The 57,671-nt window shown below is 35.3% G+C and carries 63 protein-coding genes (1 of these 63 running past the window's edge); 20 read left to right on the plus strand and 43 right to left on the minus strand.

Annotation, left to right across the window (positions count from 1 at the left end):
• The first annotated feature begins 98 nt into the window (after positions 1-98).
• Entirely contained in the window at positions 99-479 is a 381-nt protein-coding gene (gene acpS / locus MV589_RS04880) for a holo-ACP synthase (RefSeq protein WP_297432607.1), read from the plus strand.
• Here acpS and thiS read toward each other — a convergent pair.
• Positions 447-647 carry a sulfur carrier protein ThiS gene (gene thiS, locus MV589_RS04885; RefSeq protein ID WP_297432608.1) on the minus strand — a complete coding sequence of 67 codons (201 nt, stop codon included), beginning with the start codon at positions 645-647 and terminating at the stop codon, positions 447-449. The genes acpS and thiS overlap by 33 nt on opposite strands.
• A 14-nt stretch (positions 648-661) precedes the next feature.
• Entirely contained in the window at positions 662-1,126 is a 465-nt protein-coding gene (locus MV589_RS10945; protein WP_367271555.1) for a c-type cytochrome, read from the minus strand.
• A 93-nt stretch (positions 1,127-1,219) separates the two neighbouring features.
• On the opposite strand from MV589_RS10945, the gene MV589_RS04895 reads away from it, so the two are divergent.
• Genes MV589_RS04895 through MV589_RS04920 form a run of 6 tightly spaced genes read left to right on the plus strand, consistent with a single transcriptional unit; the run spans position 1,220 to position 7,895 of the window.
• Positions 1,220-2,365 (plus strand): succinyldiaminopimelate transaminase, encoded by a 1,146-nt coding sequence (locus tag MV589_RS04895; RefSeq protein ID WP_297432610.1) that lies wholly within the window; start codon positions 1,220-1,222, stop codon positions 2,363-2,365.
• The gene (locus MV589_RS04900) at positions 2,352-2,855 is read left to right on the plus strand and encodes a hypothetical protein (protein WP_297432612.1); all 504 of its coding nucleotides are present in this window, start codon (positions 2,352-2,354) and stop codon (positions 2,853-2,855) included. The genes MV589_RS04895 and MV589_RS04900 overlap by 14 nt, the downstream gene beginning before the upstream one ends.
• Position 2,856: 1 nt before the next feature.
• Positions 2,857-4,170: a UDP-N-acetylmuramate--L-alanine ligase gene (gene murC, locus MV589_RS04905; RefSeq protein WP_297432614.1), complete on the plus strand. Its 1,314-nt coding sequence runs from the start codon at positions 2,857-2,859 to the stop codon at positions 4,168-4,170.
• Positions 4,170-4,499 (plus strand): hypothetical protein, encoded by a 330-nt coding sequence (locus MV589_RS04910; protein WP_297432616.1) that lies wholly within the window; start codon positions 4,170-4,172, stop codon positions 4,497-4,499. Before murC ends, MV589_RS04910 begins: the two co-directional genes overlap by 1 nt.
• A 13-nt stretch (positions 4,500-4,512) precedes the next feature.
• Complete coding sequence (locus MV589_RS04915; protein ID WP_521966169.1) at positions 4,513-6,708, plus strand: endonuclease MutS2; 2,196 nt, start codon at positions 4,513-4,515, stop codon at positions 6,706-6,708.
• Complete coding sequence (locus MV589_RS04920) at positions 6,708-7,895, plus strand: BaiN/RdsA family NAD(P)/FAD-dependent oxidoreductase (protein WP_297432620.1); 1,188 nt, start codon at positions 6,708-6,710, stop codon at positions 7,893-7,895. The genes MV589_RS04915 and MV589_RS04920 overlap by 1 nt, the downstream gene beginning before the upstream one ends.
• A gap of 250 nt (positions 7,896-8,145) precedes the next feature.
• Here MV589_RS04920 and MV589_RS04925 read toward each other — a convergent pair whose 3' ends face one another.
• Positions 8,146-8,436: a YciI family protein gene (locus tag MV589_RS04925; protein ID WP_297432621.1), complete on the minus strand. Its 291-nt coding sequence runs from the start codon at positions 8,434-8,436 to the stop codon at positions 8,146-8,148.
• A gap of 458 nt (positions 8,437-8,894) precedes the next feature.
• Here MV589_RS04925 and MV589_RS04930 point away from each other — a divergent pair, with 458 nt between their 5' ends.
• From MV589_RS04930 to MV589_RS04945, 4 genes are read left to right on the plus strand one after another with little or no spacing between them, the layout of a single operon-like run.
• Positions 8,895-9,452, plus strand: a complete 558-nt coding sequence (locus tag MV589_RS04930) for a LemA family protein (RefSeq protein WP_297432623.1) — start codon at positions 8,895-8,897, stop codon at positions 9,450-9,452.
• Positions 9,453-9,454: 2 nt separating this feature from the next.
• Positions 9,455-10,420, plus strand: coding sequence for a DUF3137 domain-containing protein (locus MV589_RS04935; protein ID WP_297432625.1), 966 nt, complete (start codon positions 9,455-9,457; stop codon positions 10,418-10,420).
• The gene (locus MV589_RS04940; RefSeq protein WP_297432627.1) at positions 10,417-10,938 is read left to right on the plus strand and encodes a YtfJ family protein; all 522 of its coding nucleotides are present in this window, start codon (positions 10,417-10,419) and stop codon (positions 10,936-10,938) included. Before MV589_RS04935 ends, MV589_RS04940 begins: the two co-directional genes overlap by 4 nt.
• Position 10,939: 1 nt before the next feature.
• Positions 10,940-11,728 carry an EI24 domain-containing protein gene (locus MV589_RS04945; protein WP_297432629.1) on the plus strand — a complete coding sequence of 263 codons (789 nt, stop codon included), beginning with the start codon at positions 10,940-10,942 and terminating at the stop codon, positions 11,726-11,728.
• Here MV589_RS04945 and MV589_RS04950 read toward each other — a convergent pair.
• Positions 11,725-13,806, minus strand: coding sequence for an ATP-dependent helicase (locus MV589_RS04950; RefSeq protein ID WP_297432631.1), 2,082 nt, complete (start codon positions 13,804-13,806; stop codon positions 11,725-11,727). The two genes, MV589_RS04945 and MV589_RS04950, sit on opposite strands and share 4 nt — an antisense overlap.
• Before the next feature lie 123 nt (positions 13,807-13,929).
• On the opposite strand from MV589_RS04950, the gene MV589_RS04955 reads away from it, so the two are divergent.
• The 3 genes from MV589_RS04955 (at position 13,930) to MV589_RS04965 (ending at position 19,001) form a co-directional block, all read left to right on the plus strand.
• Positions 13,930-14,754 carry a GGDEF domain-containing protein gene (locus MV589_RS04955; protein ID WP_297432633.1) on the plus strand — a complete coding sequence of 275 codons (825 nt, stop codon included), beginning with the start codon at positions 13,930-13,932 and terminating at the stop codon, positions 14,752-14,754.
• A 79-nt stretch (positions 14,755-14,833) separates the two neighbouring features.
• The gene (locus MV589_RS04960; protein ID WP_297432634.1) at positions 14,834-17,461 is read left to right on the plus strand and encodes a valine--tRNA ligase; all 2,628 of its coding nucleotides are present in this window, start codon (positions 14,834-14,836) and stop codon (positions 17,459-17,461) included.
• A gap of 1 nt (position 17,462) precedes the next feature.
• Positions 17,463-19,001 carry a SulP family inorganic anion transporter gene (locus MV589_RS04965; protein WP_297432636.1) on the plus strand — a complete coding sequence of 513 codons (1,539 nt, stop codon included), beginning with the start codon at positions 17,463-17,465 and terminating at the stop codon, positions 18,999-19,001.
• A 5-nt stretch (positions 19,002-19,006) separates the two neighbouring features.
• Here the strand turns inward: MV589_RS04965 and MV589_RS04970 are convergent, their stop codons facing one another.
• Both MV589_RS04970 and flgH read right to left on the minus strand, forming a co-directional pair.
• Positions 19,007-20,437 carry a hypothetical protein gene (locus MV589_RS04970; RefSeq protein ID WP_297432638.1) on the minus strand — a complete coding sequence of 477 codons (1,431 nt, stop codon included), beginning with the start codon at positions 20,435-20,437 and terminating at the stop codon, positions 19,007-19,009.
• A complete protein-coding gene (flgH, locus tag MV589_RS04975; RefSeq protein WP_297432640.1) occupies positions 20,382-21,107 on the minus strand; it encodes a flagellar basal body L-ring protein FlgH in 726 nt (241 codons plus the stop codon). Before flgH ends, MV589_RS04970 begins: the two co-directional genes overlap by 56 nt.
• An 85-nt stretch (positions 21,108-21,192) precedes the next feature.
• On the opposite strand from flgH, the gene MV589_RS04980 reads away from it, so the two are divergent.
• Positions 21,193-21,636 (plus strand): GatB/YqeY domain-containing protein, encoded by a 444-nt coding sequence (locus tag MV589_RS04980; RefSeq protein ID WP_297432642.1) that lies wholly within the window; start codon positions 21,193-21,195, stop codon positions 21,634-21,636.
• 1 nt (position 21,637) lies between these two features.
• On the opposite strand, the gene MV589_RS04985 is transcribed toward MV589_RS04980, so the two are convergent.
• Positions 21,638-24,682 (minus strand): MutS-related protein, encoded by a 3,045-nt coding sequence (locus tag MV589_RS04985; RefSeq protein ID WP_297432645.1) that lies wholly within the window; start codon positions 24,680-24,682, stop codon positions 21,638-21,640.
• Positions 24,683-24,835: 153 nt separating this feature from the next.
• On the opposite strand from MV589_RS04985, the gene MV589_RS04990 reads away from it, so the two are divergent.
• The 4 genes from MV589_RS04990 to MV589_RS05005 are packed head-to-tail and all read left to right on the plus strand — an operon-like array spanning position 24,836 to position 30,264.
• On the plus strand, positions 24,836-26,161 hold the full coding sequence (locus MV589_RS04990; protein WP_297432647.1) for a TolC family outer membrane protein: 1,326 nt from the start codon (positions 24,836-24,838) through the stop codon (positions 26,159-26,161).
• Entirely contained in the window at positions 26,162-28,333 is a 2,172-nt protein-coding gene (locus MV589_RS04995; protein WP_297432648.1) for a type I secretion system permease/ATPase, read from the plus strand.
• The gene (locus MV589_RS05000; RefSeq protein WP_297432649.1) at positions 28,320-29,657 is read left to right on the plus strand and encodes an HlyD family type I secretion periplasmic adaptor subunit; all 1,338 of its coding nucleotides are present in this window, start codon (positions 28,320-28,322) and stop codon (positions 29,655-29,657) included. Before MV589_RS04995 ends, MV589_RS05000 begins: the two co-directional genes overlap by 14 nt.
• A 1-nt stretch (position 29,658) precedes the next feature.
• Positions 29,659-30,264, plus strand: coding sequence for a response regulator transcription factor (locus MV589_RS05005; RefSeq protein WP_297432651.1), 606 nt, complete (start codon positions 29,659-29,661; stop codon positions 30,262-30,264).
• Between the two features lie 16 nt (positions 30,265-30,280).
• On the opposite strand, the gene MV589_RS05010 is transcribed toward MV589_RS05005, so the two are convergent.
• The 36 genes from MV589_RS05010 to MV589_RS05185 form a co-directional block, all read right to left on the minus strand.
• Positions 30,281-30,694 carry an Lcl C-terminal domain-containing protein gene (locus MV589_RS05010; RefSeq protein WP_297432653.1) on the minus strand — a complete coding sequence of 138 codons (414 nt, stop codon included), beginning with the start codon at positions 30,692-30,694 and terminating at the stop codon, positions 30,281-30,283.
• A 73-nt stretch (positions 30,695-30,767) separates the two neighbouring features.
• Complete coding sequence (locus MV589_RS05015; protein WP_297432655.1) at positions 30,768-31,535, minus strand: PP-loop family protein; 768 nt, start codon at positions 31,533-31,535, stop codon at positions 30,768-30,770.
• Positions 31,535-32,230 carry a 5'-methylthioadenosine/adenosylhomocysteine nucleosidase gene (locus MV589_RS05020; RefSeq protein WP_297432657.1) on the minus strand — a complete coding sequence of 232 codons (696 nt, stop codon included), beginning with the start codon at positions 32,228-32,230 and terminating at the stop codon, positions 31,535-31,537. Before MV589_RS05020 ends, MV589_RS05015 begins: the two co-directional genes overlap by 1 nt.
• A gap of 10 nt (positions 32,231-32,240) precedes the next feature.
• On the minus strand, positions 32,241-32,957 hold the full coding sequence (locus MV589_RS05025; protein ID WP_297432659.1) for a nitrilase-related carbon-nitrogen hydrolase: 717 nt from the start codon (positions 32,955-32,957) through the stop codon (positions 32,241-32,243).
• A 1-nt stretch (position 32,958) separates the two neighbouring features.
• Positions 32,959-33,897 (minus strand): ACP S-malonyltransferase, encoded by a 939-nt coding sequence (gene fabD / locus MV589_RS05030; RefSeq protein ID WP_297432661.1) that lies wholly within the window; start codon positions 33,895-33,897, stop codon positions 32,959-32,961.
• Positions 33,898-33,908: 11 nt separating this feature from the next.
• Entirely contained in the window at positions 33,909-34,718 is an 810-nt protein-coding gene (locus MV589_RS05035) for a DNA-binding transcriptional response regulator (protein ID WP_297432663.1), read from the minus strand.
• Complete coding sequence (locus MV589_RS05040; protein ID WP_297432665.1) at positions 34,651-35,172, minus strand: FKBP-type peptidyl-prolyl cis-trans isomerase; 522 nt, start codon at positions 35,170-35,172, stop codon at positions 34,651-34,653. The genes MV589_RS05035 and MV589_RS05040 overlap by 68 nt, the downstream gene beginning before the upstream one ends.
• A 75-nt stretch (positions 35,173-35,247) precedes the next feature.
• Positions 35,248-36,159, minus strand: coding sequence for a tetratricopeptide repeat protein (locus tag MV589_RS05045; protein ID WP_297432667.1), 912 nt, complete (start codon positions 36,157-36,159; stop codon positions 35,248-35,250).
• A gap of 11 nt (positions 36,160-36,170) precedes the next feature.
• Positions 36,171-36,731: a peptidoglycan-associated lipoprotein Pal gene (gene pal, locus MV589_RS05050; protein ID WP_297432668.1), complete on the minus strand. Its 561-nt coding sequence runs from the start codon at positions 36,729-36,731 to the stop codon at positions 36,171-36,173.
• 75 nt (positions 36,732-36,806) lie between these two features.
• Entirely contained in the window at positions 36,807-38,057 is a 1,251-nt protein-coding gene (gene tolB, locus MV589_RS05055) for a Tol-Pal system protein TolB (RefSeq protein ID WP_297432670.1), read from the minus strand.
• A gap of 3 nt (positions 38,058-38,060) precedes the next feature.
• Positions 38,061-38,735: a TonB C-terminal domain-containing protein gene (locus MV589_RS05060; protein WP_297432672.1), complete on the minus strand. Its 675-nt coding sequence runs from the start codon at positions 38,733-38,735 to the stop codon at positions 38,061-38,063.
• Positions 38,736-38,769: 34 nt separating this feature from the next.
• Positions 38,770-39,162 carry an ExbD/TolR family protein gene (locus tag MV589_RS05065; RefSeq protein ID WP_297432674.1) on the minus strand — a complete coding sequence of 131 codons (393 nt, stop codon included), beginning with the start codon at positions 39,160-39,162 and terminating at the stop codon, positions 38,770-38,772.
• A gap of 4 nt (positions 39,163-39,166) precedes the next feature.
• Entirely contained in the window at positions 39,167-39,733 is a 567-nt protein-coding gene (locus tag MV589_RS05070; protein WP_297432677.1) for a MotA/TolQ/ExbB proton channel family protein, read from the minus strand.
• 3 nt (positions 39,734-39,736) lie between these two features.
• A complete protein-coding gene (gene atpC / locus MV589_RS05075) occupies positions 39,737-40,129 on the minus strand; it encodes an ATP synthase F1 subunit epsilon (protein WP_297432679.1) in 393 nt (130 codons plus the stop codon).
• A gap of 24 nt (positions 40,130-40,153) precedes the next feature.
• On the minus strand, positions 40,154-41,548 hold the full coding sequence (gene atpD / locus MV589_RS05080) for a F0F1 ATP synthase subunit beta (RefSeq protein WP_297432681.1): 1,395 nt from the start codon (positions 41,546-41,548) through the stop codon (positions 40,154-40,156).
• Positions 41,549-41,559: 11 nt separating this feature from the next.
• Complete coding sequence (atpG, locus tag MV589_RS05085; RefSeq protein ID WP_297432683.1) at positions 41,560-42,450, minus strand: ATP synthase F1 subunit gamma; 891 nt, start codon at positions 42,448-42,450, stop codon at positions 41,560-41,562.
• A gap of 11 nt (positions 42,451-42,461) precedes the next feature.
• Positions 42,462-43,979 (minus strand): F0F1 ATP synthase subunit alpha, encoded by a 1,518-nt coding sequence (gene atpA / locus MV589_RS05090; RefSeq protein ID WP_297432685.1) that lies wholly within the window; start codon positions 43,977-43,979, stop codon positions 42,462-42,464.
• A 23-nt stretch (positions 43,980-44,002) separates the two neighbouring features.
• A complete protein-coding gene (locus tag MV589_RS05095; protein ID WP_297432687.1) occupies positions 44,003-44,536 on the minus strand; it encodes a F0F1 ATP synthase subunit delta in 534 nt (177 codons plus the stop codon).
• Positions 44,537-45,049, minus strand: a complete 513-nt coding sequence (locus tag MV589_RS05100) for a F0F1 ATP synthase subunit B (RefSeq protein WP_297432689.1) — start codon at positions 45,047-45,049, stop codon at positions 44,537-44,539.
• Between the two features lie 9 nt (positions 45,050-45,058).
• Positions 45,059-45,481: a FoF1 ATP synthase subunit B' gene (locus MV589_RS05105; RefSeq protein WP_297432691.1), complete on the minus strand. Its 423-nt coding sequence runs from the start codon at positions 45,479-45,481 to the stop codon at positions 45,059-45,061.
• An 87-nt stretch (positions 45,482-45,568) separates the two neighbouring features.
• A complete protein-coding gene (locus MV589_RS05110; protein ID WP_297432693.1) occupies positions 45,569-46,420 on the minus strand; it encodes a ParB/RepB/Spo0J family partition protein in 852 nt (283 codons plus the stop codon).
• 27 nt (positions 46,421-46,447) lie between these two features.
• Positions 46,448-47,230 (minus strand): ParA family protein, encoded by a 783-nt coding sequence (locus tag MV589_RS05115; protein WP_297432695.1) that lies wholly within the window; start codon positions 47,228-47,230, stop codon positions 46,448-46,450.
• The gene (locus MV589_RS05120) at positions 47,227-47,862 is read right to left on the minus strand and encodes a biotin--[acetyl-CoA-carboxylase] ligase (protein ID WP_297432697.1); all 636 of its coding nucleotides are present in this window, start codon (positions 47,860-47,862) and stop codon (positions 47,227-47,229) included. The genes MV589_RS05115 and MV589_RS05120 overlap by 4 nt, the downstream gene beginning before the upstream one ends.
• On the minus strand, positions 47,843-48,754 hold the full coding sequence (gene fmt, locus MV589_RS05125) for a methionyl-tRNA formyltransferase (protein WP_297432699.1): 912 nt from the start codon (positions 48,752-48,754) through the stop codon (positions 47,843-47,845). Before fmt ends, MV589_RS05120 begins: the two co-directional genes overlap by 20 nt.
• A complete protein-coding gene (proB, locus tag MV589_RS05130) occupies positions 48,751-49,521 on the minus strand; it encodes a glutamate 5-kinase (RefSeq protein ID WP_297432700.1) in 771 nt (256 codons plus the stop codon). Before proB ends, fmt begins: the two co-directional genes overlap by 4 nt.
• Before the next feature lie 5 nt (positions 49,522-49,526).
• Positions 49,527-50,627, minus strand: a complete 1,101-nt coding sequence (gene obgE, locus MV589_RS05135) for a GTPase ObgE (RefSeq protein ID WP_297432702.1) — start codon at positions 50,625-50,627, stop codon at positions 49,527-49,529.
• 153 nt (positions 50,628-50,780) lie between these two features.
• Entirely contained in the window at positions 50,781-51,038 is a 258-nt protein-coding gene (rpmA, locus tag MV589_RS05140; RefSeq protein ID WP_297432704.1) for a 50S ribosomal protein L27, read from the minus strand.
• Between the two features lie 153 nt (positions 51,039-51,191).
• Positions 51,192-51,500: a 50S ribosomal protein L21 gene (gene rplU, locus MV589_RS05145; protein ID WP_297432707.1), complete on the minus strand. Its 309-nt coding sequence runs from the start codon at positions 51,498-51,500 to the stop codon at positions 51,192-51,194.
• Positions 51,501-51,594: 94 nt separating this feature from the next.
• A complete protein-coding gene (locus MV589_RS05150; RefSeq protein ID WP_297432709.1) occupies positions 51,595-51,987 on the minus strand; it encodes a RidA family protein in 393 nt (130 codons plus the stop codon).
• Positions 51,984-52,394, minus strand: a complete 411-nt coding sequence (locus MV589_RS05155; RefSeq protein ID WP_297432711.1) for a thioredoxin family protein — start codon at positions 52,392-52,394, stop codon at positions 51,984-51,986. The genes MV589_RS05150 and MV589_RS05155 overlap by 4 nt, the downstream gene beginning before the upstream one ends.
• Positions 52,395-52,396: 2 nt before the next feature.
• Positions 52,397-53,494, minus strand: a complete 1,098-nt coding sequence (dapE, locus tag MV589_RS05160) for a succinyl-diaminopimelate desuccinylase (RefSeq protein ID WP_297432713.1) — start codon at positions 53,492-53,494, stop codon at positions 52,397-52,399.
• Between the two features lie 3 nt (positions 53,495-53,497).
• A complete protein-coding gene (locus MV589_RS05165) occupies positions 53,498-53,842 on the minus strand; it encodes a hypothetical protein (protein ID WP_297432715.1) in 345 nt (114 codons plus the stop codon).
• Positions 53,842-54,633 carry an indole-3-glycerol phosphate synthase TrpC gene (gene trpC, locus MV589_RS05170; protein WP_297432717.1) on the minus strand — a complete coding sequence of 264 codons (792 nt, stop codon included), beginning with the start codon at positions 54,631-54,633 and terminating at the stop codon, positions 53,842-53,844. Before trpC ends, MV589_RS05165 begins: the two co-directional genes overlap by 1 nt.
• Positions 54,630-55,925, minus strand: a complete 1,296-nt coding sequence (locus tag MV589_RS05175) for a tetratricopeptide repeat protein (protein WP_297432719.1) — start codon at positions 55,923-55,925, stop codon at positions 54,630-54,632. Before MV589_RS05175 ends, trpC begins: the two co-directional genes overlap by 4 nt.
• The gene (locus MV589_RS05180) at positions 55,918-56,298 is read right to left on the minus strand and encodes a YkgJ family cysteine cluster protein (protein WP_297432721.1); all 381 of its coding nucleotides are present in this window, start codon (positions 56,296-56,298) and stop codon (positions 55,918-55,920) included. Before MV589_RS05180 ends, MV589_RS05175 begins: the two co-directional genes overlap by 8 nt.
• Entirely contained in the window at positions 56,286-56,981 is a 696-nt protein-coding gene (locus tag MV589_RS05185; RefSeq protein ID WP_297432723.1) for a tRNA1(Val) (adenine(37)-N6)-methyltransferase, read from the minus strand. The genes MV589_RS05180 and MV589_RS05185 overlap by 13 nt, the downstream gene beginning before the upstream one ends.
• 75 nt (positions 56,982-57,056) lie before the next feature.
• Between MV589_RS05185 and kdsB the strand changes: the two genes are divergently transcribed.
• Positions 57,057-57,671: the 5' portion of a 3-deoxy-manno-octulosonate cytidylyltransferase gene (kdsB, locus tag MV589_RS05190; protein ID WP_297432725.1), read on the plus strand. Its footprint extends 102 nt past the window's final position; only the first 615 of its 717 coding nucleotides appear in the window; it begins with the start codon at positions 57,057-57,059; its stop codon lies beyond the right edge, outside the window.

The raw sequence follows: 57,671 nt of genomic DNA on the forward strand, positions 1-57,671 counted from the left end.
TCAATCGCTATGGTGATGGAGGGACAGTCTCTGCTATTTTTAAAGAATTACATTTTTATGATTATGAACCACCAAATGTCGTATCGGTGCACCACTAAATGATAGGTATAGACATCATAAAAACAGCGCGTATGGAGCGTTTGATGGAGCGTTTTGGAGAAAAGGGTTTGAAAAAATTTCTGTGTGATGAAGAAGTAGCACTTGTGAAGTCTTCTAAAACAGCAGCAGGTTTTTGGGCAACAAAAGAGGCATTTTCAAAAGCAATAGGAACAGGAATAGGAGCAGAGTGCTCTTTTAAAGATATAAAAATCTACAAAACAGACAAAGGAGCGCCAAAATTGGCTCTCTCAAACTCCCTTGTAGAGAGGTTTGACATTCTAAACGCAGCGCTCTCCATAACTCACGATGGAGAGTATGCCATTAGCGTTGTAACTGTTGAGTGTAACTCACCCACCACCGACAAAGTCAAGCAGTTCTAACTTATCGCCATCTTTTAAAACGTAGTTCTCCCATGTATCTTGTTTGACTATTTCCATATTTACAGCCGCAGCCATTACTTTACCAACCAGCTCAAGCTTTTCTAACACTTGAAATAGCCTTATATTTTCATCAAACTCTTTTTCATGTCCATTTACAATTAGTTTCATTCCTACCTCTTTTATTAAAGTTCTGAAATATATTTAGCGACTGCGTTTATCTGTACATCATTTAAGTTTGACACCTGTGCTTTCATCACAGCTTTCATAGAACCACCATATGTTCCAGCTTTATAACCATGAAGTGCATCGACAATTTTCGCCTCTTTCCAACCCTTAATGACATGTGATTTTCCAAGTGCCTTTTTCTCTGCATTTTTTCCATGGCAGCTTGAACATTTTACAAATATTTTTGCACCATTTATCGCTGTTTTATCTATCACTACAACTTCTTTTGCTGGTTTTGTTACTACGGCAGCTTTTTTAGTCTCTTTCACTTCAACTTTTGGCGTCTCTTGCGTCACATTTTTTTCAGCTGTAACAGTTTGTGTTTGGGGTACTTTTACCTGACTCGTATGCTCTTGTTCCTTTTTATCTTGTGAACATCCCGCTACAAATAGTGCAGCAATTACTAAAAATAGTATTTTCATCACTTCTCCTTTAGTTTCATGTTACTTATTGTACAACAATTTTTGCTATAATTACAATTAAATATATTAAATTTTTTAAGGCGAAACTCATCTATGCATTTTGAACCATATCCATTTGAAAAACTTACAACACTTTTAGAAAATATCACTCCAAATGAAAAATATACACCATCTGTTTTAACCATCGGCGAACCACAGTTTGAAACACCTGCGTTTATACAAAAGGCACTTGCAGACAATACCGCACTTTTAAAAAAATACCCAAAAACAACGGGTGAAGCAATACTACGCAAAGCACAACGCGGCTTTGTAGAAAAAAGATTTGAAGTCACACTTACAGACGAGCAGATTATTCCTACTTTTGGAACACGAGAGGTACTTTTCAACCTTCCTCAGTTTTTACTCTTTGATACAAAAAATCCCGTAATGGCATATACAAATCCATTTTACCAAATCTACGAAGGTGCAGCCATTGCAACGCGTTCAAAGGTTATACACCTCAACCTAAACGCAGCAAATAACTTTAAACCAGAAATAGATGAAGAGCTGCTAAAAGAGTGTAATCTTGTAATTCTAAACTCTCCAAATAACCCAACAACAGGCATTTTAACGCTTGAAGAGCTTTCAAGCTGGGTTAAAATGGCACTCAAACATGATTTTGCTCTTTTAAATGATGAGTGCTATAGTGAAATATACACCGATAAACCTATTCCATCTCTACTTGAAGCATCAAAATCCATTGGTAATGATGATTTTAAAAACATTTTAGTCATTAATTCCATCTCAAAACGCTCTTCAGCACCAGGACTGCGTTCAGGATTTATTGCAGGAGATGCAACAATTTTAAAAGAGTACATGAAGTACAGAACCTATGTCGGTTGTGCCTCACCACTTCCACTCCAATACGCTGCGGCAGAAGCTTGGAGTGATGAAGTACATGTTGCAAATGCGCGAGAAGTTTACAAAGAGAACTTCCAAATAGCAAAAGAGATACTTGGCACTGACATACCAGAGGCGACATTTTACCTCTGGATAGATGTCGGTGATGCACTGGAATTTACAAAACGACTATACAAAGACTACAATGTAAAGGTACTCCCAGGAGAGTTCTTGGCAAGAGAAGATACAAAGGGTGAAAATCCGGGTAAAGGATTTATCCGCATTGCACTCGTGGAAAGCCCACAAAAAACAGAAGATGCACTATTAAGAATCAAGGAATGTATAAATGAGCAAAACTAAAACACTCAAAGAGAAAGTATTAAAAGCACAAGAGGCAAGTGACATCGCGTCACTCTACGTTCTTGAACAAGAGGCACATGAAACTTTTGATGAAGATACACTCCACGGCTTTTATGCAAATATTCTTGATTTAGCACTGGAAAAACTCACCGATACCCTTGAAGCACACCGCGTTATGGATATGAATGAAGTCCAAGACTTCGCAACACTTCGCGCACTCTATGAGTATGCCGTTGAGCACTACTCTGCAGATGAATTTAACGACGCAGCAGCACTTTTTGAAGTAATAAGTGGTCTAAGTAATGACAAAAAATTCTCAAAAGCTATGAAACTTCATTGGATAGCCGCAGCAGAAAAAGTGCCATTTGATGATTTTTTAGAAAAAATTGCTGACCTTGATGCTACACAAAAAATGGGAACATTTTACATAAGTGAATTTACAAAAAAAGCACAAGAATTGCTAAACAATTCCCAAGAGAAAGGGAAATAGCATGAAAATACACTTTATCGGCATCGGCGGCATCGGCATCTCAGGACTTGCACAATATATGCACTTTAAAGGGCATGAAGTGAGCGGTTCTGACATTAAAGATACCGTCATTACAAAAAAACTGCGTGATATGGGCATCGCTATTACAGTGCCTCATGCTGCAGAAGCTATTACAAACCAAGATTTTGTTGTACACTCTGCCATTATCAGCCCAGACAATCCTGAAGTAGTCGCGGCAAAAGCAAAAGGCATTGAAGTGCTTGCACGCCGTGAAGCACTGCTGAAGATTTTAGATGACAAAAAGGTCTATGCAGTAGCAGGTGCGCATGGAAAGAGTACGACAAGTGCTATTTTGGCTTCTATTATGGATGGTTCTGCCATTATCGGTGCAGAATCAAAAGCATTTGGCTCAAACGTACGTTACGATGAGATAAGTGATGTGATGCTCTTTGAAGCAGATGAAAGCGATGGAAGCTTTGTAAATACAAACCCCTACTGTGCCATTGTTATAAACGCAGAACCAGAACATATGGAGTACTACGACTACAATTATGAGCGTTTTTACGACACCTACAAAACTTTTATAAACCTCGCACCACTCAAAGTCCTAAACGCAGAAGATCCATTTCTCTCTACCCTTGTAGATACAGTGGATGCAAAATGGCTCTACCCAAGCAAAGATATAAAAAACATAGAGTTCGTTCTTATAAATAATGAACCCCACACCCGTTTTACTTTTAAAGATTTTGGCTCTTTTGATGTCTGGGGATTTGGCAAGCATATTGCCATTGATGCTGCACTTGCTATTTTAGCAGCGCATGAATCTATGGATATTGAAGATATTCGTCAAAATCTTCTCACATTCAAAGGCATTAAAAAACGCTTCGACATTGTAGGCTTTGAGAGTGACAGCGTCATCATTGATGACTATGGACACCACCCTACAGAGATAAAAGCGACCTTTGAATCAGTCAAAGAGTACGCACATCTCAAAGGTTTTGAAAAAATTACCGCTATCTGGCAGCCACATAAATACTCACGTACCATAGATAATCTCGATGAGTTCATCAAATGTTTTGATGGTGCGGCAGAGCTTATTATTCTTCCTGTGTGGTCAGCGGGTGAAGCTCCTCGCGAGATAAATTTCCAAGAGAGTTTTAAAGACTACAACCTCACAATGGCAGATAAAATCTCCCGTACGAACAACACCATCAAAGTTATCAAAGACAACAAAAACTTGGAGACCCTTGATAAGGGGCTTATCATCGGTTTTGGTGCCGGTGATATTACTTACCAAATCAGAGGAATTGCATAGTGGCTTACATCGTATCTTTTGTACTTTTAATTGGGCTCTTTTACATACTACACTACTTTACAGAGCTTACCAAGATGCACAAAATATCTATCACTACGGCACTTTTTGTCGCTATCTATAGTGCCATAGCCTACAACACCTACCAAAATAACCAGAGACAAAAACTTCTCAATATCGTTACCCAATACAAACAAGGCAAGACTATACAATGTAAAGATAGAGAAGTAAACGCAGCGACCTACTCGCTAAGCATAGGAACCTATACATTTATAGGAAAAAAGAACACCCCACATTATGCAGAGATGATAAGTGCAACAGACTGTGAATAATAAAAATACAAAAATACAAACGCTCATAAATCAACTCGATTTATCCCAATATATTGAACAATTTAGTAGCTTTTTTTCTCGTGAACATCCGCTCTACATCGAAGGCGACCAAGAGCTACACTTCAGATACATCAAAGAGCTTGATAAACTTGAGTTTAAAGCACCTCCAAAAGTCATTGATTTTTACGAAATCCATGGGCATCTTAAAAAGCACGGTGTACTCACATTTGAGCAGATATTTGAAATAGTCAAAATAGTACGCTATTTTCGCTACTTTGAAAAACGGGAACTTGAGGGACTTATTGGGGAATGGATGGAAAAGTTTGTCATTCCTGAGAAGTTTTTGGAGGTGGAGAAGTACTTCACACATGATGGCAAGTTTGAGGAGAATCTCGATGAAAATCTTTTTCACCTCTCAGAACGAGTAAAAGAGCACAAAAACAACATTTCAGGTGCACTTAAACGCCTTATGTCAAGTTCAAAACTCGCAGGTTACCTTGTAGATACACAGATACATCTTATAAACAATGAAGAGTGTCTACTTGTACGAGGCGGCTTTAACCATGTACTCAAAGGAGCAGTTCTAGGACGCTCTACTGGTGGATTTTTTTATGTTGCACCTGACAGTATCTTAAAATCAAAAGAGAAGATTCGCTTTATTGAACAAGAGAGAGAAGCCATTTTTTATGAGTATGCGAAAACTTTTTCGACAAAGTTAGCAGAGTTGCAGCCCTTTATAAAATTCATTGACAAAGAGTTTACACGTTTTGATAACTATCAAGCGCGTGTACTCTTTGCAAAGAGTAAAAATCTGCAAATTTTAAAGAGCAAAAAAGATGCTAAAATCATCCTCAAAGACTTTGTACACCCTGCCCTGCATAAAGCAAAACCTATTAGTGTAGATTTTTCTAAAAATATTTTGATGATTACAGGAGTAAACGCAGGTGGTAAGACGATGCTGCTCAAATCTATTCTCGCCTCTGCGTTTATGGCAAAGTACATCATCCCTATGAAGCTAAATGAAGTACATTCGCACATTGGAAGTTTTAAAGCTGTTCAAGCCATCATAGACGACCCGCAAAATGTCAAGAATGACATCTCTACCTTTGCTGGGCGTATGCAACAATTTTCCAATATCTTTGAGTACAAATCAGCACTTATAGGCGTTGATGAAATAGAACTCGGAACAGATTCCGATGAGGCAGCCGCACTCTTTAAGGTCATCCTCGATGAGCTAATAAAACGCGGACAAAAAATAGTCGTTACAACCCACCACAAACGTCTTGCAGCCCTTATGGCTGATCGTGATGATGTGGAGCTAATGGCTGCCATTTATGATGAAGAGGCGCGAAAACCGACCTATGAGTTTATGCAGGGAATTATCGGAAAGAGTTACGCCTTTGAGACTGCAAGCCGTTATGGAATTTCACATAAACTTGTCCAAGAGGCGAAAAAGGTCTATGGAGATAATTCTGAAAAGCTCTCCATGCTCATTGAGCGTGGAAGCCAACTTGAGCGTGAACTCAAACAAAAGCATCAAAAAGTAGATGCAAAACTCGAAGAGTTACAAAAAAAAGAGCAGCAGATAAAAGCACAAAAAGAGGAACTTCACCTTGAGTTGCAAAAAGAGAAAGCTGAGCTCAAACGCGAATATGAGAGTGCTATAAGCCAAGCAAAAAAAGCAGCACGAGAGGGAGATACTCAAGCCATCCACCGTGCCATGAACAAAGCAAAACAAAACCTTCCAAAAGAGCAAAAAAAGCAAGACAACAGAGCCATAGAGTTCAAAGTGGGCGATGAAGTAAAGTACCACACTCAAAGCGGTGTCATTGTGGCAATGAAGAGTAAAAATGAAGCTATTTTAGAAGTAAATGGAATGAAAATTCGTGTCAAGACGATGTACCTCAAACCAACAAAAATAGTCAAAGCAAAACCACGAACAGATCTTACTCTCAATGTAGAGAAAAAAGCAGGACTTAAGTGTGACCTCCATGGTATGCGCGCAGTTGAAGCAACAGAGGTTCTTGACAAGTTCTTAAATGATGCGCTCATAAACGGCTGGGATGAAGTCATCGTCTATCATGGTATTGGAACAGGAAAACTCTCTTATGCTGTCAAAGAGTTTCTAAAAACCCATCCACGAGTGAAAAAATTTGAAGATGCACCACAACACATGGGTAGATTTGGTGCAAAAATAGTGACACTCTAATGAAATCTGTTGCAGTCATCGGAGGTGGAGCTTCAGGACTTTTTTGTGCTATTTTACTTGCACAAAAAGATATTAAAGTCACACTTTTTGAACAAAATGCAAAAGTGGCCAAAAAGATTCTCGTCTCTGGAAATGGTCGCTGTAACATTACAAACAGAAATCTCTCAAAGGAGGACTACTTTAGCCAAAATCCTGACTTTGTTGCGTTTGCGCTCAAAGAGTTTGGCTTTACTGCGTTTGAGAAGTTTGTAAACTCCATAGGCTTACCGCTCGATGTCAAAGAGGACGGCAGAGCCTACCCACTCTCTAATGAAGCAAAGAGTGTTGCAAAACTTTTTGAAGAGTATGCCAAAAATCTCGGTGTCAATTTTCACTACAACGCACACATAAACTCCATAAAAGATTTTATGAAAAAGTATGACGGGGTTGTCGTGGCAACTGGTTCACGCGCAGCTTCACATCTTGGTGGAAACAGTGATGGAGAGGAGTTTGCAAAGGAGTTTGGACATACCATCATCCCAGCTTACCCCTCTCTTGTGCAGCTTGAAATAGATGCAAAAGTAGTACACAAAATGGCAGGTGCAAAGGTCGATGGAGAAGTTACGCTCTTTATAAACCATCAAAAAGAGCTTACAACAAAAGGGGACATTCTCTTTACCAACTATGGGCTCTCCGGTTTTGCCATCTTAGATATTTCACAAGCTGCCTCAAAAGCTCTTTTAGAGTTCAATCATGTCTCAGTCTCTTTGAACCTCTTACCAAGACTCACCCAACAGCAAATAGCAGCGCACATAAACGCAGTCGCAAAACGAATGCCTGCATTTACTCTGCTTAATATTTTAGTAGGACTCCTACCCATAAAAATTGCTACAAATGTCTTAGAGTATTTAGACCTTTCACCCCAAACGCAGTGCAGTGAAGTAAACACAAAAACAGCTAAAAAAATCGCCAACTGCATAGGTAACTGGCGTTTTGAAGTAGAAGAGACCCACGGTTTTCGCCATGCAGAAGTAAGCGGTGGTGGCATAGACACGCAAGAAATAAACCCAAAGAGTATGGAATCACTCAAGCAAAAAAATCTTTACTTTGTTGGAGAAGTTCTTGATGTTGTCGGTCGCCGCGGTGGATATAACTTCGCTTTTGCGTGGGCGAGTGCTTTTGTTTGTGCTAAAAGCGTAACATCTTAAAGTTTTTAGGCTTTATCTCTTTTCTTCGAGAAATATTACAACTTTTGTTCAAGTTTTAGGGGTTCATTATACTTGCGATTTGGAGTTTATTTAGGCTATTTTTTAGAAAGATTTTTATTTTTACAAAATATCCCAAAACAGGTGAGATATTTATAAAAATAGAGGTGTAAATTTAGCCTTAACTAGGGGTGAATTGGACTAAGTTCACAGTCTCTACGAATTGTTATACTCTTTTATACCAAAATTACTACTACTCTTCTTTTAAATTGACAAAGTCACTACTTGTCATACTTGGTATAAATTCTTCTATTTTATACTCTGCTAAATTATTAATTTTAAAAGGGTCTTGATTTAAAACTTCTTCTAACTTTTCTATACTGTCTAATTTTGATAAAACAATTCCACCAGTTCTTGGGATTTTTCGTCCTGATGCAATAAAATTACCTTTTTCATATTGATTTTTTAAATAATCTACATGTAAAGGTAATAGTTCATCTACTTTTTCTAAATCTACTATATATGTTAATGATACTATAAACATTTTAATCCTTTTGTGAGTATAACGGCGAAGCTGAGCTTCATTAATGTGTATTTCGGAAAATTCGCTTGCGATTTTCTGGAAGAGACATTGATGTGAGACTCCTGCCTTTTGTTGTATGTAGCGTAGCGGAATACGACAAAAGGTTGGTGGCTCGTTTAGAGCTCAGCTTCGCCGTTGTAAGTTTCCGCTCCGCGGGAACTTACAACTATTTATTCAACGAATATTTTACACAAATCAGCCTTTAAAAGCAACATTAACAAACAAACTATTTGTGTGTTAATTATTGAAAATATAACAATTTGTCAAATAATTAAATCTTTTTGGAAAAAATCTCTATTATTCTTAAATATTTAGTGTTTGTTAATTGGAAGATTTTGGCAATAACACACAAAATGTCGCTTAAATAAAAGCATCGTAAAATTATGCTAAAATACTTCATCTTAGCTTAAAGGCTTCCTATGTCAACACCTCTTATTGTACTTATTGTCATCGTTATTCTCATCATATTGATGTATAACTCACTTGTTGCAAAGAAAAATCAAGTGGACAACATTTTTGCTGCTGTCGATACACAGCTCAAAAAGCGTTATGACCTCATCCCAAACCTTGTCGCTTCTGTGAGTAAATATATGGAACATGAGAAGTCCATCTTAAATGAAGTCACAAAACTACGTGCTGAGGCAAATAGACCAAACATTTCAAACGAGCATAAAATGGCACTTGATGCCAAGATGAGTGCTGCACTTGGCTCCATAATGGTGGCTGTTGAGAACTATCCGGAGCTTAAGGCGAATAAAAATGTGCTACATCTGCAACATTCACTTAATGAAGTAGAAGCACAAATAGCTGCAGCGCGTCGTGCCTACAACCAAGCCGTCACAGACTACAACAATGCACTTGAACAGATACCGACAAACATTCTTGCAACCATGATGCACTACCAGCCGAAAAAAGTGTTTGAGATAGATAAAAGTGAGAGAAAAAATGTCAATGTCAAAGAGCTTTTTAACACGTAAATATGAAAAGCATAAGTGAACTGACCGACTTTTATTACAAAACGCTCTACCCCGTCTTACAGGAACTCGAAAAAGAGCGAGAAGCTGTCAAAAGTAGAGTTATCAAGCTCGGTATCAGCTATCTTATTATCGCTGCGTTTATAGGGGTAGTAATTCTAAGATACAGTAACGGAGAGATAGATATGTTTCTCTTTTTCTGCTTCGCTGCGTTTACACTTGGGGCTATTTTGTACAAATATCTTGTAAAAGGCTACAAAAGCACTTTTAAAGAGAAAATAATCGCTCCACTTATAAAAGAGCTTGATGAAAACCTTGAGTATCTACCCAAACGACACATAGATGAGACCTACTTCACACGTTCAAGACTTTTTACCTCTCGACCAGACAGAGTAAGTGGCAATGACTACATCCATGGTAAAATTGACGGCGTACCTATACAACTTTCAGATTTTCACGCAGAAAAAAGGCATCAAGACTCAAAAAACAATACCTCTTGGACAACAATGTTTCAAGGGCTCTTCATAGTCAGTGAATTTAACAAAAACTTTAAAGGTCAAACTGTTGTTTTGCCAGATAGAGCACAAAGCACTTTTGGTGACCTTGTTGGAAACTGGCTGCAGTCAAACAACTTTTCAAGAAGTGAACTTGTAAAGATGGATAACCCAGAGTTTGAAAAAGAGTTTGTAGTCTATTCGACAGACCAAGTCGAAGCACGCTACATTCTTACACATACACTCATGCAAAAATTATTGCACTATCAAAAGCAGTCAAAACATCCCCTCTATGCCTCATTTGTAGGAGGAAATATCTACCTTGCCATCGCTTACAACAAAGATCTTTTTGAAGCTTCTGTATTTCATTCACTTTTAAAGTATAAAATAGCAATGGAGTATTTAAAAACCCTGCATCTAGCTGTAGGTGTTGTCAAAGAGTTAAATCTCAATCAAAAACTGTGGAGTAAAATATGAAACTGAAAATATTACTTGTAGCACTTCTTGCTACTATAAATCTATATGCCGTAACTGTTAATGAAAAGCCAAAAGAGGTAGTCATCAGCGGTAAGAATGGGGGACTTGTTAAAGATGGAAAAGCATGGGATTCTAGTATGCTAAAAAACAAAGTCTATGTTATGTTCTATGTTGACCCAGACAAAAAAGATGTCAATGAAGAGTTTTCCCAAGCACTCAAGGCAAAAGACTACAGAAGCAGAGGTGCTTTTGGAAGCATAGCCATCATCAATATGGCAGCGACATGGAAGCCAAACTTTGCCATAAATATCATTCTTAAAAGCAAACAAAAAGAGTTTCCAAAGACCATCTATGTAAAAGATTACAACAAAGTGCTTGTCAAAAAATGGGGACTTCGTGACGATGCATCAGACATTCTCATATTTTCAAAAGATGGCACTCTGCTCTTTTACAAATCAGGAAAAATGGGCACAAGCGATACGCAAAAAGCATTTGACATTATAGAGGCAAATTTATAAAATGAATGAAGAAACAAGTATACTCACACGCAGTATAAGAGACCTTTTTACAAAAAAAATGTTGGCGTATTCCATTATGCCTTTTGTTATTAGTATGATAATCCTCTACATTCTCTTTTTTATCGTAGCTGGTATGGGAATGGATCAGTTTACTACTATGGATATTCAAAGTACACAAACAACTATTCAAAACGGCATACCTCATACTGAGAGTTTTCAAGAGACATTAGCAGGAACGGGAATTATGAAGTTTTTGATGAGTTCAGCTCTTACTTCATGGATAGCAAGCTTTTTCATCTACACTATTGGTGGACTTTTTGTGCTTTATATTTCCATCTTTGTGGCTCTTTTAGTCATTGGTTTTTTAACGCACAATATTTTAAAAGAGATTCAGCAACGGCACTACCAAAATGTGGAGATGATAGGCTATTCAAACGCAGCAGAGAGTATATTTCTTACACTTAAATGGATAGCGGTAATGCTTATTCTCTTTTTGGTATTTGTACCTCTGTATTTTATTCCTTTGGTAAATATCATCGCGTTTAACTTTCCTCTGTACTACTTTTTTCATAAGATGATGACCTATGATGTCTCTTCAGCTATCTGTACAAAAGAAGAAGCCAAAAAAATAAGCTTTTTTCACGGCTCAACACTAAGACTAAAGACATTAGGACTTTACCTACTCTCCATGATTCCCTTTGTTGTCTTTTTTGCATCTGTTTTTTATGTGATTTATTTGGGGCATAGTTATTTTATTGAGACAAAAAAATTAAGAAATGAAGAGAGTTAATTCTCTTCTTTTTCTTCCTCTTTCATAACCATCGCCCTATACGCTTCATCTTTTGCAACCAATCCCGCTTCATATAAAAACTGACTCGCCATAAAATTTTGCTTTTTGATTTTGTCATATTTTGCATAACTAAGGTAGAGAATGTCTTTTGCACGGGTTACTGCCACATAAAAAAGACGGCGTTCTTCATCTAAGCTTCCCCCTCTTTGCATGAGTTTACGGTTTGGAAAACGACCATCCATCAAATCTACGATGTAAACCTCTTTATACTCCAAACCTTTTGAAGCATGTACACTTAAAAGGTTCACACCCTCCCCTTGCGTCAAATCGGACGAGCCTAAAATCATTGCGTTTAGAAATCTATCATGTTCTGAATATGGCTTAGAAAGTTCTCGAAGAAGCAACTCTTTTCTCTTTATTCTCGTAAGTGCTTCTGTTTTTTGTTTTTCATCAATGGAGCCATCTTTGAGCGTTGCTCTTTTTGTTGCTAAAACATCACTGATGTACTTATAAAGTTCTGATTCGGCTATTTTTCGTACAATGGTTTGGGGCTGTTTAATCCCTTTTAAATCCCGAAAAAGGAGGTAAAAATTATGTAAAAAAGTTGCTGACTCTTTTGTCAATTTTGGGTATTTAAGAATTGGGTTTTTCATAAACTTCGCTTCAAAACCAAGCTTTGCATATTTTCCCACCGCACCGAGTTCTAAAAAGTCATCAAAGAGTCCAAGCTGATGATTGAGTTTTCTCTTCTCAAATGGATTTTTTATTGACTCATCAGGTGCATAAAGTCCATAGAACATACTTCCAAGCCCCAAAGTTTTCAGCGCAATGTAAAGCTCTTTGGCCATAGCACTTCCAATACCGCGTGCAAATTCAAATAGATGAATAAATGCCATCATATCTGACTCATTTACAAGCAGAGTATAAAGATCCAATATAGCTTTAACCTCTTTAGCATCAAAAAAACTTGTACCACCCTTGCGTTTACAGGGAATGTCCAACTCACGCAGCCCTACTTCTATGCCATCAGCTGAGGAGTTATTACGAAAAATAACGGCTATCTCTTCATGTGGCGTTTGGGTATCTCGTATCATAGCCGCTATTGCGTGGTACTGATCAAAGAGCTCATCAAATGCAAGAAGTTTAGGAGACTGGGCATCGTAAATACGCGTCACTTCAAGTTTTTTAGGGTAAATTCTTTCATTGTGTTCTATTACCCTGCTCGCCAAAGAGAGAATAGGCACGGATGAGCGGTAATTTTTTGTAAGTGTTTGTACAACCGCATCAGGATATTTTGTTGTAAATGAACCAATAATGCCAATATCTGCACCATTAAAAGCATAAATACTTTGGTCATAATCTCCAACACAAAAAAGAGAAGGTGGATTCATAGCATCTATAAGTGTCCCTTGCAGTGCATTTGTATCTTGATATTCATCAACAAGCACCTCTTTATAGCCAAGTTCATCATCTTTACACATCTCTCGAAAATGGAGGAGCAAATCATTAAAATTTAAAAAACCATACTCTTTTTTGAGGGCTTCAAACTCATCGACAATATCTGCGTAAATCATTGCAAAGAGTTCATGTTCAGGATGACTCTCAATAAGCCATGCCTCAAAATCTTTTTCAAGCTCTGTATTTTGATAAAAAGAGTACATATCATAGAGGTAGTTACCACCATATGCCGAAACCTCAGCATCAATATGTCCAAAAGAGCGTTTTTCATAGACAGAACGAAAAAGGGTTTTAAGTTCACGCTGCTGTTTAAGCACTACTCTTTTATCTCTCTTTTTCAGCCATCTATAACTCACTGCATGAAAAGTTCCTGCATCTATTTTTTTGGCAACTCCTGCACCAAAATACTCAGCCACACGAGCAACCATTTCAGCCGCAGCTTTATTTGTAAAGGTAAGTAACAGTATCTCTTCGGGCTTTATACCACTACTTAAAAGATATCCAATTCGTCCAACAATGGTAGACGTTTTCCCCGTTCCAGCCGAAGCAATAATAAGATTTTTACTAGCATTGGAGGTTGCTGCTGCATGCTGTTCTTCATTTAAACGGGATAATGGCACAAAATGTTCCTACTACTGGATTTTTTAAGAGTGAGATTATACTTCTTTTACTATTAAACATTCTCCTTTTTTTGTGATATAATCTTCTAATACGACTTAATTAAAAAAATGGGATGGATATTTATGAGTATAAATGAGAAAGAACTAGAAATACTTTCAAATGAGGTAAAAAATTCAATTGAAGAGTTACCTATTGTTACGCCGTCTGTTTATCGTTCTATTTTTGAAGAGTATGCAAAAAAAGAGCATATCGAAATTGATGATGAAGTGGAGCTTTCTGAAAATGTAGTCGCAAAACAGTGTTCAAAGCTTACAACACTTCAAGATGAAACTTACAAAAATGCCAATAATCTTAGTGAACATACTTCAAAAGCCATTGATGCCATACAAAATAAAGATACCGCAGGCCTACAACAGATACTAATAGAGACAAAAAAACTGCGTGAAGAAGTTGAAGGCTTAAGAGCTTCTCTCTACAGAGATGAACTCACTCATGCGCTTAACAGAAAATGGCTCCGAGACAAATGCCTTAGTGAGGGTTCAAACAGCTTCTCACAGAGTGGTATTTTAGCTATTATTGACCTTAATTACTTTAAACAAGTGAATGACACACACGGACATATTATAGGAGATAAGGTACTCATTTTTATTCTCAATGAATTAAAAAAGATTGGCTATCCTGTCATTCGATATGGAGGAGATGAGTTTATAATTCTCTTCACAAATTTTTCGGACCTTACAAAAGCACAGAAATCTTTAGAAAAACTTCGAGAAAACATCCTTAAAAAGAAACTAAAAGCCCATAACGCAGCAACATTTACAGTAAGTTTTTCATTTGGTCTCACTGCGTTTAAAGAAGGGGATGCTCTTGATGAAACCATTGAAGCAGCGGACAAACATATGTACGAAGACAAAATCCAAATCAAAAAAAGAGTCACAGGGATCTAGTGACTCTCTCTTAAAGCAAATCCTCACCTATTTTTAGATATAATCGCGCAATTTTTACTAACTATTACAAGGCGATTTCATGTCAGAAAACAGATACAATCCACAAGAGATAGAAAACAAATACTACCAAATTTGTGAAGATAGAAAATACTTTGAAGTCGATGGCAACAAAGCTATTCAAGAAGAGGGGAAAAACTTCTCTATTATGATGCCACCGCCAAATGTTACAGGGCGTTTGCACATTGGTCATGCACTTACATTTACACTCCAAGACATCATTACCCGTTACAAAAGAATGGACGGGTATAAAACACTTTGGCAACCAGGAACTGACCATGCAGGTATTGCTACTCAAAATGTTGTAGAAAAACAGCTCCTTGCTGAAGGAACTACAAAAGAGGAGATAGGTCGCGAAGCATTTTTAGAAAGAGCTTGGAAATGGAAAGCCGAATCTGCTGGAATTATGACTGAGCAACTTCGTAAAATGGGTGTATCTCCTGCATGGGAGAGAGAACGATTTACTATGGATGAGGGGCTGCAAAAATCTGTAAAAGAGGCGTTTGTACACCTTTACAATGAAGGGCTAATTGTTCGTGGAAATTATATGGTAAACTGGTGTACTCATGATGGTGCACTCTCAGACATAGAAGTAGAACATGAAGAAGAAGATGGAAAATTTTACCATATGCTTTACCATTTTGCAGATGGAAGTGGTAGCGTAGAGGTAGCAACTACAAGACCTGAGACATACTTTGGTGATACTGCCGTTATGGTTCATCCGGATGATGAGAGATACAAAAACATCATTGGAAAAGAGGTTCTTCTTCCACTTTTAGACAAAAAAATTAAAATAATTGCTGATGACTATGTTGATATGGATTTTGGAACAGGTGTAGTAAAAGTTACACCTGCTCATGATCAAAATGACTATGAAGTTGGAAAACGCCACGATTTAGAGTTTATTACTGTTTTTGATGAAAAAGGTATTTTAAACGATTATGCTGGAGAGTTTAAAGGCATGGAGCGTCTTGAAGCAAGAGAGCCGATTGTGCAAAGACTTCAAGAAGAGGGTTACATCGTCAAAATAGAAGACCACAAACATCAAGTAGGACACTGCTACAGATGTAAAAATATTGTTGAACCATACATCTCAAAACAGTGGTTTGTTCGTAAAGAAGTCGCTGATAAATCAATAGAAAAAACAAACGCAGGTGAGGCACAATTTTTTCCACCACACTGGATAAACTCTTACAATTCATGGATGGGAGAGCTTCGTGACTGGTGTATCTCCCGTCAACTTTGGTGGGGACATCAAATTCCTGTATTTTACTGTGATGATTGTGGGCATGAGTTTGCTTCACAAGAGGAACATCCTGAAGCTTGTCCAAAATGTGCAGGTAAAAACCTCACACAAGACCCTGATGTTCTTGACACTTGGTTTAGCTCTGCACTCTGGCCATTTTCTACTTTAGGTTGGGCACACGGCGATACTGCTATGGACAAACTTTTTGAATCAAATGATATGAAAGATTTCTATCCAAATACTCTTCTCATCACAGGTTTTGACATACTTTTCTTCTGGGTTGCTAGAATGATGATGATGGGTGAACACTTTAATAGACAACTGCCATTTAACCACATTTACCTTCATGCACTTGTTCGTGATGAGCATGGGCAAAAAATGAGCAAATCAAAAGGCAATGTCATTGACCCTCTTGATATGGTAAATAAATACTCAGCAGATGTACTAAGATTTACCCTTGCAATTAGTGCTGCACAAGGGCGTGATATTCGTATGAGTACAGAAAAATTAGAGTTAAATCGTAACTTTACAAATAAACTCTACAATGCTACAAAATACCTACAGATGAATGTAGATACTTTTCCAGATTTAAGTGGTTTTTGTATTGAAAGTGATTTAGGTCGCTATATGATGAGTCGCCTTAATTTCGCTACAAAAGAGGTACGAACATACCTTGATGAATATAAATTTAACGATGCAGCACTTACAATGTATAGATTTTTATGGAATGAATTTTGTGACTGGGGAATTGAGCTAAGTAAAGCAGACAAAGGTGCCATTGTAGAGCTTGGTGCTATCTTTAAAGAGGCTATGAAACTGCTTCACCCTTTTATGCCTTTTATTACAGAACATCTTTATCATGAACTGAGTGATACAACTCTTGAAGAGTCTGAATCTATTATGATTAAAAAATTCCCTCATAAAACAAAACAACGCAAAGAGGAGGCAAAATTTGAAATTATTATGGATGCCATTGTCTCTATTCGCCGTGCAAAAGTGCTTGTAGATTTGGCAAATCAAAAAATTGCAAAAGCGTATGTGAAAATTGATGGCTTAAGTGACAAAGACAAAGAGATGATGACACCTTTCATTGCTCGTCTTGCAAAAGTAGAAGAGCTTGTATTCACACAGACAAAAATTGAAAACGCAGTAAGTGATATTGCTGATAAATGTGAGACTTTTATTCCTACTGATTCTATTGATTTAGCATCTATTATAAACAAACTGACAAAACAGTCAGAAAAACTTGATAAAGAGATAGCAAAACTAAATGGAATGCTTAATAATGAACGATTTGTTGCGAATGCTCCTGCCGATGTACTAGAGAAAAATCGTGAAGCATTAGCAGAAGCACAAAGCAAACAAGCAAAAGTGCTTGAACAACTAAACTCTCTAAAGGCGTAGTTTGTTCGACATAAGAAAATACAAATCACAAAACATTAAAAACGACATTCTCTCTGGGCTTGTCGTTGCTGTTGCACTTGTTCCTGAAGCTATTGCGTTTAGCTTCATAGCAGGTGTTAGCCCTATTGTCGGACTATACACTGCGTTTATACTAGGACTTATTACCGCACTCATCGGTGGTAAACCAGGTATGATTAGTGGAGCGACGGGAAGTGTTGCAGTTGTTATGGTTGGACTTGTTGTAATGGTAAATGCAAAACTTACCGCTCTTGGTATGAGTGGCGACACCCTCTACATACATATGCTTAACTATGTACTCCTTGCTACCATTTTAGCAGGTGCAATTCAGGTGCTTTTTGGTGTTTTTAAACTTGGAAAATTCATTCGTCTTGTACCACAACCTGCACTTTATGGTTTTGTAAATGGACTTGCCATAGTCATTGCCATGGCACAGTTTAAGTTCTTTGATGGACAAGGTGCAAGTATGTATATTATTGTACTAATTACAATGCTCATTATGTACTTTTTACCAAAATACACAAAGGCCATTCCATCTGGATTAGTCGCTATAGTCGTGCTTACTTTAGTAGTTTATTTAACACATCTTGACACACTTACAGTCGGCTCTTTAGCAAACCTTTCAGAATTTCAAGGAAAGCTTCCTCATCTTATTATTCCAGATACCCTCTTTAGTATGAGTGCCATTATTTTAGTGCTTCCTTATGCTGTTATTATGGCTCTTGTTGGACTTATAGAATCACTTTTAACACTTGCTGTTTTAGATGAAATGAGTGGCGTTCGAGGAAGTGGAAACAAAGAATGTATAGCACTTGGATGTGGAAATATGGCAAGTGGATTTTTTGGTGGTATGGCTGGATGTGCCATGATAGGTCAAAGTATCATCAACTTTACTTCTGGTGGTCTTGGTCGTCTCTCCTCCTTTACAGCTGCAGTTGGTCTTCTTGTCTTAGTTGTTTCCATGACAGATGTTCTTAATGCAATTCCTGTTGGTGTTTTAGTTGGAATTATGTTTATGGTGAGTGTTGGAACTTTTGAATGGTCAAGTTTTTCACACCTCAAACATATGCCAAAATCTGATGTTTTTGTAATGGTCACGGTTACCATCATCACTGTTTTTGCAGATTTGGCAATAGCCGTTATTGCAGGTGTGATTATCTCGGCACTTGTATTTGCATGGAAACATGCTCGTATTTTTTCAAAAGAGTACATAGAAGAGGATGGTACAAAAGTTTATGAGCTTGAAGGTCCACTCTTTTTTGGAAGTGCTACAACATTTTCAGATAATTTTGATATTAAAAATGATCCACAAAAAGTTATTATGGACTTTAAAAATGCAAGAGTTATGGACTTTTCAGGTGTTGAAGCTATAGATAACATTGTAAAAAAATATGAAAAAGAGGGAAAAACACTCCATCTTCGTCATCTTAGCCAAGATTGTAAAAAAATTCTTAAAAAAGCTGGTCCTCACTGTACCTACGAAGAGGATGACCCAACCTATAAAGTTGCCATTGATTACTAAAAAAATTATCTCAGATAAATAAACTTATCTGGGATGACTGACCTATACTTTGGCATACTCTCCCCAACATTTGCATTTATATATGTTGGATCTGCTATGACGTAGCGTTTACCATGAACATGAACACTTGCTCCCTCTAATGGAATATAGAGTGCTGTTGCCATATGGTTTGCGTACTTCACGCCCACAACAGAGATACCAAAAAGTTTTTTTACAAGCCTTGCATAGAGCGTTGCCCTGTCTTCACAATCTGATTTATCATAGTAGAGTGTCTCCTGTGCAAACATTACTTTTTCCTTACCAAACTGCTGTTGATCTCGCTCATATTTAAACGCAGTCTGCACAAAACGCAGTAGAAAATCAAGTCCATAACTCATCTTTTTTCCATCCAAATAAGGCTTAAGAGAGCGTTCAATATCAGACAATGTCTCTTTTTGTAGTGGTGCAGAAAAATAGACACCATAACTTACTTGCGGATATGTGTTCATAAAATCTATAAGATTTTTATTGTAGTGATAAGAAACAGAATATTGTCTATTTTGCATACTAAATGTACGTATTTTAGTTTGAGTATTTTGCACGAGCAGTGGTAAAGTATCTAAACTAAAATCAAGTGCTTTTGTTGCGTTTGGATATGATTTAGAGTAGGTATAAAGAGCGCCACTTAAAGGATTTTTAGAGAGTAAAAAATAGTTCTTCCCCTCAATTGTATATTTGGCTGCTGCATAAATCAGCTGTTTTGTTCGGCTCAGTAGTGCAATATGTTGCGCATGTATTCCTACTTTTGTATCGTAACCAAGCTTATTGAACAAAAACCAGGCAAAGAGTTTTTTATCATCCAAATCATTGAAAGTCTTCCCCGCTATCTTTTGTACAAGTAGATAAACTCCCCAATCATTAAGCTTCATACTCTTAGAACTCTTTTTTATCTCATATAAAAGTCTATTGTAATCACTTGATGCAAATATACTAAATGCATTAATAATTCCATTTCTATTCTGAGGATAAAAACGCGCCCTTTTTACCTTTGCATCGACACTAAAATGCAGTAGTGAGCCAAAGAAACCTACTTCAAGACCTTTGCTCGTTTTTAAGAGTGGAGCAGCTTGTTTTTGAGCTTTTTTGAGCACTTTAAGATGAATATTTGGTCCACGAGCAAGAACTGGCTTTATACTCGTAGGCAAAATAACTTTTGGTTTTGCTTCTTTATAAAGAGATGGTGAAATAAAAGAGTTATATTCACTCCATTGTGATTTTAAATAACTCTCAAACGCAGTATCTTTTTTATCTTTATATTCACTAAACGCAGCGTTTTGCACTCGTTGAAAATCTTTAAAACTACCTGCCTCTGCAAGGCTAAACGCAGCGATTAGTAAAAGACTAAAACGGCCAAACTGATTGAATGATTTTTGTTCCCCATCCTTGTTGTGTTGCACGATCCACATCTCCCTCTGTTTTATATAGTATCTTCGCATCACTAATTTGTGAAGAGCTAATTTTATTGTTTTGATCAATGTCATACGGACGAATCACACCACTTATTTGTACAAGTTGCTTTTGATCATCTATAAGAATCTCTCGCCTACCTGAAATAAAATAGTTACCATTTTTAAGTACTTTTACAACTCTTGCCGATACTGTTGTTGTAAAGCTTGCATCTTTTACAGCTGTTCCACTCCCCTTAAAATTTCTTGTTGAATCTGTCTGAAGCCCTACATTTGTATAGCCATTGAGTCTGCCCATTTGTGCCTTTACTCCGGAGTTTGCTGCACCAGTATTAGAAAAAAGTGCTCCACCCAATTTTGAGCTATCTACATTTGAGAGCTGTTTTGTACCAGTATTGGAACTTTTTGCCGTTTCTGAAATAACAACCGTGACAATGTCATTGACATGCATCGCTTTATGATCTGAAAAGAGTGGATTTTCTCCCTGACCAAATATGCTGCCTGTAGAGGTAAAGTCTTGTCTTTGCTCTTTTGCCGGCATCTGCTCCACATAAGTAGGAGGCTCAAAGTTAATCTCAGGGTCAGTCAAATTTGCTGTACACCCGCTAAATGTCATCAACATAGCTAACAATACAAAACTACTACATAAAAATTTATTCATATATATCCAATAAGAGAGACTAATTTTGCTATAATGATAGCAAAATTAGTTCCATTAAATTTTACAATTATAAGGATTAGAAAAAATGTCATTAAGAGAAACTGTTAACCAAGATGTAAAAGTCGCTATGAAAGCAAAAGATACAAAAAAAAGAGATGCACTGCGTTTACTTACCAGTGCTTTTAAACAGATAGAAGTGGATGAGAGAAAAGAGCTAAGTGATGATGATGTAATCAAAATCATTCAGACACAAATTAAACGCAGGAATGATGCTGCTACGCAGTATAAAGACGCAGGACGTGATGATTTAATGCAACAAGAGCTTGATGAGATTTCATACTATGAAGTATATCTTCCAACGCAACTTACAGATGAAGAACTTGAAAATGAACTCAAAGCTATTGTAGAAAAAGTGGGTGCGACATCTCCAAAAGATATGGGAAAAGTGATGGGTATGGCTTCAAAAGAGTTAGCCGGCCGTGCAGATGGCAAACGTATCAGCACTTGTGTAAAAGCACTACTAGCTTAGTTTACCAATCATCCAAGACGAAGCCTTTTGGCTCGTCATCTTCGACCTTTTTCACCTCTACATTCTCATTTATTTCGGGTTCTTGTACTTTTTTGTCTTCCACTTTTTGCATCTGCTCTTCAAACTGTAACTCAAGCCCTTTGCTTGTCATTATAAAACCGTTAACATAGAGTTTTCCATCGTGAATTTGATTATGGTGTTCTTTACAGAGTGGTACAAGGTTATGCTTGTTATCTTTATGAAAATGTCCAATAAATCCAGCTTTATCTGCAAGTGATTTTTGTGAGATATGATGCACATCTTCAGCAACCGCCCCACAAATTATACATTTCGTCACATAAAGTTCTTTATTGTACTTTGATTTTTTCTTCTTCACTAAAAGTTCAAGTTCATCGTAGTCATTAGCAAGACGTTTTCTAATTGCGTTTGCGCTCTCTAAAAACTCACTGTCCATATGGAGCGATTTGGCAAACTCAAGCCCATAAATACTGCTTCCACTTCCTTGTTGCAACACACGGTTAAATATCAACTTATCACCCACCTCATCATACTCCACGCTCAAATGCAAATCAACCACATTATCAAGTCGCGTAATCTCCCCCATGGTAGAGAGCTGATGCAAGTGCGTTGCAAAGAGAAATAGGCAACGTGCTTTTGCTAATTTTTGAATGGCAGAAGCAACGATCGCCACCCCTGAGAGCGTCTCAGTTCCATGGCTTATCTCATCTCCAAGGACTAAAGAACGAGTCGTTGCACGGTTAAATATATTTTTTAGCTCAAGCATCTCAACCGCAAAGGTTGAAAGCCCTTTTGCAAGATTGTCCTTTGAGACAATACGCGTAAATATAGAGTCAAAGATGCTAAACTTCATCACAGCAGCAGAGACAAAAAATCCAGACTGAGCCATAAGTACAGCGATGCCAATGCTCTTCATCAATGAAGATTTTCCACTTGAGTTAATTCCGTATAAAAGTACACCGTTTATCTCATGCCCATCATGCACACTCACATCAAGCATCACCGTTTTAGGGTGAGGCAGGTCAAGATAGTCACGATTTCCCATCACAATGTCATTTGGAACGTAAAGCCCTCCTCTCTCTTGCACCTCTATAAGCGGATGACGAAGTTGCATTATCTGCATAAAATTCTCATCACACTCGGCTTCGACTATCATTGGACGTGAATGTTTGTATTCCTGTGCAACTTTTGAAGAGCTCACCCCGACATCCAAATCTGCCACATAGCTAATGACACGACTAAATAGCAGTGAATAGCGTCGCTCAAAAAGTGCTTGAAGCTGGATATAACGCTCTTTTACAAGTGTTACGATTTTACGACGGTTTTTCATAATGTTATCGGAGAGTTTGTCAGTAAACGCAGAGGTTATTTTGACATTGTTTGTTAGTTTTTTGACATTAAACTCTGCAAAGTACTCACTCTTTTTAAACGCAGCTTCAATAAGAGAAAAACGGTTCTTACTGATAGATATATAGTAACCTTCTTTCTCTAAAAGCCCTAAGGTAACCACTTTTGTGTTACTCGCTGCGTTTACCTCACGCAACAGTTCTTCTATTTTACTGACTATATCTTCAAAAGCAAGTAGCATGACACTGTTGTCTTTTACAAGTGTGTCAATGGCTTCATCCACACCACTCATCAAGAAGTTTTCATCGACCGTTGCGTTTGTAAAACGTCGTGAAATATCTAAGTCAATTGTTTTAGCAATGTCCCGTAAAAACTCCTCTACTTCACTCTCATGAAAAGGTGTTTTTTGAATCTTATACTTTTTTACATACTGCATCAACTCTTTGACACTCACCATCGAGTCATACATATGGTTCATCTCAAATGGGTGTAGTCTTCCAAGATTAAGCCTACGAGCCAGACGCTCCAAGTCATACACCCCGCGCATCATCTCATCCAAATAACGCACATGAGAAGAGACCCTCTCTATAAGATTATATCTGCGTTCAAGCTCCTCTTTCTCCATAATAGGGTTTAAAAGTCTCTCTTTTAGTAATCTTCGCCCTATTGCCGTGGAGCTTTTATCGAGCATCTTCAGCAGCGTAAACTCTTTTTTATCTTTTGAAATGACACCCATCTGCTCAAGAGCATTGTTTCCAAGGTACATAAAACGGCGATTGTCTATGATTTTTGGCATTGCCATTTTTTGTATAATGTGATAATCATGTTCTATAACAAAATTAATGAGAATCGCTAAGGACTCTGTAATCATAGGAGAGCGTTCCAGATCTAAATGCTCAATAGGCGAAAGTAGAGACTGTATCTGATACACTTCTTTAAAGAGTTCATTTTGAAAGTCAATTTTTACGCGTTTGTTATTGACCGAGTAGTGGTAGTGTTCAGGAATTTCCAAATACTGCATCACATGACGTTGTTCTGCTATGCCATCCAAAAAAGTAACCACGACTTCACTTGTTCTGTAAACATTTAAAAGGTTAAATACCTCATCAAGCGCATATGAAGGATCTTCACTTGTCCCATGTGTTTCATAGAGCCAAGTTTTTCCTGTTGTTACATCAATGGCAGAGTAACCAACGGTGTAAATATCACGATGTTTATCAATTAAAAGAGATACGATGTAATTGTCATCATTATCTATAATATGGTCAAAATTTGTACCAGGTGAGACTATTTGTGAAATATATCTGCTTATCTTTGGAGGTGTACCTTTTTGTTTGACAACAATGACAGTATATTTTTGCTCAGATATAAGACGGCTTAAGTATCTCTCAAATGAGACAGCAGGAACACCTGCAAGTAGAGGATTTTTTTCTGAATTTTCTACTATTCTTTTATTCTTTTTTGTAAGCTGAATATTAAGCAGTTCCGCTATCTCTTTTGCTTTGCCTATCTGCTCTTCATCATTATTGACTTCATACACTTCAAAGAAGGTACCGATTTCCATAAACACTACGGTATCTTTGCCATATTTCTCTTCAAAATGGCGCTGCAGATCGAAGTAAGTCTGCGTAAGAAGTTTATCTTTGTTATTTAGTATTTTCTCTATTGCTGATGATAACATACTACTCTTTTACAATCTTTATTATTTATACGATTATAACATAAGATTTACTTGCAAATTACCTAAAAATCTAAAGAATTACTCACAATTGCAGAGTAAATCAAAAAAATATTCGTTATAATAACTTTTAAACTCAATTACAAAGACACTACAATGAAAAAAATACTTTTACTTCAAATATCACTTTTTATCTCGCTTTATGCACAGGATATGAAATCAAGCTTACAAGAGGTACTTGCAACCCATCCAGCCATACAAGAGAGATTGCAAAATTATAAAGCGACAAAAGAAGATGTATCAAGTGCTGAATCAGGCTACTATCCAAAACTTGACCTTAACCTTGGTGCAGGATATGAGAAGACGAAACGCTATAATCAAGCAGGCCATTCTCCAGATCAAACATACAGCTTCAATGTCTATCAAAACTCTTTAAAATATACACAAAATCTCTTTAATGGTCTTTCCACAACCTATCTTGTAAAAGAGCAGGAGTACAAAACATTTGCAGCAGCATACAGCTATGTAGAGAAAGTAAACACTACTTCATATGATTTTGTAAATGCATACCTTGAGGTTTTAAAAAATCGTGAACTTATGGAAACAGCACAAGAGAATGTACAGATAAATGAAAATGTACTAAATAAGGTAAGTAAGCTGTATAAATCCGGTTTTACAACACTCTCAGAAGTAGATAAAATAGAATCTTCACTTGCACTCGCAAAATCAAATCTTGTAGTGCAAGAAAATACACTTTTAGATAAAGAGTATGCATTAGAGAGAATTGTAGGACATAAAATAGACGTAAAAAATTTGACTACTACGAATAAAGCCATTAAACTACCTCAAACAAAAGAAAAAATTATTGAGTATGCTATGACACATAACCCTTCACTTTTAGTAAGTGAATGTAACAAAAAAAGTGCACAGGCAACGAATAAAGAGAGAAAAGCCGAATACTATCCAAAAATAGATATAGAGCTTTCACAATCAATGAACAAAAATCTTAGTGGTATCGAGGGAAATAATGATGCTTTTCGTGCAATGGCGTACCTCTCTTACAATATATTTAATGGTTTTAGTGACAAACATTCCATTGCAAAAAGCTTGAACCAAATAGAGCAGGAGAATCAAAATCAAAATAATATTAGACGAAAAATATTACAGACCATTAACAGCTCTTGGAGCTCACAAAAAAAACTACAAGAACAGATGGTTCATCTAAAAGAGTACCATGATTTTTCAGCAAAAACATTAGCTTTATATAGAAAAGAGTATGCACTTGGGCAGCGTTCACTTCTAGATTTACTTGCCTCTCAAAATGACCTTATAAAATCTAAAGAACAGATCATAAATACTAACTATAGTATTTTATATGCAAAATATAGACTCTTAGACGCTATGAGTGGCCTTGTAACTTCCATACTAGATAAAGAGAGTGTCTATACTAAAGTAGGGATACAAAGTGAAGGGGAACTATAAATGTTTTTAACAAATGTAGAAAACCTTAGAATGGACTCCCTGCTTGACTGTTTAGTCCTATTTACAAAACTTTACCATAAACCTTTTTCTGCAGATGCACTGATTGATGGTTTGCCAATTGAACCAGGGGCAGAAGCACCTGAACTTTTTTCAATAAATAACGCAAAGGGACTTTTTTCTCGTGCGGCTGCTAGGGCAGGACTTAAGTCATCTATAATAAGACGACCACTTTCACAAATATCTCCACTACAACTACCTATGATTATTTTACTTTCAAATCAAAATGCCTGTATTTTAGATAGATTTAGTGAAGATAAAAAGCAAGCCAAAATCATTATGCCTGCTGAAGAGCCAATTGAACAGTGGGTTGACCTTGAAGATCTTCAAGATGAATACATTGGCTATGGCTTTATGATAAAAAAAGCATTTGAGTATAGTGATGAGAATCAAAGAACACTACACCTCAAACAAAAGCACTGGTTTTGGAGTACCATTAAACTCTCTGCAGGTCTCTATAAAGATGTTTTATATGCATCACTGCTTATTAACCTTTTTGTTTTAGCAACGCCTCTTTTTACTATGAATGTTTATGATAGAGTCATACCTAACAATGCAATAGAGACGCTTTGGGTATTTGCCATCGGGGTTATCATTGTCTATCTTATTGATGCTTTTGCTAAACATTCGAGAAACTATCTACTTGAAACAGCAGCAAAGAAAAGTGACATCATTATGTCCTCCATTATCTTTGAAAAAGTTCTCTCTTTAAAAATGGCACACATTCCTCAATCTGTAGGTTCATTTGCAAATAATATAAAAGATTTTGATAGTATTCGAGGCTTTTTAACAAATGCGACTATGGCAGTACTTATTGACCTTCCTTTTACAGTAATATTTTTACTAACCATCGCTTATATTGGTGGAATCATTGCTGTTATTCCTATGATTACCATTCTTTTTATAGTAAGTTACTCATTCTTTATCACCAAACCTCTTCGCCAAAGTATTGAGTCTACACATGAGGCAAGTGCTAAAAAAAGTGCTATTCTCATAGAAGCATTAAGCAATATAGAAACCTTAAAGACCTTAGGTGTGCTGAATCAGATTCAATGGAAATGGGAAGAGTCAACAGGAGAAATAGCAAGTAAAAGTCTAAAATCACGGCTTATGTCTGCATCGATTCCAACTATTACACAGCTTCTTATTCAGCTAAATACAGTAGTTATAGTTGTTGTTGGTGTCTATAGAATAGAAAATTTTGAACTCTCTATGGGGGGATTGATTGCTATAGTTATTCTTACAGGAAGAACATTAGCACCATTGGGACAAATTGCAGCACTTATTACAAACTTTGAAGATGCAAAAACTTCTTATGCCACTATCAACGATATAATTGCACAACCAAGTGAAAGACCAGAAGGTAAACACTTTGTTCAGGCTCCTGAGTTTAAGGGAAAAATTGAATTTGTTGATGTCACTTTTAGTTATCCAAATACAGATGTACCTGCACTTAAAAATGTTTCATTTACAATTAACAATGGTGAGCATATTGCTATTATTGGACGTATAGGTTCAGGAAAAAGCACCATTCAAAAACTTATTTTAGGGCTCTATGAACCTGATGCCGGACAAATTCTTATTGATGGGATTGATATAAATCAAATAGATCCTGGAGATTTAAGAAAACATATAAGTTATGTTTCGCAAGATATTATGCTCTTTCGTGGAACCGTAAGAGAAAATATTACATTTAGAGCTTCACATGCAACTGATGGCGCTATGATACGCGCCGCACAAATCAGTACGGCAGATGAGTTCATTAAAAAACATCCTAAAGGATATGAAATGCCAGTTGGTGAGCGAGGACAAGGAATGTCTGGCGGACAGAAGCAGAGCATAGGAATTGCTCGTGCAATGCTTGTTGATACACCTATTGTAATAATGGATGAACCAAGTAATGCTATGGATCAAATAACAGAAACAAAACTTTTAGCAAATCTTGACAAAGCACTCAAAGGTAAAACCTCTATACTCGTCACACAAAAAATGAATCTCCTAAAAATTGTTGATAGGGTTATGGTCATAAATGATGGCAAGCTCATTATAGATGCACCAAAAGAAGAAGCAATTTTAAAACTACAAGCAGGAGGTTCTTCTGATGAAAAGAAATAAACCAGTAGAATACAGCGAAAAAGATTATGAATTTATGAACTCAATTAGTGCTGCTGTATTACAACAATCTCCTTCAAGAATGAGCTTAATATTAAAAATCTGGATTATAAGTATTTTAGCTTTTATTCTTTGGGCATCTTTTGCATCTATTGATGAAGTAACAAGAGGAAATGGCAAAGTCATTCCTTTTGGTCAAAATCAAGTCGTACAAAACCTTGAAGGTGGAATAGTTGAATCTATTTTAGTAAGAGAAGGTCAAAGTGTCAAAAAAGGGCAAGTTTTACTCAAAATCAACAATGCGAAATCTCTCTCAAGCAGCGAAACGAATAAAATGAAATACAATGAACTTTATGCAAAAAGGTTGCGTTTATATGCTGAAGCAAATCAACTTCCATTTCCTCAAAAATATTTCAAAGATAAGGATCTTCAACAACAAGTAGAGTTAGCACAAAAGCTCTACACATCGGACAAAATAGAAATGCTTGCCAAAGATGCTACTATCGTTAGTCAGATTGAGCAGAGAAAACAAGAGCTAAAAGAGGCAGAAGCAAAAATAAAATCTCTTAAAAAGTCGCTAGAGTTTGTCACTGAAGAGATATCAATGATGGCACCAATGGTAAAAGAGGGTGTAAAGTCTAAAGTTGAATTTTTAAAACTCAAACGCGAAGCAAATGGGATTGAAAATAAAATTGAAGCAGCAGAGCTCTCTTTACCAAGGTTAAGATCTGCTATACAAGAGTATAGAGATAAACGTATTAACTCTAAACAAGAATTCATCAATAAAGATAAACAAGAGTTAAATAAAGTATCTGCTGAACTTGAACGTATAAAAACACAACAGGTTGCATTTACAGACCAGGTAACTAGAACTCTCGTTACATCTCCAGTAGATGGAATAGTACAAAAACTTTTCATAAATACAGTTGGTGGTGTTATAAAGCCAGGACAAAATCTTTTTGAAATTGTACCAACACATGAAAAACTTTATGTTCAAATTAAAATCAAGCCACGAGATATTGCATTTATTCATCCTGGAGCAAAAGCAATGGTAAAAATTTCTGCATATGATTTTTCTATTCACGGTGGACTACAAGGCAAGGTAGTGGACATCTCTCCAGATACTATTACCGATAAAAAGGACCACACTTATTACCTTATCCATATTGAAACACAAAAAAACTATCTTGGGACAAAAAAACATCCACTTAAAATTATTCCAGGAATGACTGCTAGTGCAGATATTGTCACAGGTAAGAAAACAGTTATGCAGTACATTCTAAAACCTATTCTCAAATCAAAACAGTATGTATTTTCAGAGAGATAAGATGAAGACAATATTTTTTAGCACAGATGTAGACACCATAAATGAGTGGAAATCCCGCCACGATGTTAAAGATCTACTTGAAGTTACAAATTGTGATGCATTGCTTCAAGTATTGTCTACACTTAAAGAGTATATTATTGTAAGTGATTATGATTCAGTTTCACATAGCATAAATAAAATGCTTGCATCAAATACACTTCCTGATAAATTTATTGTTTTAGAAAAAGTTCCTGAAATCATTACAGGGAAGTCACTTATTTTAAAAGGTATTAAAGCATACGGGAATGCAAGAATGTTAAAGATTCACTACCAGCAGATGATTGAAACAGTCAAAGGTGGCAAAATATGGACATATCCTGAACTAACATTGGCTCTTGCAAAAGAGGCTAAACGCAGTAGTATCTCTGATGAGGCAGAAGCTCTTATAGAGCATCGTCTTACAGAGAAAGAAAAAGAGGTTATATATGCAATTCTAGAGGGGCTTACAAATGATGCTATAGCTAGTGAGCTCGACATCACACAGCGGACGGTTAAAGCACACATTAGTTCTATCTTCTCAAAATTACATGTAAACGATAGAGTTTCTCTGATTTTACTTCTAAAATAGACTCTAGCAGCTCTGTCTATTTTGTATTTCGGACACAGATAGCATAATTTTTATCGCACTTATCACTTGTTGATAAAAAGCCATTAGGCGCATAAACAACATAAGCATTCAACTCATCTTTTGCATCAATTTCATTGCTCCAGTAAAGAGTATTTCCCAAATGAGAAAACAGTGCATTACCTTTGCCTATTTTTGACAAGCTTTGTAATTCACTATGTGATGGCAATCTCCAATCAGAAAAGCCTGCAAACTCCATACTAGCACAATGTGCCTTTGCCATTTTCCAAATATAAAGTTTTTCACCTACTTCAGTGCTATCTTCCCACTGCAGATTCTTTTTCGTATTTATGACAGTAGCATCTTTTTTCACCCACACTTGCGCCTGAGAAACTATACTAATTAGGAATAAAAATAAGAGTATTTTAGCCATGTAGATTCCTTTTTCATTGTTTAGATTTTATTTTATTTTATTTATGCGCTAAGTATAATATATTACTGTGTAATTACTGTGCAGTCAATTTAAACTTCTCTTTATCAAAAAAGCTCTCTACTGAAATATTTTTAAAAGCTGCGTTTAGAGAAGTAAAAAGTTGTGGAAACTCCTGCTCCATTTTAGCAAGCATCTCTTTTGTGTCCGCTCTAGCATGTGGCATTTTTACATCAAAACGCATAGCTGGACATGCTTCATCGCCTATAGCTTCAATACCATTGTCTTGAACAAACGCAGTGAGTTGTCGCTCTCTCATTTGAATAAGCGGACGAATTACTATAAGTCCATTCTCTGCTCTATATTTTGGAGCTAAACTTCGCATCTGTCCATTATAGATAAAATTCATAAAAAAACTCTCAGCCGCATCATCCATATGATGTCCTAAAGCCACTTTATTGCAACCATTCTCTTTTGCTACGCCATAAAGGTATCCTCTTCGCATACGAGAAAAAAAACTACAGTATGACGAGTTTTTACGGATTTTATCTTTTGCTAGTTCATAGGTCTGTGTTTCATGTACTATATGGGGAATATCATATTTTTTACAGTGTGCAGAGAGTTTTTCAAAATTTTCACCCATACCATAACTGATGGTTACAGCCAAAAATTCAAACTTAAATGGAGCGCGTCGTTGTTGCTCTTTCATAGCATGAATCATAGTAAGAGAGTCTTTACCACCACTAAGTCCCACAAGAATTTTATCACCCTCTTGTATAAGTTCAAACTCGGCATTTGTCTTACCAAGTTTAGACATGATTTTTTTAGAAAGTTTTACTGCCATTACTTTTGTGCTAACTTATCTACCATGTTCATAACAAACGCAGCACTCTGCACTGCACTTGTCTCTAAAAATTCATCAAAGGAGAAACTAGCATCCATATCTGCTGCATCACTAATTGCACGCAAAATAAAAAATGGCACATTCAAAGCATCACAAACAACCGCAACACTAGCACCTTCCATCTCCAGTGCATCTGCACCAAAAGTATCACCTATCCAATTTTTACGTGCTTCATCTGCCACAAACTGATCACCCGTTGCTATAATACCCTCTTGAAGAGGTTTTTGCATCTCTTTTGCCACCTCATACGCCAAGCTGTTTAACTCTTTATCGCTCTCAACAAAAACAGCACCTTCAGGTACATACCCAAAAGGATGTCCAAACGCAGTGATGTCTAAATCATGTTGTGCTAGTTTTGTTGCTACTATTAAGTCACCAACTTTTAAATCAGAAGATATTGCACCAGCTACTCCAGAGAAAAGTAATTTCTTTGCACCAAAATGTTCACAGAGTGTTGCTGCGGTCAAGGTTGAGAAAACTTTTCCTATTTTTGAGTAGGCTATTACTAAGTTTAACCCTTTATATTGAGCTTCGTAGTAATTATTTCCAGCATAGGAAGTTGTTTTATACTCGCCTACTTTCTCTAAAATTGGAGCTATCTCTTCTGGCATTGCACCCATTATTGCTATTGTCATCTCTTGTATCCTATATTTCAAATGTTTTTATCTCTTTTTTAAATAGTGGAAGTTGCTTTACTATTTTGCCACTATTCTCTACCAAACAACTTCCACCCCAAAAACCAAGTCCATCTTCAAAACCTACTCTATTGACAAAAATAAGCTCTGCTTGACACTCTTTAGCTACTTGAGTAATAATCTCATACCACTTCTCTTGAATTTTTAAACCCTTTTCATAAAAGCCACGAGCAGGCGATGCAACAAGCACTATAATCAAATCAGGGTTAAGCTTTATTAACTCTTCATGAACGCTACTGTGCCATAAATCTTCGCAAATAAGCATAGATATTTTCGTACCATTACATTCAAAAGCTTCAAATCTATCTCCACCTTCAAAGTATCTCGCCTCTTCAAACATTCCATAATTTGGTAGATGAACTTTAATATGCTTAGAAATAAGCTCTCCATTACTAAAATATAGAGCTGCGTTTCTAAACAAATTTTCATCTCTTAAAGCAAGACCTACTGCTATATCTATCTCTTTACTTAACTGTATTAGTTTGTCTAACTCTTCTAGTGACCAAGCATCTTCAAATAATTTATCTTGTAAAAGATAACCACTCAAAGAGAGTTCGGGAAATACCACGAGGTCTGAACTCTCTTTTACATTTGTGATTATCTGCAAAACATCTTCTAAATTTGAACGATTTAGCTTCGGTGCAGTTTGTGCAAGTGTTACCCTCATATTATGAGCAAATTTCCTCTTTAACTTTTTCTAAAGATGCCATATCTGAAATATTTAGAGTTTTTAACTCTTTTGCAATTCTTCTGTTAAGCCCCTTTAATACAACACCATTTCCAAACTCTATAGCCATATCCACTTCAGGAGCAATAGCTTGAATTGACTGTTTGTATTTTACAGGTTTTACAAGTTGTTCTTTTAAAAGTTCTACTGCTTCTGCCTTTGTAGTATATGGTTTTGTAGTAACATTTGAGATAACTGGTGCTTCAAAATTATCTGTAATATATTTTTGCATTAACTCAGCTAAAGGAGCTTGTGCAGGCGCTAAAATATCACAATGTGAAGCTACTGACATATTTAAAAGTAGTGCTCTTTTTGCTCCAGCATCTTTAAAAATCTGCTCTAATGAAACTAAATCAGATTTCATACCAGCAACAACAAGTTGTCCATCTTGATTATAGTTTGCAGGCCAAACTTTTTTTCCTGCCTCTTGGGCATCTGCACAAATTTTTTCTACACTAGCATCATCAAGACCTACAATAGCCATCATTCCAGCATCTATTGTATCGCATGCCTCTTGCATTAGTGCACCTCGTTTATGCACAAGTTCTACTGCATCAACATAATCAATAGCACCAGTTGCACATAAAGCAGAAAATTCACCTAAAGAGTGCCCTAAAAAAAGCTCTGCTTTCACATCTGGACACTCTGCTTTAAATAGCTTATAGGCAATCATTTGTACAAGTAAAATAGCAGGTTGCGTATAAGCAGTCTGCCCAAGTTTTTCATTCTCTTGAAAAATTATTTCTTTAAAATCAACACCTATTCTATCTCCAGCTTTCTCAAACATTTCACGAGCAAGTTTTGAATTTTCATAAAAATCTTTTCCCATACCTACTGCTTGTGAACCTTGTCCTGCAAATATCATTGCTATTTTACTCATTTTCTTTCCTTTTATAAATATTGTTTATTCTCAGATATTTTTTTTCTAAGTGTGTTTCTATTTAAGCCCAGTTTATCTGAGAGTTGAAGCTGGGACTTATATTTTTTCAAACCAGCTTTAATTAATGGTGCTTCGTACAAATAGAGGAATTTTTTATAATCATTTTTAGAGCCCAGCTTGTCATAAAGATAATTTTCAAGAAGCTCCATCAAATCTCTATCCTTAATCTCCTGCAAAAGATAAGTAATCATAACTTGCCGTCTTAAAGAGTGTCCATTTTGAGATAAATCAGGCGTCATATTATCTAAAGAGCATAGCTCTTTATTTCCACCAAAAAGTCCATATGCTTCTTCTAAAAAAAGTTCTACTAAAGCAGCGACATCTTCAGCTCTTTCGCTCAAAGGTGGCAAATCAACCTTTATACTACAAAGTTCTTCAATCTCATTACTTAATATATAATTTGATGATGTGGCAATAACACGCACACTATTTTTTTTTATAGACTCTACCAATCTTTGTATATTTGGTGATAGATTAATATTGCTAATTATAATTTCATTTGAAGATTCTAATGCAGTAAGTAGCTCATCGAAATTTGATGCATCATAGACCATTGCATGGGGAAGAATAAAAGAAGCCAAAGTCTTTTTTCCAATGCCAGAGGGACCAATTATGAGTGCATTAACATTGAGTGTTTTTAAAAGACTGGCTGTCTTCTTAGCCTGCAAAGAGGCTTCAGAAGAGGTTATAAAATTAGTGACATCCACAACTGCTGCCGCCACCAGTACCACAACATCCTTCATCTTCTTGTTGATTTTCAACAGGAACACCTGAAAGAATTTCTTCAGCAGAGGCATCTCTAACATTATTGATTGCAACTGTAAACATTAACTCTTTTCCAGCCAAAGGATGGTTAAAATCAATGATAACAGTATCATCTTTAATCTCTTTAACTACAACTTGAACAGTACCGCCATCTTCACCTTGACCATAAAGAGTCATACCTTCTGTTAATTCAATTCCTGCAAATTGTTCTTTTGGAACTTCTTGAGTAGCATCAGCATTGTATTCACCATAAGCATCTGCTGGTTGTACTAAAACATCAGCTTTATCACCAATATTCATATCTTTAATTCCACTCTCTAAACCTGGAATGATTTGACCTTTACCATACATAAATACCAATGGAGCTCCGCCCATATTACTATCTACAACTTGATCTCCATCACGGACTTCATACTCTATTGAAACAACTTGATTTTCTTGAATTGACATTTTTTACCCTTATTAATTATTTTCGCGATTTTATCATAATATTATATATTATTGCTGAAAATCATACAGCTGATTTCAAATATCCAAATATCTTTTAGCCGCTCGTGCTTCTTTTGAATTTGGATATTTTTGTACAATTGCATTAAAAAATGCCTTAGCATGTTGTTTATCACCTGTTTTTGACATCGCAATTGCAGTATGTAACATTAAGTTTGGCATATATGATGCCTTCGAATACAAAGATGAACTCTTTTTAAAATAAGAAATTGCATTCTCATAATTTTTTCTTTTAAAATACATTTCACCAATCATATAATGTGAGTAAGCAGGTTTATAGTTGCGTTTAATTAAAGCTTCATAGTCAGATATTGCATTTGTATATCGCTTCTTATTATAATTAACTTTTGCTCTGTTATATAAAACAGCACTTTTAATAAAACTTTTTTTGCTTTGTGTTCGTGCCCCTCGCTTCATCTCTTTTGCAACCAGAGTTTTAAAACTATTGACATTTTTCACTAAAGCATTATAATCTGCTTTTGTTACATAATCTGTACTAATTGCATCTAATGATTTACTCAACTGTAAACTCAAAGCTTTCATCTCTTGTATTGCTTGTTTGTTTTCTTGAATGGAGAGACTTAATCTTTTTTGGTATTCATCAATATTTGTAAATGATATATCTGTAGAATGCTGTATATTTTGCAAATTAATCTTATTACTTTGTGATTTTCTGCTCAAACTTTCAATAATACTTTGAAGTCCATCAATTCTCTCTCGAAGTGAGTCTAATTGACTAGCCTGTGATTTACTCTTATTTGAAACTGTTTTGAGCTTTTTCTCTGTTTCTAGTAATACTTTTTCATTTTTCGTGAGACCATAAGGATTGCTGCTAGTGAGATCACCTGCGCCAAATGCTGAAGGCTCAGCACTCAACAATAACACAGGAGAAAGAGTTAAAAATAAAAAATAGAACTTACTAAATTTCATCTATTTGAAACTTATGGTAAAAGTTTAAAGTTAACTCTACGGTTTTTCGCCCAACACTCTTTTGTATGTGCTGTACATACAGGATTACTTTTACCGTAACTTACCATAGAAATACGAGATGCATCTATTCCATCTGCAACTAAAGCTTTCTTAACAGCATTTGCACGTCGTAATCCTAATGCGAAGTTATATTCATCACTACCCCATTCATCACAATTACCTTCTAATTTTACTTTATAATTAGATCCTACTTTTTTTCCAAGCTCTGCTGAAGCATCAATTTTTTCTTGCATTGCAGGTGTGATATTGTATTTATCAAAAGCAAAATATACAGTTGGTAATTTACTCTCAATAGAATTCATAGTAGACTCACTTGTTGATGAGTTTACTAAACTATTTTCACTTGAAACTGTTTCTGTCTCTACAGGCTGAACTTCTTGAGTTGCAGTAGATGCAACCTCTTCCACTGGATTATTATTCGCTGCTTTAGTATCTACAGCTGGTCCTTTTGAACTACATCCACTAAAAACTAATAGTGCTGCTACAACACCAGAAAGTACGATATTTTTCATACTACACATCCTTAATATTTAAAATTGGTTTATTATACCTAAAAAAGGTAATAAAATTTAATTGTTACAGTGTACTTACCAGTCCATTGATTGTATTCTTCCCGATTTTATAGGAAAAAGATAATTTTTATTAAAATTTAATCGTATTATTCCAATAGAACTTTGTCCTTTATAGTTTTTAACAAATATAATCGCATCCCCATCTTTTGAAAATTTAGGAAATTCATTTACGCCTGTGGCTGTAAGTCTACGAATAAGGTCAGTTTGCGTTGAGACTAAATGAAGATTAAAAGTATTTTGACTAAAAGCATTTGAACTCTCTCTTGCTTTATATACAATATAGTGTCCACTTGCACTACATGCGACATTACTGTTACCATAATAAACTACCTGATTTATCTCATTTGTCAATAAGTTTTTTGTAAATATCGTAGGATATCCCAGTCGAGATGAGACAAATGCTATTATATCTTTATTCATAAATTGCCCACCAACATCAATACCACTATAGGTAGTTTCTCTTTTATATGTATGTTTTTTTACATCATACAAATAGATATCGGGTTGTCCATCTTTTGCCATAGTTAATAAAAGATGATTGCCATCATTACTAACGTCTGAGCATATCATCATACCATCAGAAGAGATAATACTTTTTACAGAAGCCGTTTTAATATCTACATATTTTAAAGTAGGTTTATCATTATCTAAAGATGTATAATAAAAAGCAGTTTGTGACTGATTCGCCCATTTTGGAAAAAGATTAAAACCACCTTGAATAATTATATGTTGATATGTCAATGTATAATCAGCAATAATAATTTCACTTTTTTTAGGAGCAATAACTTTAGCAAATATGACTTTTTTCTTCATCCAACTCACAGGTTTTGCACCCATATATTCATTTATATCATAAGCAATTGCATGAGAAACAAACATATATATATCTTTTTTACTTACACGATAATTTTTAGAAAAAACTTCACTATCACCTTGCAGTAGTTTCATTTGAATATTCATCGCACCATTATCATCTTCAAATATTTTATAACGTAAAACATATTCCATATCTTTGTTACTCACCAATACCGAACTATCATTATACGCCACTACTCGATGATGTCTATCTACATTAAAAAGAGAAATTACATTTAAATCAGCAACAAGAGACTTAAAAAACCGTAGCTTAAATGTATTGTCATAGCTAATAGAGGAATCCTCAATAGCCAATGTAGGCAACGAATCTACCTTTTTAATAACTTCAATAGTTGCATCACCTGCATAAGCAATGTTAAACAATAAAAATAATAAAAATAAAATCTTCAATCTCTACTCCTTAGATATTAATGTAACAGTCGTTGTAGTCGTCTTTCCACTAGGATTAATTGGAAAAACCACATTAGTAAGTCTCTCCTTTATTCTGTCAACTTCACTATTTAAAGCTTTACTAGCAGAATAATTTAGTACTCTAAAATCAAGCATTTTACCAAAAGGGTCAAGCACAATTACAATTTTTACACGATTTCCTTCTGTATTTGGAGGAACATTAAAGTGTGCATAAACAATTGCTTGAATTTTAGCTAAATATTCATTAACCTCATTTGCAGCAGAAGTAGCATCTACAGATTCTTTTTCTTCTTTTTCCTCTAATTGTTCAACTCTTTTTTCTATCGGCTTGAGTTGATTATTCTCTTTAAGTTTAATCTGCTTTTGAATTTCGCTAATCCTCTTTGAATTCACTTTACGTTTTTTAACCTTGTGCTGAATCTTTTTAGTCCACACATCACTAAACAGATTATTAACATCAATATTTTCAGATGGAGAACTTGTAGTAGTTGCTATTTTTTTTACAGAAGATTTTGTTTTATTCACTATATTTTTCGTAGGTGAAAGAGCAATAGAAACTGATATGTAATTCTTTTTTTTAAAACCATAGGTTTTAATATCTTTTACTTGAAAAAGCATAACAACGAATACAAATAAAAAGAATATAAACAAAGACAAAGAGATGATTCCACTTATATAAAAGTATCGTTGATTATCCATTTGTTGCTAAAGAGACCTCTGTAAATCCAGCCTGCTTAACAGCTGCTAAAATCGACATCACGACACCATAATCTAAACGCTTATCTGCACTTATTAAAACAGTAGCTTTTTTATTAAGTTTATTAGAATAAAGATAGAAATTATCAATAAATGCACTTAATAAAAAATTATCTTTATTTATCTTTATATTCTTATCTTTATCAATAGTAATATGTACAGGTGGAATTTTTGAAAGTTGTTGTGTCATAGAACCTTGAGGTAATTTAATATTCTCTTCAAATATTACACTAGGAGCAATAACCATCAATATTGCGAGTAAAACAAGCATAACATCCACAAGAGGAGTTATATTTAACTCTGGTTTTTCATCCCAATCATATACCATAACACTATACCTTACGTGCTAATATCGCATCACTTTGCATTTGAAGATAACTAATAAGTTCATATGATTTTCTCTTGAGGATTTGGTGATAAGTATATGCAAATACAGCTACAAAGATTCCAGATGCAGTAGCGACTAATGCATCAGAAACCCCACTAGCTATAACATTCATTGTCCCAGATATCTGACCTATATGCGAAAAAGTATCTAATATAGAAACAACAGTACCAAACAGTCCAATAAATGGAGAAGTCGATGCAATTACAGATAAAACAGAAAGACCTTTCGTCGCTTCCTTCGTTGCCGCCAGCATACCCAGACCTAAAACTTCTTTTGAAATAACATTACTTGTTTGTAAAAAATTATTTAAAAATGAGTTTTCTTTTACAGTCGTAGCTCCTAATAAAAGTGCTTCCAAAGAGGCACTTTCACGAGAAAGCCAACTAGTAATAGAAAAATATCTATAAAAAAATACCCAATTTAACACCAAAAAGTAAACTGCTAATAAAACTAGAACACCAATGGTCACCGGATGACTTTTAAGATAAAAATCTATTAAATTATTAAACATCGGCTATATTAATCTTTGCGCTGCAGATTCAATTTTTGCTGAAACAGATGCAATAGCATTACCAGAATCAGCAATATCACTGATAAGCTTTTTAGCATTATCAAGTGCTTTTGCAATCTCTGATTCATTTTCACCACGAATTGGCGCTGCACCCTCTACAAGAATAACAACTTTTCCCTCATCAACCTGAGCTACACCCCAATTGATAACGATAGATTCGACTGATTTATCCTCTTTTTCAACATCGACAACACCAGCTTCTAACAATGTTGTTAGAGAAGCATGTCCTGCTAATACACCAAATTCCCCTTCTTCACCAGGGAGAACAACACCAATGGCATTATCATCATAGATAACACCATCTGGAGTTAGGATTTCAAGTTTAAACTTATCCATTACAGTCCTTTACTAAGCAAACGCTTATTTGTTTTTCTCATGTTTAGCGATAGCTTCATCCATACCACCAACCATATAGAAAGAGTTTTCTGACATATGATCATAATCACCATTAAGAATACCTTTAAATCCTTTAATAGTCTCTTCAAGAGATACATATTTACCAGGAGCACCTGTAAATACCTCTGCAACGAAGAATGGTTGTGACAAGAATTTCTCAATTTTACGAGCACGTTCAACAACATTTTTATCATCTTCAGAAAGTTCATCCATACCAAGAATTGCAATAATATCTTGAAGGTCTTTATACTTTTGAAGTGTTTGTTGTACACCACGAGCAGTATTATAGTGCTCATCACCTAAAATTTGCGGATCAAGTAATCTTGAGCTTGAATCAAGAGGATCAACTGCAGGATAAATACCTTTTTCAGCAATTTTACGGTTAAGAACTGTTGTTGCATCTAAGTGAGCAAAAACAGAAGCAGGAGCCGGGTCAGTCAAGTCATCTGCAGGTACATATACTGCTTGAACAGATGTAATTGAACCATTTTTAGTTGATGTAATACGATCTTGTAGAGCACCCATTTCACGAGCAAGAGTTGGTTGGTAACCAACAGCAGAAGGGATACGTCCAAGAAGCGCAGACATCTCTGAACCAGATTGTGCAAAACGGAAAATATTATCAATAAACATAAGTACATCAAGTTTTTTCTCATCACGGAAATACTCAGCCATTGTAAGACCAGTAAGTGCAATACGGTTACGTGCTCCTGGAGGCTCACTCATTTGACCATAGCACAGTGCAACTTTGTCCAGTACATTCGATTCAAGCATTTCGTGGTAAAGGTCATTTCCTTCACGAGTTCTCTCACCAACACCTGCAAAAACAGAAAGACCATCATGCCCATGTGCAACATTGTGAATAAGTTCCATGATAATAACTGTTTTACCAACACCAGCACCACCGAATAATCCAACTTTACCACCCTTAGCATAAGGAGCGAGTAAATCAACAACTTTAATACCTGTCTCAAACATCTCAGTCGTAGTTGATTGATCAACTAATGGTGGAGGAGCACGGTGAATTGACCACATTGGTGCATCTTCAACTTGATCTTTACCATCAATAGTCTCACCAATTACATTAAAGATACGTCCAAGAACTTTTTCTCCAACAGGAACTTTAATAGGTGCACCCGTAGCAGTTGCATCCATACCACGTACTAAACCTTCACTCATATCCATTGCAATCGTTCTTACACGACCATCACCTAAGTGAGCTGCAACTTCCAAAACTAAACGATGTTCACTTCCTTCTAAATTAACTTTAACTTCAATTGCTTCGTTAATTACTGGAAGATTACCATCGAAATCAACATCAACAACAGGTCCCATTACCTGGCTAATTTTTCCAATCATATTTTTCTCCATTATTTCATAGACTCCACACCACTGATAATTTCTATCAGTTCTGTAGTAATAGCAGCTTGACGTGCTTTATTAAATTGTACATTTAAACTCTTGACCATATCTTTAGCATTATTAGTAGCTGTATCCATCGCCTGCATACGTGCAGAGTGTTCAGCAGCAACTGAATCAATTAAAGAGTAGTACATATTGTAAGAAACATACTTTTTCACTAAAGAATCAAGCACTTTTTCTTCATCTTCTGCTTCAATTTCCAACATAGACTGAGACTGCACTTTTGTACAATCATAACTATTTGTATCAACAGGTAAAACCTTATTCACATGTAACTCTTGAGTTATCATGTTCTTATACCCATTGTATACAATATGAAGACCATCTATTTTCTCATCTAAATAATCTTCAATTGAAGTTTGAATAAACTCATCAGATCTTGTCTTATTAGGTTTTGAACTTAAATCAATGACTGTATCATACATTTCAACTTCATTATATTTAAAAAACTCAACACCTTTTTTACCGATACCACGTAAACGTACTTTTACATTTTTCTCTTTGTACTCTTTTAAAAGTTTATTGACTGCTTTAATAGTTTGAATATTAAAACCACCACATAAACCTTTATCAGCAGTAACAAATACAATGTCAACTATTTTTGGATTTTCAATCTGATGAAAACAACGATTTTCTAATCCTCCAACTTTGCTACATTCTATACGTCCAGCTATTTCGGCAATAACCTGATTCATTTTTTGAGCATAAAGACGAGAACGTTTTGCAAGTTCTTCTGCACGGCGAAGCTTAGCAGTCGATACAAGTTTCATCGCACGAGTCGTCTTTTGAGTGTTAGAAACACTCTTAATCTGTCTTTGAATATCTTTCAAGTTTGCCATAAAGTAATTCCTTAGTTAGCTACAAAGCTAGCTTTAAACTCTTCTAATGCTTTTGTTAATAATGCCTTAGTATCGTCATCTACTTTTTTGCTGCTTCTAATATTCTCAAAAATCTGAGGATAAGAAGCTTCAATAAACGGATATAACTCAGCTTCAAAACGAACTACATTAGATGGATCGAAATCATCTAAGAAGCCTCCATTTCCTGCAAAAATAATTACAACTTGCTTTTCAGCAGAAAGTGGTGAAAAAGGTCCTTGTTTAAGTACTTCAACCATTCTTTGTCCACGTTCCAATTGTTTACGAGAAACTTCATCAAGATCAGATGCAAATTGAGCAAATGCTTGAAGCTCACGAAATGATGCAAGATCAAGTCTTAAAGTACCAGCAACTTGTTTTGTTGCTTTAATTTGTGCAGCACCACCAACACGAGAAACTGAAAGACCAACATTAATTGCAGGGCGAACACCTGAGTTAAATAGATCAGTTTCAAGAAAAATTTGTCCATCAGTAATTGAAATAACATTTGTTGGAATATATGCCGCAACATCACCAGCTTGTGTTTCAATAATAGGTAAAGCAGTAAGTGAACCTGCACCCTCTTCATCAGACATTTTTGCAGCACGTTCAAGTAGACGTGAATGTACATAAAAAACATCTCCAGGATATGCTTCACGACCTGGAGGACGACGAAGAATAAGTGACATTTCACGATAAGCAACTGCATGTTTTGATAAATCATCATAAACAATTAAACCATGTCTTGCATTATCACGAAAATATTCACCCATAGTAACACCAGTATATGGAGCTAAAAATTGAAGTGCAGCAGCTTCAGCAGCAGTTGCAGATACAATTATAGTATATTCCATTGCACCATGATCTTCTAAACGACGAATAATTTGTGCTACAGTTGATTCTTTTTGACCAATTGCAACATAAATACATACAACACCATTCCCTTTTTGGTTAAGAATAGCATCAAGTGCAACTGTAGTTTTACCTGTTTGTCTGTCACCAATAATAAGTTCACGTTGCCCACGTCCAATCGGAACAAGTGCATCAATTGCTTTAATACCAGTTGCTAAAGGTTCATGTACAGATTTTCTATCCATAATACCAGGAGCTTTTTCCTCAACAAAACGCATTTCAGTCGTTTCAATTGGACCTTTACCATCAATTGGCTCACCAAGAGCATTTACAACACGGCCTAAAAGTGCATCACCAACTGGTACTTTTAAAAGTTTACCAAGACGCTTAACACTCATACCCTCTTTTAAAGATACTCCTGAACCAAGAATAACTACACCAACAGCACTCTCTTCAAGGTTCATAACTAAACCTCTTGTACCATCTTCAAATTCTACCATCTCTCCTGCCATAACATTGCTAAGTCCGTAAACCTGTGCAACACCATCAGCATAAGAAACAATTTTACCAGTTTCATTAATATCGACATTTAGTTCAAAATTATCGATACGCTCTTTAATTATTGAGCTGATTTCATCAGCCTGAATTTTTGCTACCACTATCCTTCTCCTCTCATTTAATGTTATATTGCTTTAATTATATGTTCTATAATTTGACTATTGATTCTATCTTTAGAAAAATTAATTTCTATACCTAAATCGTCTACTTCCACTTTAATACCATTAAAGTCAGTTTTTTCAAATGATAGTACTATTTTAGAATTATATTTTTCACTTAAACCTTTGCTCAAGTCTTTGATTATCTTTGCTTTTATGTTTGTATTACTCAAAACCACACCTGAGTAAGTTTTTGTCATATCAGCCAAGTTTTTCCTCAACTCTTCAGCAATTGCTGGAATAATATTAATCCGTTTGTTCTCTACTAAAAGCTTAATAAAGTTGTTTACTCTTTGAGAGTTAGCAGACTTTACCGCATCTAAAAGTAAAGAGGCTTTTTCATCTGCACTTACATTAGTACTAGCAATAATATTCAAAAATTTCTCATTCTTAAAAGAATCTGATAAACTTTCAAATATAGTAGTAACACTTTGCGCAAACGCAATGTCAGAATCAGACAATAAAGCTTTTATATATCTTTTTGCTATTAATTCTTCCATTTACGCCACCTTTTTCAAAATAACATTTGCCATAGCTTCTTTATCAAAACTATCCGCACTTTGACTTAATGTTTCAGTCACAATCTCTTCTACAACTTCACGAACCATTTTTCTCTCTTCAAACTCTTTTTTAGAAAGATTTTGTTTCGCAACAGTTTCTAGCTCAGCTTCACCCTGTGCCATAAGAGCATCATGAATCATTTTATTCTCTTTTTTAGATGCTTCTGCTAATTCTTGTGCAAATCTCTCTGCATCACTGATTTTAGCTAATGCATCTTTTTTTAGAGCAATTGATTCATCAAGTTTTTCTTGAACTTTTTTTAATTCGTCAGCAATACCTTGACTTCTTGAAGCAAAGTAATTTTTTATCGGTTCCCCTACAAGATACCATACAAGCCCGGCAAATAAGATGAAGTTTACAGTTCTTTGAACTATATCACTCCCACCATCTTTTACCTCTGATGCTAATGCATAAGTTGATATCATTAGTAACAATACTAGAATTCTACTCACATTACACCCTTATATCTGACTAAATTTAGCTGAAACAGCTTCTTTAAACACTGGAACTTGTTTGAGCAAGTCAGTAGTCAACTCTTTTTTAGCTTTTGAAAGTGATTTTTCAAATTCTAAATATTCTTGTGCAAGTTCAGCACGTTTTGCTTCTAACTTACTATCAACTAATTCCTTAGCATCCGCAATAACTTTTTCTCTTAGGGCCGCAGCTTCTAGTTTAGCATTCATAACTATTGTCTCTGCTTTATTGTTAAGCGCATTGATTTCATCATCATTATTACCTACTTTGTCTAGGTCTTTTTTAATGTCTTCATCACGCTTACTCATAAAACTTAGCAATGGATTATAAAGCCAACTATTTAGAACGGCTATAAGCGAAACAAATACAACAAATGTAGCCAAGAGTAGTATTGGATTTATATCTAACATAGCACCTCCTAAAAGTTGCGTGATTATACTATTATTAAATTGAAATGTTAGTTAAATGAAGTAATTATTTAGGTATTTATAAAAATATTAGTGAAAATGAGATATAAATTCTTCTATTTCATTTTCTGATGTAAAAGAGATACTAAGTGTATTATTTTTCACTTTGTATCCTATATTGAATGTATCAAAAATATTTTCTATTTTTGAGAAGTCATAAGTTTTAGAAACAGAAGCTTTATTGTGAAGTGGTTCACTCACTTGATTTTGCTCTTTTATACTTTTAATCATACTTTCGGTATCACGAACACTAAGTTTTTGACCAATAATAGAGTTCACTATCAACTGTTGCTGTTTATCATCCAAACCAACAAGCATTTTTGCATGTCCAGCAGTTATTTTTTGCTCTATCAAAGCTTTTTTAGTCATCTTTGAGAGCTGAAGTAAACGCAGTGTATTTGTAATATGCGTTCTGCTTTTATGAATCATCACAGAGAGCCCATCATGTGTTATGTCATGCAGTTTTAAAAGTTCATTATATGCTTCTGCTAATTCAACAGAATTTAACTCTTCTCTTTGAATGTTTTCAATAAGCGCGAATTGGCGCATTTTATGCTCATCACTATTAAGAACAATCGCTCGAATCTCTTTCATTTTTGCTAATTTAGATGCACGAAATCTTCGCTCGCCGGCAATTAAAATATAACCATCAATATCTTCTGTAACAACTATAGGTTGCAATAGACCATCATTTTTTATAGATTCTGCAAGTTCTTGTAAAGACTCTTCATTAAATGATTTTCTTGGTTGAAAAGGATTAGGTCTAATCTCTTTAAGCGGAATTTCTAAAATTTCATCACGCTGTGTTCCCTCATTATCATATGCTTCATCTATTTCACCTAAAAGTGCATCAAGACCTCTACCTAATTTTTGACTTTTCACTACAACAGCTCCTTAAAAAACTGAAAATTATTTAATAATAGCTTGTGCTAAATGTTGATAGGCTATAGAGCCAGTTGATTTTACATCATAAAGAATTGCAGGCTTACCAAATGATGGAGATTCTGCAAGTTTAACATTTCGTGGAACTACGATATATTTATCTGCTTCATCTTTAAAAAGCTTTCCTTTAAAGTGTTGGCGTAAATCAGCAAACACTTGTTTAGACAAATTATTTTGAGAAGAGAACATTGTCGGCAAAAAGCCTTTTACAGCCAATTTTGGATTGATTGACTTTCTTACAAGTTTCACTGTATTTAAAAGCTGTGCCAGGCCCTCAAGTGCAAAAAATTCACACTGAATAGGAATAATAACTGAATTTGCTGCTGAGAGTGCATTAATAGTCATAGGTCCAAGAGCAGGAGGAGAATCAATAATAATATAGTCATAATCTTTTTGTACATTTGCAATAGCTTTTTTAAGAACCAATTCACGGCCCTTTGCTTTGTCTGCATCATAGTACTCTTTCTCAATTCCAACTAATCCTATATTTGACGGTGCGAGATGGAGCGTTGGCAAGTCAGATTTTAAAATAATATCTTTAAGTTTTTTTGTTCCAATTAAAACATGATATATATTAAATTCATAATCATTTCTATGAAAACCAAGTGATGTTGTCGCATTCGCTTGTGGATCCGAGTCAATCAAAAGAACTTTTTTTTCTGCAACAGCAAGTGAAGCAGCTAAATTTACAGCAGTAGTAGTCTTACCCACCCCACCCTTTTGATTTGCAATTACAATTATTTCACTCATCGTCTGCTATATATCCTCTCACCATTAATACTTATGCTACCATCATCTTCTAGTTTCACTCTTTGGAGTGAAATCTTATGACCATCTTTATGTGTAAAAAACTTTTTATTTGTGTAAAATTCTAACTTATATTTACTAAAAACTTGCTTCCATAAAAGCTTTTTTTCAAGATTTTGAAAATAAGTTTGTAATAAACTTTTTTTATCTATATCAATATCTAATTTTGCAAACTCTGAAACGGAGGAAACAAGGTTAATACCAACACCACAAATTATAGTTTTATCTACGACCGTAGTTATCATCCCCCCAATTTTATTGGCACCAATATAAAAATCATTTGGCCATTTTAGTACTACCTCAGAGCCAAACGAAGCCAAAGTCTCTTTTAAAATAAATGCAAAATAGATAGATGCAGACTCCAACTTTAAATCTGTTGGAAGATCTTCTAATGGCAAGGCAAAGGAGAGAAAAAGATTTCCCTCTTTTGAAATCCAAGAATTATCTCTACTTCCTATTCCATGCGTTTGTACTTGAGCTATAACAGCAACTGGTCCAACTATCTCTTTTAATTGTATTGATTTTTTAAGATATAACTGTGTTGAATCAACAGATTTAAGAGAGAGTATCTTCAAGCACAACTCTTTTACCATTTATATAAGAAGTAATATCCATCTCTTTTTTGGAGTTTGGTTGTACTCTAAAAATTCTAATTGCACCACGCTTACAGGTCACAACTATGCTATCTTTATCTATAGCTATAATTTTACCAGCTTCATCAAACTCTTTTTCTCTCTCTTGCAGTGCTATTTTTTTTAATTTTAAACCACTTGATAGATAAATTCCAGGCCAAGGTGTAAATGCTCTATATTTGTTAAAAAGCTCTACAGCATCATCAAAACTAACTTCACCATCAGCTTTAGTTATCTTTTTACAATGTGTTGCCTGCGTTTCATCCTGCTTTATAGGACTTAAACTAGAAAAGTTTTCTAATACATCAATAGTCAAATCAGTAGCGACATCAGTAAGAGCATCAAAAAGCTCTTCAACCATCTCATCATCAGCTACATCTATAGTTTTTACCTTTAAAATAGCACCAGTATCAAGCCCTTCATCCATAAGCATAGCTGTCACACCAGTTTTTGTATCCCCATTTAAAAGAACTTGTTGAATAGGGCTTGCCCCTCTATAGTGAGGTAAAATGGAAGCATGGAGATTAATACAAGGAGCATAAGTAAGAATCTCTTTAGGTAAAATTTGTCCATACGCTGCAACAACAATATAATCACAAGCAATGGTTTTAAGCTTTTGCACTGTCTCTTCATCACGCAATCTTGTTGGTTGATAAACCGGTACATTATATTTCATTGCTAAAGTTTTAACAACGGGAGCAGTCATAATTTTTTTTCGTCCAACGGGTTTATCAGGCTGAGTATAGACTGCAGTTACATTTATAGCTTTTGCATCGAACAGTTTTTGTAAAATTTTTTCTGCATAATTTGGTGTTCCCATAAATATCACATTCATCTATTAGCCTTTTTTGTAAAAATCGTGCCACCCTTATGCTTACCATCAAGCATAAAACTCTCTACATCACTCAAATCAAATCCACTTGCTAAAAACATCTCTTTATCTGCGTTTAACAGATACTCAGCTGCTTTTAATTTTGTAACAATTCCACCAGTAGCAAAAATATTGTTTGGATTTACATCTTTTTGTAACTCTTCTTTATCTATATTTTTTACTTTTTTAACTACCTGTGCATTAGCATTTTCACGAGGATCGCTATTGTAGTAAGCATCTATATCTGAAAGAATTATCAACATGTCCGCATCTGTATGATTGGTAATATAAGCAGAGAGTTGATCATTGTCACCAACTTCAAGTTCATCTGTAGCTGTGGCATCATTTTCATTGACTATAGGAATAACGCTATTTTTTATTAAAGTTTCTACAGTTGCTTTAACTCTTAAAATATCATCCTCTTTTTTCAGATTTGCTGCTGTCACCAAAACTTGTGCTACCACTTGATTATATTTAGCAAATTTACTTGCATATTTTTGCATCAAAACTGGTTGCCCAATAGCCGCCAAAGCTTGTTTATTTGAAACAATTGTTCTATCAAGCTTTAACTTTGTATATCCACCAGCTACTGCACCTGATGAGACCAAAATAACTTCATATTTTTCTCGTAATTTTACAAGAAAATCAACTAGTGCCTGCATTCGTTTAAGTGCTATTTCACCATTCTCAGTTAAAACAGCACTACCAACTTTGACTACAACACGCTTCATAAAAATTACTTTCTAGTTTGATGTACTAAATTAAAGAGTGAATATTTTAAAGGCTCTATATTTTTATTTATAGCTGATGAAATTGGAATAATAAAATATGGTTTTTCACTATCATAACCCAATGTCTCATCTGCACTATCTTGTATAAAATAAGGAAGTTCATTATCAAAATCAAATTCACTCTTTTTAGTTGGAGTTAAATCTAACATCTCAATAAAAGAGTTAATTTTTTCATTTAATTCATCTGGTGCAACTATATCAACACGAGTAAGAGCAATAGCATATCTTGAAGTTCCAAGTTTTTGTGAAAATGAAGCAACCTCATTTTTAAGTGTCTCTATTTGCTCTTTTAAATCTCTATATGAAGCTAAATCAATCATAAAAAGAAGTGTTTTTGTTCTCTCAATATGGCGTAAAAACTTGATTCCAAGACCTTTACCCTCATGAGCACCACCAATGATTCCAGGAATATCTGCCATTACAAAAGATTCATAATCACCTATGTTTACCTGACCTAATTTTGGAGTAAGTGTTGTAAATTCATAGTTTGCTATTTCTGGTCTTGCATTTGAAACAGTAGAAATAAGTGTCGATTTACCGACATTTGGAAAGCCTACTAAACCAACATCAGCAATAAGCTTCAAATCTAATTTAATATTTCTTGTTTGACCTTTTTCACCAGGTTGCGCATAAGTAGGTCTCTGATTTGTTGGAGACTTAAAGTGTGTATTTCCAAGTCCACCTTTGCCACCTTCGAGAAATTTCTCTTCTTGACCATGTTTGAGCATATCAAAAAGCACTTCACCAGTTTCACTATCTACAATCTGCGTTCCAGGCGGTACAATAATGACCTTCTTAGCACCAGACTTTCCAGTACAATTTGAACCTTCACCCTGACGACCGCCATCAGCTTTTATATGCATTTTTCTTTGAAAATGAGAAAGCGTGTGTGTATTATTATCACACTTAAACCAGATATCTCCACCTTTTCCACCATCACCACCATTTGGACCACCATTGAGTACAAATTTTTCGCGACGAAATGCCACACACCCTTGCCCACCTTTTCCTGATGAGACTGTTAATTCGACACTATCTGTAAACATTATTTTATCCTTGGTTTGCTTTTATGGAAGCATAAATATTTAAAAATAGACTATTATAAAATAGTTACATTATTAAATATTTAAAAATTTATTTTTTTGGAAAAATCCGAAAGAAAGAGTTGCTTAGGCATAAAAGCCTAAACAGTTGTAGAACTATGCAGCAGGTATAATTGAAACTTGTTGACGTTTTTTATCTTTTCTCTCAAACGCAACAGTACCATCAACTAAAGCAAAAATTGTATGGTCTTTTCCCATACCAACATTTTTACCTGGGTGAACTTTAGTTCCACGTTGACGGATGATGATATTACCAGCAATTACTGCTTCACCACCAAATTTCTTTACACCAAGTCTTCTACCAGCCGAATCACGATTATTCTGTGTACTACCTTGACCTTTCTTATGTGCCATCTTCTGTCTCCTTTAATTTGGTTCCCAAATTTAAGGGAACCTCTTCATTTATTTTTTACGAGATGGAAAGTAATTTCCCTCTCTAACGTTAGCACTAGGCTTCACTCAGCGTGAGGCTCACGGTGCTAGCACCTTTAGTTTTAGACTACTTTACTAAGCAGCTATTTTCGTGATACGAACACGAGTGTAGTCTCTTCTGAAACCACGTTTTACTTTACTATCTTTACGACGACGTTTTTTGAAAGTGATAACTTTCTTATCACGGCCTTCGCTGATAACTTCAGCAGTAACAACAGCACCATCTACGTATGGAGCTCCCATTTTAAGTTCTCCAGCATTTACAGCTAGAACTTCTTTGATTTCGATAGTAGCTTCTGGCTCAAGAGACATTTTATCTAAAGATAATATATCACCCTCTTGAACTTTATACTGCTTACCACCATTTTTAATAATTGCGTACATCTATGGTCCTTAAATATTTTTAGGTTGTATTTCTACAAAAAGTTCGGAATTATACCTAACTAAGTTTTAATTTATGTTTAATCTTTAAGACTTTTTAAAAAGAGTAATCGTTTACAAGCGCTATAGCATCAATTTCTACAAGTGCATTTTTAGGTAAAGTTTTTACAGCAACAGTTGAACGAGCTGGCTTATGTGCACCAAATGCTTTTTCATACACTTCATTTACTACTGCAAAAGAGTCCATATCTGCTAAAAATATAGTTGTTTTTACAACACTATCCATTGAACTCTCAGCCTCTTCAAGCACTGCTTTAAGATTTTCTAAAACTCTTACTGCCTGCACACCCACACTCTCACTCAAAAGTTCATCTGTACCTTCTGGTGTTAATGCAATCTGTCCTGAAGTATAAACCATACCATTTACAACAGTTGCCTGTGAATATGGTCCTATCGCTGATGGCGCTTTATTTGTTTGTATAAATTTCATTTTTTCTCCCTGTTTTCTTGATATTTTTCTTCCGCATTATCCATAAAAGAGTTAAACATCTCTTCATCTCTATACCCTAAAGAAGCGTAAAGAGTGTTCCCTTTTGCATCTACAAAGTAGTGCCTTGGAATTGGTGCAGTTTTAAACTTTGCAGGAATTATATCTCTATCTCGTGAAAGATGAATAGTAATAAACTCTCTATGCAGTCTCTTTTTTATTGCTTTAATTTGTAAAGTTGTACGCTCAAATTTTCGGCACCAGCCACAACTGTCTGAAGTAATCAAAACATACACCAACTTATGAGTTTTTGCAGCTTCCTTAAGTCCTTTTTGATAATTATGTGACCAACCTAGTTCAAGAGCTTGCAAAGAACCAATAAACAGTAATAACACAAAAATAATTCTCATATTTATCTCCACTCTTCTATTAAAGTTTTAAACACTTGATGCAACTCCTGCACTTCTTTTAAAGTTGTTCTCTCATTTATAGAGTGAATTGTATCATTTTTTACACCAAATTCTATGACATCAATTCCAAACGCAGCGATAAAGCGTGCATCACTTGTTCCACCTGCCGTTGAGTGTTTTGGTGCTATTTTTGCCACTTTTTCAATGGCTGCATCAATATTTTTGACAAGTTTTGTATTTGTATTAGTTTTAAACGGGTACGAGCCCTGTGTTAAACGCAGCTCATAGTCAAAATCTTTCAAATACTTCTCTACAAATGCTCGTACCTCTTTTTGTGTTGTTTTTGTATTGTTTCTTACATTAAACATCATTTTGAGTTCATTCGGTGTTACATTTGTTACCTGCATTCCTGAACGAATATCAGTCGCAACAAACTTTGAAGGCGAAAAATGCTCATCGCCCTTATCTAAATCAACACCTGCCATATTTCCAAGAACTTGTGCTATTTGATGAATAGGATTTATTGCTTTTTCGGGGTATGCAGCGTGTCCTTGCTTTCCTTTTAGCGTAATATAGCCATTTATAGAACCTCGTCGTCCCACCTTTATGGCATCACCAAACTGCTCTTCACAAGTAGGCTCAGCAACCACACAGACATCAGGAAGCATCTCTTTTTCTTTAAGGTATTCCAGCACTTTTACAGTACCGTTAATCGCATCACCCTCTTCATCAGAAGTTAATAGCAAAGAGAGTGTTCCTCTAAACGCAGTCGCTTCTTTTAGAGCCTGTGTAAACGCAGCGACACCACTTTTCATATCTTGCGCGCCACGCCCATAAATATAGCCATCTTTTTGTGTTGCAATATAGGGATCACTATCCCAGCCGTCTCCTGCAGGGACAACATCAACATGCCCCGCAAAACAGAGATGCTCACCTTCACCAAATTTTTTATAAATAAAAAGATTTTTTACATCTTCTACATCAACTCTAATAGCACTGAAACCCTCAAGATAATCTTCTATAAAATTTAAGATTCCACCATCATCCGGTGTTTCACTTTTAGAATTTATAAGATATTTAAACAGTTCTATAAGTTCCAAAATTTAATCCACTGGATTTTCATAAAAAATGTATGGTGTTGCATAGTTACTTATCTCAAAATAGAGCTTTTTCTCTCCTTTATCCACACGAAAATTTTGATTTGTATCAAGATAACCATATCCATATCTATAATTTCTAGGAGTAGTACCATCTGTACTTGTTGCAGTAGTAAGTTTTCCAACTTTAATAAATCTTTTTACAAGTTTACCACCCATATAAATATCTAAAACCCCATTACTTCCCGTCCAATTTTGCAAAGAGCGCCCTATCTTATTTTGTGTCTCTTGCGTACATCCAGCAAAAAACAGACTTATCCCAACCAATGTCACTAAAATGATTTTTTTCATTATATCTCTCCATATTTTAATTTTTTTAAAGCTGCTTCTTCATCATCTTGACGCATTAAAGATTCGCCAACCAAAAAGGCATCTACACCAGCTTTACTCAAATCTTCAAGCTGTCCATGCGCATAAATACCACTCTCTGCTACAATAATTTTTCCATTTGGAATAAGAGGCATCAACTCATACGAAAGATTCATATTCATCTCAAAAGTTTGCAAATTTCTATGATTTATTCCAATGATGTCCGCACCAGCATAAATGGCTTTAACTAAATCTTTCTTATCATGAACCTCAACAAGTGCTTCCATTCCCAGATGTCTCGTATAGTTGAGTAACTCTTTAAGCTCACTTTTACTCAGTGCTGCTGCAATTAAAAGTATAAAATCTGCTCCAAATACAAGTGCTTCTAAAATCTGATATTTTGAGATAATAAAATCTTTTCTAAGCAGTGGAATCCCAACATATCTTCTAATACCTGCAAGATAATCTAAAGAACCTTGAAAAAAGTGTGGTTCAGTTAAAACAGAAATGGCACTAGCCCCACCTCTTTCATAACTCTGTGCAATCGCCAAAGGATCAAAATTTTCGCGAATAACACCTTTTGAAGGTGATGCCTTTTTTACTTCAGATATAATTCTATAAGGGTCATCCTCTGTAGCTTTAAGATAAGGAATAACCTCTCTGGGTTGTCTTGCATTATATGCCAAAGAGCGCCCTAACCAATCAAGTGAAAACTCTTTTTCTCGTTTTATCAAATCTTCTTTTGTCTTTTTTATAATATCATCTAAAATCATTTTTGCTTTCTTACCTTTTTTGTTTTATAGGATTTATTTAAACACTTTTTTACCGCATTTATATGTTTAATTACTTCTGGATTATCGCCACCTTCAAGTGTAGCAACTCGTCTGAAAATCTTCTCAGCCTTGTTACACTTTCCTAGCTTATAATATCCCCATGCTAAAGAATCCAAATAGTACGCAGAATCAGGATTTTTCTTTAAAACATTTTCAATATATGCCATTCCTTTTTTCACATCAACATTATGATCAATCAAAATATAACCCAAATAATTTTCATATAAAGGATTTTGTGTTTGAGCTACTACATCTTCAAGTTTTTTTACTACCTCAGCAACTCTTTTTTTAGAGATATTGTTCTCATGACTCTCATATTCATAAATAGCATCCTGCCCTAAATAATTCACATCTGCAGTTTTTACATAGAGTTTATCTGCCAATTTATAAGCTTTTTCATAGTCTTTACCTGTAATATAAAGTTGCAACAAGACATCATCATCCGCCCCACTCTCCTCAAGAAAATTCATAAGTTTAATATAGTCTCGTTTATACGCATAAATTTGTATAATTTTTTGTGCAACGTTTTCACTCTTATCTACATTATAAAGGCGCTTGTATGTAGACAAAAGCCCATCTATATTGTTTTCATGACTATAAATACCTATGAGCCTATTGCAGATAAGCTTCGAGCAACCATTAATACGTGTATCTGTTTCCAAATAAGCAATAGCATCTTTTTTTCTATGTAAATTTGAATATAGTATAACAGCCATTTTATCTAAAATTTTTTCATTATAGTTTTGAACATAAGCACTATCGAGATATTTTAGTGCCATGTTATACTCTTTTTTCTTTATAAACACATCACTAGCTAAAAGATAGTCATCAGCCTCTTTTGTTTTAGCAGCAAGAGACACAGCAATTTTTTTTGCCTTATCAAGCTCAGGCAGCTTTATTAAAGCCATGATTTTATATCTCACCAACTTCACATCTGCTAAAGAGTTTTGATTCAAAGTATCAACACGTGTAATGACTTTTTTATATTCAGCAGCCTTTAAATCATCCGCTAAAGAGCGATATAGGTACTCTTTTTTTGAAGATTTTTTATAGAGCTTTTCAAACAAAGTAGCAGCACTCTTATAATCTCGTATCTGTTCTGCACGAAGAGCAAATAAAATATAGGTGTCTTCACCTTCAAAAGCCTTTTCATTTGCTTTTACCGGCACATGTTGCGTCGAACATGAGATAAAAGTAAGCGATAATAATATAATAGTAATAATTTTAATCATCAATAATTCCTGGACACTCTTTTTTTAATTCATCTACCCGCGTTTTAAAATAGTCCCAAAAAGGAAAAGTTTTACACTGAGATGGTCTTGCCATATATATTTTACAACCATTTGATTCTCTATCATAGAAAACACACTCATAAGAGTCATTAAACTTCTGCTCTTTTATTGAAAATTTATAACCTTTTTGAAAAAGGTATTTTACCCTGAAATCGTTAACCTCCATCTCAAGAAGAGAAGCGATGTTTTCAATCTCATTTTTACTAACATAAATGTAACCACTCTCACCAGTACAACAACGACCTTGACATGTTGCACAGGCATCCGCATTAAAACTGTATGGATAACCATCTTTTTTTATTATATTTGACATTTTATACTCTGTGTATTTGCTTTTTTATATATTTCTTGAACTTTTTGTGAAGGTTTATCACCTTCAAAACTAATAAACGGTGGCCACACTTTTAACATAGATTTTGAGCCATTTCTTGCATGAACCATTACCAATGAAGCGTTTCTGTCACTCTTAGGATGTACAAACTGCACATCCTCCACTCGCATTTTCACTTTTGCCAAAAGTTCACAAATAAGAGCAAATTGCGTAGCATCATAACAAAATATAAAATGCGAATGCGGCTTTAAAAGTTGTGAAACTTTCTTAAAAAATGGCTCAAGAGGAAGGTTTACATTATAACGCGCATGAAAAAGCATCTCATTTTCACTCTTTTTCACCCCCTCAGGATAAAAAGGAGGATTTGAGATTATATAATCATATTTTTCTGAGTTATCAAGTTCTAAAAAATCACCTGCATGTAAACGCAGCTCAATATTATTTACCCTTGCGTTTACTTTTGCATACTCCCTAAACGCAGCCTGTTTTTCCACTGCTTCTAAAGTTACTTTTTTATTATCCCTTGCTACTAACAAACCTACAACACCACATCCTGCTCCAACATCTAAGACTTTTCCTTTTGGTTTAAAAAAATTGATAAAATCATAAAGAAAAATAGAATCACTGTTGTAACAGTAGCCTGATTGTGGCTGATAAAGAAGCATTAATTAAAGTCCCTTGGGTTATAATATCGCAATTATATCATAGGGTACCACTAAAAACCCTAAAGGACTATTTAAATGATTATCATTCCTGCACGCTTAGCATCAACCCGTTTTCCACAAAAAGTACTCGCTGAAATTGATGGGCTTCCTATGGTTGTGCGCACTGCAAAAAGAGTTGCACATTTAGACAAAGTGGTCGTTGCGGCTGATGATGAAATTATCATCAAAAAGTGTAAAGAGTATGGCATTGATGCCATGCTTACTTCCACTACACACAAAAGTGGAACAGATAGAATCTACGAGTGCGCTTCACTCCTTGATTTACCTGATGATGAGCTTATCATCAATGTCCAAGCAGATGAGCCTTTTATAGAGCCTGATGTTGTTGAAGCACTTATGAGTAAACTAAAAGAACTCCAAACACAGCAAAGAGACTTCATCATGGGAAGTTGTTACAACTCCATAAATGCCCAAGCAGCAATAGACCCAAACCTTGTAAAAGTAGTACTTGATACAGCGGGTGATGCCATCTACTTCTCTCGAGCAAAGATTCCCCATAACCAAAGTGGAGAAGCAGTTTACTTCGGACACATCGGTATCTACGGATTTTCAAAAAAAAGCCTCAAAGAGTTCTGTAACCTCAGCGATGCACCCATAGAAGATATAGAAAAGCTAGAACAACTCCGCGCG

This window comes from Sulfurimonas sp., from assembly GCF_026991475.1.
Classification (GTDB): Bacteria; Campylobacterota; Campylobacteria; order Campylobacterales; family Sulfurimonadaceae; genus Sulfurimonas.

Bases quoted from the DNA above. Each gene is read 5' to 3' on its own strand.
- acpS (WP_297432607.1), top strand. From the start codon at position 99: ATGATAGGTATAGACATCATAAAAACAGCGCGTATGGAGCGTTTGATG.
- thiS (WP_297432608.1), bottom strand. From the start codon at position 647: ATGAAACTAATTGTAAATGGACATGAAAAAGAGTTTGATGAAAATATA.
- MV589_RS10945 (WP_367271555.1), bottom strand. From the start codon at position 1,126: ATGAAAATACTATTTTTAGTAATTGCTGCACTATTTGTAGCGGGATGT.
- MV589_RS04895 (WP_297432610.1), top strand. From the start codon at position 1,220: ATGCATTTTGAACCATATCCATTTGAAAAACTTACAACACTTTTAGAA.
- MV589_RS04900 (WP_297432612.1), top strand. From the start codon at position 2,352: ATGAGCAAAACTAAAACACTCAAAGAGAAAGTATTAAAAGCACAAGAG.
- murC (WP_297432614.1), top strand. From the start codon at position 2,857: ATGAAAATACACTTTATCGGCATCGGCGGCATCGGCATCTCAGGACTT.
- MV589_RS04920 (WP_297432620.1), top strand. From the start codon at position 6,708: ATGAAATCTGTTGCAGTCATCGGAGGTGGAGCTTCAGGACTTTTTTGT.
- MV589_RS04925 (WP_297432621.1), bottom strand. From the start codon at position 8,436: ATGTTTATAGTATCATTAACATATATAGTAGATTTAGAAAAAGTAGAT.
- MV589_RS04930 (WP_297432623.1), top strand. From the start codon at position 8,895: ATGTCAACACCTCTTATTGTACTTATTGTCATCGTTATTCTCATCATA.
- MV589_RS04935 (WP_297432625.1), top strand. From the start codon at position 9,455: ATGAAAAGCATAAGTGAACTGACCGACTTTTATTACAAAACGCTCTAC.
- MV589_RS04940 (WP_297432627.1), top strand. From the start codon at position 10,417: ATGAAACTGAAAATATTACTTGTAGCACTTCTTGCTACTATAAATCTA.
- MV589_RS04945 (WP_297432629.1), top strand. From the start codon at position 10,940: ATGAATGAAGAAACAAGTATACTCACACGCAGTATAAGAGACCTTTTT.
- MV589_RS04955 (WP_297432633.1), top strand. From the start codon at position 13,930: ATGAGTATAAATGAGAAAGAACTAGAAATACTTTCAAATGAGGTAAAA.
- MV589_RS04960 (WP_297432634.1), top strand. From the start codon at position 14,834: ATGTCAGAAAACAGATACAATCCACAAGAGATAGAAAACAAATACTAC.
- flgH (WP_297432640.1), bottom strand. From the start codon at position 21,107: ATGAATAAATTTTTATGTAGTAGTTTTGTATTGTTAGCTATGTTGATG.
- MV589_RS04980 (WP_297432642.1), top strand. From the start codon at position 21,193: ATGTCATTAAGAGAAACTGTTAACCAAGATGTAAAAGTCGCTATGAAA.
- MV589_RS04985 (WP_297432645.1), bottom strand. From the start codon at position 24,682: ATGTTATCATCAGCAATAGAGAAAATACTAAATAACAAAGATAAACTT.
- MV589_RS04990 (WP_297432647.1), top strand. From the start codon at position 24,836: ATGAAAAAAATACTTTTACTTCAAATATCACTTTTTATCTCGCTTTAT.
- MV589_RS04995 (WP_297432648.1), top strand. From the start codon at position 26,162: ATGTTTTTAACAAATGTAGAAAACCTTAGAATGGACTCCCTGCTTGAC.
- MV589_RS05000 (WP_297432649.1), top strand. From the start codon at position 28,320: ATGAAAAGAAATAAACCAGTAGAATACAGCGAAAAAGATTATGAATTT.
- MV589_RS05005 (WP_297432651.1), top strand. From the start codon at position 29,659: ATGAAGACAATATTTTTTAGCACAGATGTAGACACCATAAATGAGTGG.
- MV589_RS05010 (WP_297432653.1), bottom strand. From the start codon at position 30,694: ATGGCTAAAATACTCTTATTTTTATTCCTAATTAGTATAGTTTCTCAG.
- MV589_RS05015 (WP_297432655.1), bottom strand. From the start codon at position 31,535: ATGGCAGTAAAACTTTCTAAAAAAATCATGTCTAAACTTGGTAAGACA.
- MV589_RS05020 (WP_297432657.1), bottom strand. From the start codon at position 32,230: ATGACAATAGCAATAATGGGTGCAATGCCAGAAGAGATAGCTCCAATT.
- MV589_RS05025 (WP_297432659.1), bottom strand. From the start codon at position 32,957: ATGAGGGTAACACTTGCACAAACTGCACCGAAGCTAAATCGTTCAAAT.
- fabD (WP_297432661.1), bottom strand. From the start codon at position 33,897: ATGAGTAAAATAGCAATGATATTTGCAGGACAAGGTTCACAAGCAGTA.
- MV589_RS05040 (WP_297432665.1), bottom strand. From the start codon at position 35,172: ATGTCAATTCAAGAAAATCAAGTTGTTTCAATAGAGTATGAAGTCCGT.
- MV589_RS05045 (WP_297432667.1), bottom strand. From the start codon at position 36,159: ATGAAATTTAGTAAGTTCTATTTTTTATTTTTAACTCTTTCTCCTGTG.
- pal (WP_297432668.1), bottom strand. From the start codon at position 36,731: ATGAAAAATATCGTACTTTCTGGTGTTGTAGCAGCACTATTAGTTTTT.
- MV589_RS05065 (WP_297432674.1), bottom strand. From the start codon at position 39,162: ATGGTATATGATTGGGATGAAAAACCAGAGTTAAATATAACTCCTCTT.
- MV589_RS05070 (WP_297432677.1), bottom strand. From the start codon at position 39,733: ATGTTTAATAATTTAATAGATTTTTATCTTAAAAGTCATCCGGTGACC.
- atpC (WP_297432679.1), bottom strand. From the start codon at position 40,129: ATGGATAAGTTTAAACTTGAAATCCTAACTCCAGATGGTGTTATCTAT.
- atpD (WP_297432681.1), bottom strand. From the start codon at position 41,548: ATGATTGGAAAAATTAGCCAGGTAATGGGACCTGTTGTTGATGTTGAT.
- atpG (WP_297432683.1), bottom strand. From the start codon at position 42,450: ATGGCAAACTTGAAAGATATTCAAAGACAGATTAAGAGTGTTTCTAAC.
- MV589_RS05095 (WP_297432687.1), bottom strand. From the start codon at position 44,536: ATGGAAGAATTAATAGCAAAAAGATATATAAAAGCTTTATTGTCTGAT.
- MV589_RS05105 (WP_297432691.1), bottom strand. From the start codon at position 45,481: ATGTTAGATATAAATCCAATACTACTCTTGGCTACATTTGTTGTATTT.
- MV589_RS05115 (WP_297432695.1), bottom strand. From the start codon at position 47,230: ATGAGTGAAATAATTGTAATTGCAAATCAAAAGGGTGGGGTGGGTAAG.
- fmt (WP_297432699.1), bottom strand. From the start codon at position 48,754: ATGAATGTGATATTTATGGGAACACCAAATTATGCAGAAAAAATTTTA.
- proB (WP_297432700.1), bottom strand. From the start codon at position 49,521: ATGAAGCGTGTTGTAGTCAAAGTTGGTAGTGCTGTTTTAACTGAGAAT.
- obgE (WP_297432702.1), bottom strand. From the start codon at position 50,627: ATGTTTACAGATAGTGTCGAATTAACAGTCTCATCAGGAAAAGGTGGG.
- rpmA (WP_297432704.1), bottom strand. From the start codon at position 51,038: ATGGCACATAAGAAAGGTCAAGGTAGTACACAGAATAATCGTGATTCG.
- rplU (WP_297432707.1), bottom strand. From the start codon at position 51,500: ATGTACGCAATTATTAAAAATGGTGGTAAGCAGTATAAAGTTCAAGAG.
- MV589_RS05150 (WP_297432709.1), bottom strand. From the start codon at position 51,987: ATGAAATTTATACAAACAAATAAAGCGCCATCAGCGATAGGACCATAT.
- MV589_RS05155 (WP_297432711.1), bottom strand. From the start codon at position 52,394: ATGAGAATTATTTTTGTGTTATTACTGTTTATTGGTTCTTTGCAAGCT.
- MV589_RS05165 (WP_297432715.1), bottom strand. From the start codon at position 53,842: ATGAAAAAAATCATTTTAGTGACATTGGTTGGGATAAGTCTGTTTTTT.
- trpC (WP_297432717.1), bottom strand. From the start codon at position 54,633: ATGATTTTAGATGATATTATAAAAAAGACAAAAGAAGATTTGATAAAA.
- MV589_RS05175 (WP_297432719.1), bottom strand. From the start codon at position 55,925: ATGATTAAAATTATTACTATTATATTATTATCGCTTACTTTTATCTCA.
- MV589_RS05180 (WP_297432721.1), bottom strand. From the start codon at position 56,298: ATGTCAAATATAATAAAAAAAGATGGTTATCCATACAGTTTTAATGCG.
- MV589_RS05185 (WP_297432723.1), bottom strand. From the start codon at position 56,981: ATGCTTCTTTATCAGCCACAATCAGGCTACTGTTACAACAGTGATTCT.